This is a genomic window from Carnobacterium sp. (assembly GCF_040274425.1).
The window spans coordinates 1-52,529 of record NZ_JBEMBC010000013.1; the positions used below are offsets into that span (position 1 = coordinate 1).

General features: G+C 35.4%; 46 protein-coding genes. 5 read left to right on the forward strand and 41 right to left on the reverse strand.

What is annotated here, in order from left to right:
* Window positions 1-194: IS3 family transposase (locus ABS911_RS04210; RefSeq protein ID WP_350466461.1), on the forward strand; the 194-nt coding region annotated here is incomplete at its 5' end.
* Window positions 195-321: 127 nt separating this feature from the next.
* Here ABS911_RS04210 and ABS911_RS04215 read toward each other — a convergent pair.
* Window positions 322-3,381, reverse strand: a complete 3,060-nt coding sequence (locus ABS911_RS04215; protein ID WP_350466462.1) for an AAA family ATPase — start codon at window positions 3,379-3,381, stop codon at window positions 322-324.
* Window position 3,382: 1 nt separating this feature from the next.
* A complete protein-coding gene (locus ABS911_RS04220) occupies window positions 3,383-4,513 on the reverse strand; it encodes an exonuclease SbcCD subunit D (protein ID WP_350466463.1) in 1,131 nt (376 codons plus the stop codon).
* A gap of 201 nt (window positions 4,514-4,714) precedes the next feature.
* Here ABS911_RS04220 and ABS911_RS04225 point away from each other — a divergent pair, with 201 nt between their 5' ends.
* Window positions 4,715-5,152: an acyl-CoA thioesterase gene (locus ABS911_RS04225; protein ID WP_350466464.1), complete on the forward strand. Its 438-nt coding sequence runs from the start codon at window positions 4,715-4,717 to the stop codon at window positions 5,150-5,152.
* A 92-nt stretch (window positions 5,153-5,244) separates the two neighbouring features.
* Here the strand turns inward: ABS911_RS04225 and ABS911_RS04230 are convergent, their stop codons facing one another.
* From ABS911_RS04230 to ABS911_RS04340, 23 genes are all read right to left on the reverse strand, one after another.
* On the reverse strand, window positions 5,245-5,808 hold the full coding sequence (locus tag ABS911_RS04230) for a 5-formyltetrahydrofolate cyclo-ligase (RefSeq protein WP_350466465.1): 564 nt from the start codon (window positions 5,806-5,808) through the stop codon (window positions 5,245-5,247).
* 27 nt (window positions 5,809-5,835) lie between these two features.
* A complete protein-coding gene (locus ABS911_RS04235; protein ID WP_350466466.1) occupies window positions 5,836-6,471 on the reverse strand; it encodes a cyclodeaminase/cyclohydrolase family protein in 636 nt (211 codons plus the stop codon).
* A gap of 35 nt (window positions 6,472-6,506) precedes the next feature.
* Window positions 6,507-8,183: a formate--tetrahydrofolate ligase gene (locus ABS911_RS04240; RefSeq protein WP_350466467.1), complete on the reverse strand. Its 1,677-nt coding sequence runs from the start codon at window positions 8,181-8,183 to the stop codon at window positions 6,507-6,509.
* Between the two features lie 174 nt (window positions 8,184-8,357).
* Window positions 8,358-9,557 (reverse strand): dicarboxylate/amino acid:cation symporter, encoded by a 1,200-nt coding sequence (locus tag ABS911_RS04245; protein WP_350466468.1) that lies wholly within the window; start codon window positions 9,555-9,557, stop codon window positions 8,358-8,360.
* Window positions 9,558-9,798: 241 nt separating this feature from the next.
* Window positions 9,799-10,482 carry an ABC transporter ATP-binding protein gene (locus tag ABS911_RS04250; RefSeq protein WP_350466469.1) on the reverse strand — a complete coding sequence of 228 codons (684 nt, stop codon included), beginning with the start codon at window positions 10,480-10,482 and terminating at the stop codon, window positions 9,799-9,801.
* Window positions 10,482-11,558 carry an ABC transporter permease gene (locus ABS911_RS04255; protein WP_350466470.1) on the reverse strand — a complete coding sequence of 359 codons (1,077 nt, stop codon included), beginning with the start codon at window positions 11,556-11,558 and terminating at the stop codon, window positions 10,482-10,484. The genes ABS911_RS04250 and ABS911_RS04255 overlap by 1 nt, the downstream gene beginning before the upstream one ends.
* 116 nt (window positions 11,559-11,674) lie before the next feature.
* The gene (locus ABS911_RS04260; RefSeq protein ID WP_350466471.1) at window positions 11,675-12,256 is read right to left on the reverse strand and encodes a TetR/AcrR family transcriptional regulator; all 582 of its coding nucleotides are present in this window, start codon (window positions 12,254-12,256) and stop codon (window positions 11,675-11,677) included.
* Window positions 12,257-12,370: 114 nt separating this feature from the next.
* The gene (locus ABS911_RS04265; protein WP_350466472.1) at window positions 12,371-13,708 is read right to left on the reverse strand and encodes a C1 family peptidase; all 1,338 of its coding nucleotides are present in this window, start codon (window positions 13,706-13,708) and stop codon (window positions 12,371-12,373) included.
* A gap of 309 nt (window positions 13,709-14,017) precedes the next feature.
* Window positions 14,018-14,227, reverse strand: a complete 210-nt coding sequence (locus ABS911_RS04270; RefSeq protein ID WP_350466473.1) for a heavy-metal-associated domain-containing protein — start codon at window positions 14,225-14,227, stop codon at window positions 14,018-14,020.
* Window positions 14,228-14,277: 50 nt separating this feature from the next.
* Window positions 14,278-16,725: a heavy metal translocating P-type ATPase gene (locus ABS911_RS04275; protein ID WP_350466474.1), complete on the reverse strand. Its 2,448-nt coding sequence runs from the start codon at window positions 16,723-16,725 to the stop codon at window positions 14,278-14,280.
* Between the two features lie 17 nt (window positions 16,726-16,742).
* On the reverse strand, window positions 16,743-17,189 hold the full coding sequence (locus ABS911_RS04280) for a CopY/TcrY family copper transport repressor (RefSeq protein WP_350466475.1): 447 nt from the start codon (window positions 17,187-17,189) through the stop codon (window positions 16,743-16,745).
* 134 nt (window positions 17,190-17,323) lie between these two features.
* On the reverse strand, window positions 17,324-18,073 hold the full coding sequence (locus tag ABS911_RS04285; protein WP_350466476.1) for an OmpA/MotB family protein: 750 nt from the start codon (window positions 18,071-18,073) through the stop codon (window positions 17,324-17,326).
* Window positions 18,070-18,876, reverse strand: coding sequence for a motility protein A (locus ABS911_RS04290; protein WP_350466477.1), 807 nt, complete (start codon window positions 18,874-18,876; stop codon window positions 18,070-18,072). Before ABS911_RS04290 ends, ABS911_RS04285 begins: the two co-directional genes overlap by 4 nt.
* A gap of 134 nt (window positions 18,877-19,010) precedes the next feature.
* Window positions 19,011-19,502 (reverse strand): glycosyl-4,4'-diaponeurosporenoate acyltransferase CrtO family protein, encoded by a 492-nt coding sequence (locus ABS911_RS04295; RefSeq protein ID WP_350466478.1) that lies wholly within the window; start codon window positions 19,500-19,502, stop codon window positions 19,011-19,013.
* Between the two features lie 4 nt (window positions 19,503-19,506).
* Complete coding sequence (locus tag ABS911_RS04300; RefSeq protein ID WP_350466479.1) at window positions 19,507-20,616, reverse strand: glycosyltransferase family 2 protein; 1,110 nt, start codon at window positions 20,614-20,616, stop codon at window positions 19,507-19,509.
* 11 nt (window positions 20,617-20,627) lie between these two features.
* Window positions 20,628-22,040 carry an aldehyde dehydrogenase family protein gene (locus ABS911_RS04305; RefSeq protein ID WP_350466480.1) on the reverse strand — a complete coding sequence of 471 codons (1,413 nt, stop codon included), beginning with the start codon at window positions 22,038-22,040 and terminating at the stop codon, window positions 20,628-20,630.
* Window positions 22,030-23,535 (reverse strand): phytoene desaturase family protein, encoded by a 1,506-nt coding sequence (locus ABS911_RS04310; protein ID WP_350466481.1) that lies wholly within the window; start codon window positions 23,533-23,535, stop codon window positions 22,030-22,032. Before ABS911_RS04310 ends, ABS911_RS04305 begins: the two co-directional genes overlap by 11 nt.
* 93 nt (window positions 23,536-23,628) lie before the next feature.
* Window positions 23,629-24,489 carry a phytoene/squalene synthase family protein gene (locus tag ABS911_RS04315; RefSeq protein ID WP_350466482.1) on the reverse strand — a complete coding sequence of 287 codons (861 nt, stop codon included), beginning with the start codon at window positions 24,487-24,489 and terminating at the stop codon, window positions 23,629-23,631.
* A gap of 45 nt (window positions 24,490-24,534) precedes the next feature.
* Window positions 24,535-26,046: a phytoene desaturase family protein gene (locus tag ABS911_RS04320; protein ID WP_350466483.1), complete on the reverse strand. Its 1,512-nt coding sequence runs from the start codon at window positions 26,044-26,046 to the stop codon at window positions 24,535-24,537.
* A gap of 53 nt (window positions 26,047-26,099) precedes the next feature.
* Window positions 26,100-26,552 (reverse strand): MarR family winged helix-turn-helix transcriptional regulator, encoded by a 453-nt coding sequence (locus ABS911_RS04325; RefSeq protein WP_350466484.1) that lies wholly within the window; start codon window positions 26,550-26,552, stop codon window positions 26,100-26,102.
* 19 nt (window positions 26,553-26,571) lie between these two features.
* On the reverse strand, window positions 26,572-27,279 hold the full coding sequence (locus tag ABS911_RS04330) for an ABC transporter ATP-binding protein (RefSeq protein WP_350466485.1): 708 nt from the start codon (window positions 27,277-27,279) through the stop codon (window positions 26,572-26,574).
* A 15-nt stretch (window positions 27,280-27,294) separates the two neighbouring features.
* Complete coding sequence (locus ABS911_RS04335; protein ID WP_350466486.1) at window positions 27,295-28,386, reverse strand: ABC transporter permease; 1,092 nt, start codon at window positions 28,384-28,386, stop codon at window positions 27,295-27,297.
* Window positions 28,387-28,522: 136 nt separating this feature from the next.
* Window positions 28,523-29,155, reverse strand: a complete 633-nt coding sequence (locus ABS911_RS04340; protein ID WP_350466487.1) for an NUDIX hydrolase — start codon at window positions 29,153-29,155, stop codon at window positions 28,523-28,525.
* A gap of 151 nt (window positions 29,156-29,306) precedes the next feature.
* On the opposite strand from ABS911_RS04340, the gene ABS911_RS04345 reads away from it, so the two are divergent.
* Window positions 29,307-30,134, forward strand: a complete 828-nt coding sequence (locus ABS911_RS04345; protein ID WP_350466488.1) for an aminotransferase class IV — start codon at window positions 29,307-29,309, stop codon at window positions 30,132-30,134.
* A gap of 91 nt (window positions 30,135-30,225) precedes the next feature.
* Here the strand turns inward: ABS911_RS04345 and ABS911_RS04350 are convergent, their stop codons facing one another.
* The 7 genes from ABS911_RS04350 to ABS911_RS04380 all read right to left on the reverse strand — a co-directional run bounded on the left by ABS911_RS04350 (window position 30,226) and on the right by ABS911_RS04380 (window position 38,272).
* Window positions 30,226-30,684 carry a threonine/serine exporter family protein gene (locus tag ABS911_RS04350; RefSeq protein ID WP_350466489.1) on the reverse strand — a complete coding sequence of 153 codons (459 nt, stop codon included), beginning with the start codon at window positions 30,682-30,684 and terminating at the stop codon, window positions 30,226-30,228.
* Entirely contained in the window at window positions 30,681-31,445 is a 765-nt protein-coding gene (locus tag ABS911_RS04355) for a threonine/serine exporter family protein (RefSeq protein WP_350466490.1), read from the reverse strand. Before ABS911_RS04355 ends, ABS911_RS04350 begins: the two co-directional genes overlap by 4 nt.
* A 255-nt stretch (window positions 31,446-31,700) precedes the next feature.
* The gene (locus ABS911_RS04360) at window positions 31,701-33,251 is read right to left on the reverse strand and encodes a gluconokinase (protein ID WP_350466491.1); all 1,551 of its coding nucleotides are present in this window, start codon (window positions 33,249-33,251) and stop codon (window positions 31,701-31,703) included.
* Between the two features lie 497 nt (window positions 33,252-33,748).
* Window positions 33,749-35,077: a 6-phospho-alpha-glucosidase gene (locus tag ABS911_RS04365; protein WP_350466492.1), complete on the reverse strand. Its 1,329-nt coding sequence runs from the start codon at window positions 35,075-35,077 to the stop codon at window positions 33,749-33,751.
* Window positions 35,078-35,111: 34 nt separating this feature from the next.
* Window positions 35,112-36,716 carry a PTS transporter subunit EIIC gene (locus ABS911_RS04370; protein WP_350466493.1) on the reverse strand — a complete coding sequence of 535 codons (1,605 nt, stop codon included), beginning with the start codon at window positions 36,714-36,716 and terminating at the stop codon, window positions 35,112-35,114.
* Between the two features lie 123 nt (window positions 36,717-36,839).
* A complete protein-coding gene (locus ABS911_RS04375) occupies window positions 36,840-37,610 on the reverse strand; it encodes a MurR/RpiR family transcriptional regulator (protein WP_350466494.1) in 771 nt (256 codons plus the stop codon).
* Window positions 37,611-37,633: 23 nt separating this feature from the next.
* Entirely contained in the window at window positions 37,634-38,272 is a 639-nt protein-coding gene (locus ABS911_RS04380; protein WP_350466495.1) for an SGNH/GDSL hydrolase family protein, read from the reverse strand.
* 328 nt (window positions 38,273-38,600) lie between these two features.
* Here ABS911_RS04380 and ABS911_RS04385 point away from each other — a divergent pair, with 328 nt between their 5' ends.
* On the forward strand, window positions 38,601-39,209 hold the full coding sequence (locus ABS911_RS04385; RefSeq protein WP_350466496.1) for a 50S ribosomal protein L25: 609 nt from the start codon (window positions 38,601-38,603) through the stop codon (window positions 39,207-39,209).
* A gap of 171 nt (window positions 39,210-39,380) precedes the next feature.
* Entirely contained in the window at window positions 39,381-40,667 is a 1,287-nt protein-coding gene (locus ABS911_RS04390) for a hydroxymethylglutaryl-CoA reductase, degradative (protein WP_350466497.1), read from the forward strand.
* 231 nt (window positions 40,668-40,898) lie between these two features.
* On the opposite strand, the gene ABS911_RS04395 is transcribed toward ABS911_RS04390, so the two are convergent.
* The 9 genes from ABS911_RS04395 to ABS911_RS04435 form a co-directional block, all read right to left on the reverse strand.
* Entirely contained in the window at window positions 40,899-42,071 is a 1,173-nt protein-coding gene (locus ABS911_RS04395; protein WP_350466498.1) for a hydroxymethylglutaryl-CoA synthase, read from the reverse strand.
* A 394-nt stretch (window positions 42,072-42,465) separates the two neighbouring features.
* Entirely contained in the window at window positions 42,466-43,884 is a 1,419-nt protein-coding gene (locus ABS911_RS04400) for a glycoside hydrolase family 1 protein (RefSeq protein ID WP_350466499.1), read from the reverse strand.
* 128 nt (window positions 43,885-44,012) lie between these two features.
* Window positions 44,013-44,342 carry a PTS lactose/cellobiose transporter subunit IIA gene (locus ABS911_RS04405; protein WP_350466500.1) on the reverse strand — a complete coding sequence of 110 codons (330 nt, stop codon included), beginning with the start codon at window positions 44,340-44,342 and terminating at the stop codon, window positions 44,013-44,015.
* 31 nt (window positions 44,343-44,373) lie between these two features.
* Entirely contained in the window at window positions 44,374-44,691 is a 318-nt protein-coding gene (locus ABS911_RS04410; protein ID WP_350450950.1) for a PTS sugar transporter subunit IIB, read from the reverse strand.
* Between the two features lie 157 nt (window positions 44,692-44,848).
* Entirely contained in the window at window positions 44,849-47,548 is a 2,700-nt protein-coding gene (locus tag ABS911_RS04415) for a sigma-54-dependent transcriptional regulator (protein WP_350466501.1), read from the reverse strand.
* 34 nt (window positions 47,549-47,582) lie between these two features.
* The gene (locus ABS911_RS04420) at window positions 47,583-48,299 is read right to left on the reverse strand and encodes a GntR family transcriptional regulator (RefSeq protein ID WP_350466502.1); all 717 of its coding nucleotides are present in this window, start codon (window positions 48,297-48,299) and stop codon (window positions 47,583-47,585) included.
* Between the two features lie 171 nt (window positions 48,300-48,470).
* On the reverse strand, window positions 48,471-49,751 hold the full coding sequence (celB, locus tag ABS911_RS04425) for a PTS cellobiose transporter subunit IIC (RefSeq protein WP_350466503.1): 1,281 nt from the start codon (window positions 49,749-49,751) through the stop codon (window positions 48,471-48,473).
* A 229-nt stretch (window positions 49,752-49,980) separates the two neighbouring features.
* Window positions 49,981-51,375, reverse strand: a complete 1,395-nt coding sequence (gene gmuD, locus ABS911_RS04430; protein WP_350466505.1) for a 6-phospho-beta-glucosidase GmuD — start codon at window positions 51,373-51,375, stop codon at window positions 49,981-49,983.
* A 155-nt stretch (window positions 51,376-51,530) separates the two neighbouring features.
* Window positions 51,531-52,328 (reverse strand): histidinol-phosphatase HisJ family protein, encoded by a 798-nt coding sequence (locus ABS911_RS04435; RefSeq protein ID WP_350466504.1) that lies wholly within the window; start codon window positions 52,326-52,328, stop codon window positions 51,531-51,533.
* Between the last annotated feature and the right edge of the window lie 201 nt (window positions 52,329-52,529).

The following is a 52,529-nucleotide window of genomic DNA, read 5'->3' on the forward strand; positions in this document are numbered from 1 at the left end:
ATAATCAACCGATTGAACGATTTTTTGGTTTGATGAAAGCAGAATATTATTATCGTAAACGGTTTAATACGCTCTCAATACTGGAAGAGGGAATTGATCAATTCATTCAATACTATAATGAACGTAGAATCACTTTGAAATTCAATGGCTTGGCTCCATTGGCATTCCGTAGAAAGTATCTCTTGGCTAGTTAATCCTCCTACCTATGGAAGGACTACACGAAAAAAGACTTATGCACATAGCATAAGTCTAAAACAAATATGTTTTTATTTTTTACACTGTCTACTTGACAGGGACCAGTTCAAAAGTCCTGATCTTTTTTTATGCTTTTATAGTAGCATGACTTCCTCTAGAAGATTTTGTTACTTCAATATGGACTGGTATTCTCGTTTTCAACTCTTCAACATGAGAAATGATCCCTACTAATCGACCACGTTGATTTAATTCAAATAATGTTTCAATTGCACTGTCTAATGAATCCACATCTAGTGTGCCAAAACCTTCATCGATGAATAAAGTATCTACACTGACTCCTCCACTATGATTTTGAATCACATCACTTAAACCTAAGGCTAGTGCTAAAGATGCTTTAAAACTTTCTCCACCCGATAAGGTTTTAACACTTCTTTTCATGCCAGTGTAATTATCAAATACATCTAGATCCAATCCTTTAGGACCTGCACCTTTTGTTTTTTCTTTATTACGGATAAGCGAATAACGATTAGTAGTCATTTGAGTAAACCGTGTGTTCGCTGCTTCAATGATTTCTTCAAAATAAATCCCCAAAACATACCGTTCAAATGAAATATAATCTGTTTCTTTTGACCCATTAGCCATCTCGGCTAACTCTTTGTACATTAGATATTCTTCTTGTTGATCCTTTTTTGCATGATGGTTCAGTTGGATTTGAGAAAGAATAGATTGTACTGTTTTGTTCGTTCCAATCTGTTCATGCTGTTGTTCTTTCAATGTCATGCTTTCACGTTCAATTTCTTGATTATCCAATGTATATACTTCACAGGATTGAGTGGTTCCTTCTTTTTCAAGCAGCTTTTTTTGTTCCAAGATATTCGCTTGATTCGTCCATTTTTTCTTATCAAACGATTCTATTTCTTCTCCCAATTGCTGCTTAGTTTCTTGTTTCAGTAAATAGCTTTCGAAAGTATCCTCTAAATGGTTTACTGCTAATTGCTGCTTCAATTTTTCTCCCATCTCAGACTCTCGTTCAAGTAAAGTCTTTACTTGTTTTTCTAAAGATTTCGTACTTGTCTGATATTGGGTCAGCATTTTTTCTAGTTGAACTTTCTTTTCTTGAGCTTCAATGTAGTCATTTTCAATATGTGTGATTTCATTTGTTTTTTCTTCAATTTGTTTATGCAGCGCCGATAGATCAATTTCTGTTACAGTTTCATTTAACAAATCAATTTCTATTTTCAATTCATCGATTCGCTTTTTATTGTATTGAACTGAAGAGTGAAGCTCTTGAATGGTTGATTCTTTTTCTTTTATTTGAAGTACTTTTTCTTGTTTATTCTTCTCAATTTCCCCTTCTGTATTTACCCTATTTTGCAAATCAGCTAACTCTGCTGTTAGTTGCTGTTGGTGCTTATTTTCATTAAATACTTGGCGTTCAATTTTATTTCGTTCTTGCTGTACGTCATTTTTTCGAATAGCCAAGTTTTTTTCACTAGAGTGAATAGTTTCATTTAATCCTTGTAACTCAATAGAGATTCGATCAAACTTCATACCCGCTTCATTTTTTTGTATTTCTAACTCTTCCAGCATTTCTTTTGAAATCGTGTCTGGTGCCACCAGTGCCGGAGAAGGATGATGAAGCGATCCGCATACAGGACATGCCTTATGCTCTTCTAAATCATTCGCTAGAACACCAGCGATATTACGATTATAAACCAACCGTTGTTCTTGGTATTGCCTTTCTATTTGAGTAAATTGGTTTTCTATTTCTTGAAATTCACTAGCTTTAACAGCTTGTTTTTCTAAAAATACACTTAGCTCATTTAAAGACTCTTGCTGTTTTTTAGTTTCGTATTGTTTTTGCTGCAAACTACTTGCTTCGCGCTGCTTCTCCAACATATTTATTTTTGCCTGCTGGATTTCTTTCAGTTCAAGTTCTTGTTCTTTTAGTTGTTCTTCCACTGTATCAACTTTGATTTTTAGCAATTGAATCGACTGTAAGTGTTGCTCATTTTCTTTCTCTAAGTTAGCTTGAACATCGTACTTAGTTGATCGCTCACTCAGTAACTTTTCTTGTTCTTTCAAATTGTTCAAAGCTTCTCGCTTATTTGGCAATTCATTATAAGCCGTTTGTAAACCAACATAATTTTTTTCTGTTTCATCTAATTGATCTACTGTTTCAGCTAAATTCTGTTGTTCTTCGCATTGTTCTTTTTCAATGGCCTCTTTTTCGTTAACGATTCTTTCTAGTTGCCGTTTTACTTCCAAACAATCTTCTGCTTTTTTAGCAAGCTGCAAATTCACACGTTTGATTTCAATCATTTCTTTACTGTCGTCCAACAAGTTCTTTTCTTTTTCTAGAGAATCTACAACAGTTAACAAATCTATTTTCCGTTTATTACTATGGTATTTTCCATCTAAAGTTGCGAGTTCTTTTTCAATGTCCACAATCTTTTTTTGATAACTTTCAACTATATGACCCAATTCTTTTATAATAGTTGGTATATCGAAATATGCAACAGCTTCATTTAAGATATCATTAGAGTGCTCAGGGATCATTCCAACAAATTGTTGTAAGGTACTCTCACTTTGGTTGATTTCTTGTTTTAGATCGCTGGCCTTTTCTTTTAAAATCGATTGAAATTCTTTGATCATATCTGTTTGGAAAATATTCCGAAAAATCTTTTCTTTATCAGCACTGTTAGATTCCAGCATTTTTTTAAATTCGCCTTGAGGAAGCATAACGATTTGCTTAAATTGTTCATACGATAATGAAAGCAATTCCTGAATTTCTTTGTTTGCTTCATTAATTTTGGTGGTAACCGTGCCGTTATGATGAAATTCCACTTCTGAAGACCAATTTTTCAACTTCCCATTTTTACCAGGCCCTTTTTGCGCAGGACTTCTTTTAATAAAATACTTTTTACCCGTTATTTCAAATTCTAACTCTACGAAACAGAGCACTTCATCTGTAGCAAATTGTGATTTAAAAGAATCTTTTCCACGACTTGTTCCACTTGCATCATCATATAAAGCGTAAGCAATAGCATCGAATATCGTAGTTTTTCCTGCTCCAGTAGGACCACTTACTAAGAATAGCGTTTGTTGGTGAAATTGAGTAAAATCAATCATAACTTTTTCTTTATAAGGTCCAAAAGCATTCATAACTAATTTTAATGGTCTCATATTACTCCCCTCTCTCCATTTCATGCAAAATGTTGTTAATAATACTTTTGTGTTCAACAGTTAAATCTTTTTCTTTGTAATGTGCATAGAAATCATCAAAAATATCTTGGACTGATAATTTTTTCAAATGTTCTTGATGTATAGTTGATGCGTTTTCTTCGCGTTCTTTTTGAGCTGCATATTCCAAGCCCATCGCATTTGGGTAACGACGACGCAGTTGATTCATTGCATCCATAACAAAATTTTCATCCAGCAATTCAAAAAACACATAATCATCTGAATGCTGTTCCATTAATGTAGCAAAGAAACCTTTGAGGATACGCATATCTCGTTTAGATTCGATATAGATTGGTTCAATCTCAACATGATTTTTTTCTAACGTTACTAGGGATACTTGTTTTTTATGCACCGCTTCTGATTTAGAATATTTTAATATCGATCCGCTGTAACGGATACGATCATACTTTACTTTTTGAGCCTTATGCAAATGACCCAACGCTACATAATCAAAGTCTTCAAACAGCTCCACGCTCACGTATTCAGCCGTTCCAATACTTAACGGTCTTTCTGAATCAGTCGTTTCAGAAGTATCATTGGTTAAATTAATGACATATCCATGTGCTATCAAAACATTGATTTCTGAAGGATCCATTTCTTTTTTGATGGCTTCTATTTGAACCCTTGTGGCATCTTCTAAACTTTTAATTGTCTCATCTTGCAGCAGTTCTCTGATATAAGCATAGTCTGCAAAAGGCAGTAAATAAAAGTTAACTCCTTTAAGAGTTACTTTTCTTGTCACTTCTTTGACAGTTCCTTCAATATAGAGCTGATTGGTTGCTAAAAGATCTGCTCCATATTCTACCCGTTCATTACTATCATGGTTGCCTGCTATGACTAAAATAGGAAGATCAACTTCTTGAATCAGTCTCGTTAATACTTTATTAGCTAAAGCTACTGCTTCTTTTGAAGGCATCGCACGGTCGTATAGATCTCCCGCCATAATTAAGGCGTCTACCTGTATTGTTTTTAGTTTTTCAATTAATTGATCAAGAAAATATTCTTGATCTTCTAACATCGACATTTCATTGACAATTTTTCCAATATGCCAGTCTGCTGTATGTAATAATCGCATGAGTACTCTCCTTTGTTAACATTCCTGTAAAAATTTAGCTCATCACTTTTTTGAAAGTTCTTCTATTAAGAAGTATACTACGAATATTCACTGAGAACACCAGCTAATAAAACTTAACTGACTCTTCTATTTTTGATGAACATAAGAAGAGTTAAATATGCTATCATACTAGTAAACAGTAGTAAGGACTGAAACGCAGATATGAAAAAAAATTTCGACTTGTACGAACATCTAGCTCAGTATTATGAAACGGATCAGATGGGAATTATTCATCATTCAAATTATATCCGTTGGTTTGAAGAAGCTAGAACCAATTTATTAGATCAAATGGGCTTTGGTTACGATCAAATGGAAAAACTCGGAATCATTGTTCCTGTTCTAGAAATTGCATGCCACTACAAATCAATGGTGTATTACAACGATCGTGTTTACATCATACCTAAGATTGAAGCCTTTAACGGTATTCGTTTGACGATCTCTTATCAAATTCTAGATAAAACTACCGGACAGTTGCGGACGACAGGAGAAAGCAAACATTGTTTCTTAGACAAGGAAAATCGACCTGTTTCTTTGAAAAAAAAGCATCCGGAACTATATGATTTATTCGATTCCTATTTAGGTGTCGATTTATCAAAATAGTATATGCTGTCAGAAATTCTTAGTATTGATAGCTAATAACAAAAAAAAGCCAAAGAGATTTTATATTTAATCTCTTTGGCTTTTTTTGTTATTTACTCGGGTTTCTCCGTTATGATTTTTTGTACTGGTATATCAAATGGTTCTATTGGAAGAGCTGAAGTTACTTGCTTTGAGTAAATAAGTCCTGCTGTACGATTCGGAAAGTCTTTCAAAAAACGGTCATAATAACCGCCACCAAAACCTACTCGGTAGCCCTTTTTATCAAAAATCAATCCTGGAACCAATACTAGATCAATCTCCGTTTTATCTACCCTTTTTGTTTTTGCAGGTTTCGGTTCAATTAGATTATAAAAACCCTTTTCTAATTGTTCCGTACTTGTGAAGTCATAAAAAATCATTGCTTTATGCTCTGGAACGCACTTTGGAGCACAAACCATTTTTCCTTCTTCCCAAGCTTTCTTGATGATCCCTAATGTATTCCATTCAAATCCTTGGGAAAGCGTAACACCTATTCTCTTAGCTGATCTCCATTCACTCGACCTAAATAAATTATCTTCTAGTTTTAGTTCAATTGCTGCTTTTTCTTCAGCAGAAATGTTATTGAGTAAAGAAATCATTTTTTTCCTCAATGCTTGCTTTTCTATTTTTTCTGTCATTGATTGCCTCTTCCTACCCTTAAACTTTTATTGATTTGGTAATTTATATGAACGACTGATTTTTTGGTAAACGTTAGTTGCAATCGTTGTTCCTTTTTCTAATAGCTGGTCAGCTTCTTGATTTAATGATTCTTTTTTATGATTATTTTTCATTGAAGCCGTATTGATATAAACACTTAAACTAGCCCCTTCTAAAGCAGCTTTGCAAAAAACAATTCCAGTTCCAGCATCTGCAATCAGCATCGTATTCCCAATTTTTGACATTTGCTCAAGCAACTCGATCGCTCTTAGCGTATGTCCCATTATTTCAATCGGGACGACTGAAGCTCCTACTAATGCTTCTTCTATTACGTTTTCTTTATAGTCTATTTCGGCTGGTGTTTCTTTAGGCAACTTATAAGCTTGTGCTAGAGGATAAAAAGCCTCTGCATCTTTTTGAATCAATTCTTCTAGCTCCAGTTTGATTTGTTCTAACTCTTCAACAATTTTTTCTACTTCACTCTGAACGGCTTGGTACTTTTTCTTTCCAATAGTAAAATTCCCAACCATACTACCTAAAGAAGAACCTAATGCAGCCACTAATGCCGCTGCACCACCTGCTCCAGGGGTGGATTTTTTTGCAGAAAGATCGGTTAAAAAATGCTCAATCGTTTGTTCTTTCATTGCCATGATCCCCTTTCTTTAATGGTCAAAGAAAATTAAAATAATCCAATGATTCTTCCATCTGCTAACACATCAATCGATTCTGCTGCCGGTGTTTTTGGCAATCCTGGCATTGTCATAATATCACCCGTTAATACAACTATAAATCCTGCTCCAGCAGAAACTTTTACTTTTTTAATGGTCACTGTAAAATCTTCCGGTCGGCCTAGTTTATTTTTATCATCTGAGAAAGAATATTGTGTCTTTGCCATACAGATAGGTAAGTTCCCGAATCCAAGATCTTCTAGACGAGTAATTTCTTTTTTCACTCCAGGAGCTAATACAATTCCTTCACCCCCATATACTTTTTGAACAACTTTAGTCATTTTCTCTACCAACGAATCCTCTAACTCATAAGCATAGGTTAACGTACTTTTTTGTTCCGCCAAATCAACAACTGCTCTAGCTAAATCTTGTCCCCCATTACCGCCGTTTTCCCAAACATCTGATAAAACCACATGTACTCCAAGTTCTTCACATTTTTCTTTCACTAATGCTAATTCTTCAACGGTATCCGTTGGGAATTTATTGATGGCTACAACAGTTGGCATACCAAAAACGGTTTGCATATTTTCAATGTGCTTCATTAAATTAGGTAAACCTTTTTCAAGAGCTACCACATTCTCTTCTTTTAATTCTTTTTTAGCCATTCCTCCATGCATTTTCAATGCTCTTACCGTTGCTACAACTACAACAGCTGCAGGCTCCAAACCTGATAAACGGCATTTAATATCCATGAATTTCTCAGCTCCTAAGTCAGCACCAAAGCCTGCTTCAGTGACAACATAATCTGCATATTTTAAAGCTAATTTCGTTGCTTTGATGCTGTTACATCCATGAGCTATATTGGCAAATGGTCCTCCATGAATAAATGCTGGCGTATGTTCCAATGTTTGAACCAAGTTCGGTTTCAAGGCTTCTTTTAATAAAGCTGCCATTGCCCCATGTGCTTTCAAATCTCCTGCAGTAACCGGTTGTCCGGCTACACTGTAGCCTACAATGATTCTTTTTAACTTTTCTTTCATTTCTTCCATATTCATTGATAAACATAAGATAGCCATGATTTCTGAAGCTACTGTGATATCAAATCCATCTTCGCGTGGAACACCATTCGTTTTGCCATTTAATCCATCAACGATAAACCGCAATTGGCGATCATTCATATCTACCACACGTTTCCATGTAATATTTCGTGTATCGATCGCTAGTGTGTTCCCGTGGTGAATATGATTATCCAGCATAGCAGCTAATAAATTATTGGCTGCACTAATGGCATGGAAATCCCCTGTGAAATGCAAATTTAAATCTTCCATTGGTACAACTTGAGCGTATCCGCCTCCTGCTGCTCCACCTTTCATACCAAAAACAGGTCCTAAAGATGGCTCTCTAAGCGCTATTGCAGCTTTTTTGCCTATTTTTTGAAGCCCGTCTCCTAATCCAACTACTGTCGTTGTCTTTCCTTCTCCAGCTGGAGTTGGCGTAATAGCCGTTACAAGAATCAACTTCCCCTCTTTTTTAGTCTCTAAATCTGTTAATTCTAGTTCATTGATTTTAGCTTTATACTTTCCATACTGTTCAATCGCATTGTCATTGATTCCTAATTTCTCAGCAATTTCTACTATTGGTTTCATTGTCGTTTCTTGTGCAATTGCAACGTCTGTTTTAAATTCCATATGTATCCCTCCAGCTAGTACTAAACTCATTTTCTTATCCTTATATTACCATTTTTCTTAATCATTTCCTTCTAGAATTGTTTAATCAATTAATAGATTTTTTCTTTTGATTTTTAATAAAAGAAAAAACGCTTAGCTTATGGTAAACTAGACGTTTTTCTCCTATTCCTATCATTAATTATTCTTTTTTAAGATGTGTTTAAAGTAAATTTTATCCATGATAACTGCAATAGCGTTATCTCCTGAAATATTTGCTGCAGTCCCAAAACTATCCTGTGTTAAATACAGGGTTATCAAAAGATTCCCCAGCACACCCGTTGGATCTATGCCAACCATTGTCATAAAGGGTAGAGCGCTCATAATGCCTCCACCGGGTGCCCCAGGTGCTGCTACCATAGCTATACCTAACATTGCAATAAATCCTGCCATCATACCGAACTGTACAGGCATATTGTACATCAATAAAACAGCTGTAACACATGAAGTGACCGTTACAATGCTACCCAATAAATGAATCGTAGCACATAATGGGATGACAAATTCACGAATTTGTGCCGATACACCATTCTTTTTAGCCACTTCTAAGTTCACTGGAATAGTTGCTGCCGAGGATTGTGTTCCAATTGCTGTTATATAGCCTGGAATTTGATTTTTAATTAATGTTAAGGGATTTTTCTTTGTATAAAGTCCAGCAATCACAAAAAAGAGTGACACAAGAATGAGTTGCAAACCAATCACAATCACAAATACTTTCCAAAAGACCGAAAGAATCGAAAATACGCTTCCTGTATAACTCAAATTCACAAAATTACCAAATATAAAAATTGGCAGTCCCGGAATAATCAGCGAATTGAGTAGTTTACTGATGATCAAACTAAATTCACTAAAAAAGTTGTACATAGTATCTCCTTTGCCTTGTCCTCTTAACCAAGAAATGCAAATCCCGATCATGAAAGAAAAAACAATGGCAGAAGTAACATCCATAATAGGCTCTATAGGGATGGAAAATAATGGTGCAAGGCTAGCTTTTTCACCGATACCTTCAGCACTTAATCCACTATCAATAAATAATGGAAAGACATTCACAGCTATAAAATACGCGATAAAACCAGCAATTAATGTTGAAGAGTAGGCCATCAATGTGGTGATTCCTAATAACTTTCCTGCTCCTTGTGTAAGATCCGCAATACCCACTACCACAAAACCAATGATCATCAATGGGATAATAAAACTTAATAAACTACTGAATAGAGCAGAAATCGTAACCGGTATTTGAATAATGAAATCTGGCAAAAAAGCCATTTGTCCAAAAATAATACCTAAAATAATTGCTATTAGCAACTTTGTTACTAATCCTAATTTGATCCTTTTCATCTTTTATTCACTCCTTTTATAAACAAAAAAAGAATTTACTTTTATCGCTAAATTCTTCCTTCACTATCCTAACATATTTTTTTGTTTCTAACCATTTTTTAATTAAAAAATAGATTTCTTTTAAAATAGAAACAGTCTTCTTTTTACATATTAAAGTATAAAAAAATTAGTTGGTAGCCATTCAGTATACTACCGAATGGCTACCAACTAATGGCTCTTTTATTAATGATTAGTTTGCAAATTATACAGTTTTTTCTTCTTTAAGTACGCCATCTTCAATACGATAAACGCGATCACAATATTTCAACATGCGTTCATCATGGGTAACCATAATAGCTGCTTTATTGCGAGATTTCACTTCTTTTGCAATCAACTGTACAACTTCATGAGCACGTGCAGTATCTAGATTAGCTGTGGGTTCATCTGCTAAAATAACATCTGGATCATTCATAAAAGAACGTGCAATAGCCACTCGTTGTCTTTCACCACCAGATAGCTTGTCTGGAAATTTCTCGAATTTTTTGTCTAATCCTAAATCTGTTAAGAGTTCTCTTGCTATTTTTTTCATTTCTTCAGTAATGGAACCCTTCATTTTTACAACAACTAATAACTGATCTAATACAGTCAAGTACGGAATCAAGTTTGATGTTTGCAATATAAAACCAATTTGTTCCAAACGAACTTGTGCTAACTCTTTTTCATTCAAAGAGGATATTGCTCTATCCTTAATAAATACTTCTCCTTCAGAAGGCTTCAATAAAGCTCCTGCAATTGCTAAAAAAGTACTCTTTCCTGAACCAGATGGTCCAATAATAGCTACAAATTCTCCTTTATCCACAGTCATTGAAACTTGGTTCAAAGCAATTGTTTCACTTTCACTATCTTGATAACGTTTTGTGACATTTTTTAATTGAATACCAGACATTATTCCAACCTCCCTAATGCTGTTAACGGATCAATTTTTGAAATTTTGATCACAGAAAATAACGAACTTAAGACACTTATCGCTAGTAAAACGATACTATAAATGATGACCATAGGGAGTTTTAAGTTAAAAGGCATGCCCTCTGGTAATACTGCAGCAGTAAGGTATGTCAGCCCAATTCCTACTAAGATACTGACAGCTGATAAAACGAAAACTTGTGAGATAACTGTTTTAATAACAAATCCGTTGCTTCCTCCAATGGCTTTTAGCACACCGAATTGCTGCGTTTTTTGATTGGTTAAAACATAAAAGAACACACCAATAATAAAAGCTGAAATAATAATTAAAAACCAAAGCATCATCATGATCGTGCCATTTTCAGCTGTATACCCAGGAACTGCATTTACAGCTTCATCTTTTGTCCCTATCTCAATGCCATCAATTGTTTCATTTATTGCTTCCACATCTACATCCGTTCCTTGAAGTAGAATTCCATTAACTGGATTTTCTATACCGTTATCTGAACCAGGTGCAGCGTACTTAATAGCACGAAATTTATCTAATTGTGCAAAAATAACCGGCTGATGATTTAAAGTTTCATTTTGGACAAAACCGATAATCTCCACTTCTTCATTAGATCCATTGATTGCTAACTTATCACCTAATGAAAAACCGTCTTCTTTCAGCGACTCATCCACAGTTACACCATTTGAATTACTGTTTATTAGTGCTTTTCCAGAACTGACAGCCGGCTCCATAAATGATCCGGGCTGAATACCCGCTATAAGGACATCCGTCTTTATTGCATTCTCTTCATCACTGGCAGCAGAACGTATTGAAGCCGATACCGTTCCCATTGAAGCGACAGCTTCGACCCCTTTTTCGTCTAGCAATTGTTTCTCCAAGTCTTCAGAAAGAATTGACTTAGAAAAACTAAAATCCGTTTCTTTTTCAAAAACAATGTAATCTGCCTCCGAATATTTTAACGTCGAAGTTGCTAAATCAGATAACCCTGTTCCAAGACCAGATAATACAAACACAAGCCACGAAATAAATACTATAATTAAACCAATCATAATAAATCTTCCTTTGGAGTGTTTTAGTTCCTTCAGTGCTAAAAACATTTATCCTACCCCATTTCTTTAAATACTTATCTTTACAAAGAGTAGTATACAACAAAGTGACACTAGTGTCACTTTGAAATGTCAAAAACACCATTTTTAATGATCATCTTGATAAAATGAGCCCTTTCTTGGGAACTTAAATTAGAACGATCGGGTATGTTAATGCTATGAAAAATAATACCAACAATTAAACTATCGGGTATTTCTTTTTTTATGTGACCGTTTGTTTTACCTGTCTGAATAAATTGTTGAATATAATTAAAAAAATGTCCATGGACCTCTCCAGAAATAGTCTTCTTTTGTTTTTGTTTTTCAATACTGATGACCATTTTGTCATGAGGAAGAGCATTTGATATCAAATGTGTTTCTCGGTACTTAAAAATCAACTCGAATAATTGATCAAAATGATCTGAATAGTCCAAAGACCAGTTTATTTGATTGAACTCTTCCATCATTTGTGTCATCTGTCCTACTAAGTAATCACTGATAAGTTCGTCTTTATTCGTATAATATTTATAAATGGCCGCTCTTGAAACATTTAATGATTTGGCTAGCAAACTAAACGAAAATTTTTCATAACCTTCTTTTATCAAAAGATTATGTGTCTGCAAATAAATATCATCTGTTGAAAATTTCTTTTCTCTTGCCACCAAGATCACTCCTTTTTTTCTTTTCTACTGTAGATTATAGCATGTTTTATTTCTCTAAAAAGCAAAAAACAAGAGTCTGAAGTCTCATTTCTTCAAACCCTTGTTTTTTTATTATTATTTTACCAAAGCTAGAGCACCCATTGGGTCCCACGGTTCTAATTCTATAATAGGTTCGTCTAAGGCTTTTAACCATTTTTCAGGAATGTATTTTTTGTCCACAGCGATTTGATAGTTAAATTCCTCAAACCATTTATCGCTCATAGAATAAATTCCCTTTTTACCTGATTTTTCTCCCCAGCTGTTTTCAACTTTCCACGTTAGAGGCTGACCTTGTTCGTCTAAATCTACTCCCACAAATACCATTGCATGAGTCAATAAGCTATCGCCATAATCTAAGCGTTGCGCTTTTGTTAATCCGCTACCCTCACCTAATGTCAACTCATAATTGTAACTGTGTTCATCCATAATCCCAACATCTCTTATCGACATTTTGCCCACATCACAGCCAAACCACACAGGTTGTCCGTCTTTAATTGAAGCAACTGCTGCTTCTTTTAGTACTTGGATCGGAACATTGATGTATTGAATCGATTTTGCTTCTTTAACAGTTCCTAAATACTTCACAGTATAGGCTCTTCCAAATGGTTTATCTTCAGTTGGTGCATTTAGCAAGCTGACTAAACTTGTTAGATCCCAACCTACGTATTCTTTAAAAAAATCTTGTGGAGTGACTTCACTAATACGACAGTATTCGCCCTCTTTGTTTCGATAGGTATACGTAAACGACTCAGGAACTTCACCCAATGCTTTTACTAGCACAGTATAGATGAAATACAGCATCATTTCTTTCTTAGCTGTCAATTCGTTTAGTGAGGATCCACCTTTATATTCTTCACGTAATTGACAAGCAAATTCTCTGAGTTTAGATGTTAGAATTGAGTTTAATTTTCTTGTATTAGAAGAATGAAAAGTTTCGGGCATAACAGATTTGGGAACTGCACCATATTTTTCTAGGAGTCCTGAAAACATATCCCATTGTCCGCCGTCTTGAACCGGATCCATTAATAAATGAGAAATAATTCTAGCATTTTGCGGTTCATCTAGTGTTTCTAAAATACTATCTAAGAAATAGTTGGCCTTTTCAAGTTTATCCCAAAATAACGTGTAATTTTGTGAAAACTCAAAACTCTCCATATTTAACTTTTCCATTGTATCTACACGAGCCGTATTTAAAGCGGCAAACATCCAACACCGGCCGCTGGACTGTTGATTTGTTATTGCTCCGCGTTTGGTTTCGTTTGAGAACTCGAAAGGATGCCTTCTTAAAACATTATTATCTAAAGAAGCATCATCAATACCAACTTTTGCTATGGCGCCTTTGATCACCTGATTTGTATTATTTGCATCAAATCGGGTTTTAAACTCTGTTAATAATTCGTTATCGATTCCCATCTTCATTCCCCCTAATTTATTACTTAAAAGGATACTCTTCTTTGGTTTATCTAGCAAGTTGATTCATTTATTCTTACTTTTCTGATTACTAGAGGACGCCACTCTTCCATGAAACACCTTTTCACGGAAGAGTGGCACGAAAAATTTGTTTCAGTCTTCCATGAGAGGGCTCTTGACGGACAAGTGAAACAAAAAAAGAGACTCACTTGTTCGTCAAAGCTGATTTCACGAACAAGTGAACAAAAAAAGACTCACTCTTCCATAGAAAAGTGAGTCTTTAATCTACCTATACTAAAAATTTTAGAACCACTATTTGCTACTTACAATAGTGTAATTTGTGTCGCTTAATGCTTGGTTTAAAATTGTTTCATCAATTTCATTAGGGCTTTCGACAATCGCTTGTTTAGTTTCTAAATCAACAACGACACGCTCAATGCCTTCAACTGATTGGAATTTTTCAACTACAGTGCTGGCGCAACCTTCACATTTCATGCCTTCAATGGTTAATTCCTTTTTCATTTCTCATCACTCCGTTTCATTAATAATCATTTCACTTTGTTCCATTTTGACTAGGGTTTGAATCTCTTTAATCGCAGTGCATTGATCAATACGGATACTGAACTGAAACTCATTGCTGCTCCAGCCAACATCGGATTCAATAATGGGCCTCCAAAAATGTGGAGCAGTCCCATAGCGATAGGAATTCCTAAAACATTGTAGCCAAATGCCCAAAATAGGTTTTCTTTGATATTTTTGATGGTTGCTTTACTCAATTCCACAGCTGTCGGTACATCCATCAAATCACTTCTCATCAACACAATGTCTGCAGATTCCATAGCAACATCTGTACCTGAACCGATAGCAATCCCAATATCAGCTTGCGCTAAAGCAGGAGCATCATTGATACCATCACCCACCATAGCGACTATTTTTCCTTCGGCTTGTAATTTTTTCACTTCGTTTGCTTTTTGTTCTGGTAAAACTTCGCTTAACACACGATCAATTCCTACTTGTTTTGCGATGGCTTCAGCGGTCTGTTTATTGTCACCAGTAATCATGGCTACCTCTAATCCCATCTTATGCAATTTTTCAATGGCATTCAAGCTATTTGCTTTTACTGTATCTGCAACGGCAATAATCCCTGCTATTTGGCCATCTTTAGCAATATACATTGGGGTTTTACCCTCGCTTGCTAACTTATCGGAAATTGACTCTACTGCATCAAGTGAGATACCACGGTCGACCATTAATTTTTTATTTCCTAATAAAAGAGATTGATTATCGATGGTTACTTCAATCCCATGTCCTGGCAAAGCATTAAATGTTTGAGTTTTTAGAAGAGTTAATGCTTTATTTTCTGCTCCATGAACAATTGCTTCTCCTAAAGGATGTTCAGATCCTTTTTCAGCCGAGGCGGCAAGAATCAACAATTCATCTTCAGATAATTCACTGACGGTTACAATATCTGTTACTTTAGGTTTTCCTTCAGTCAGTGTGCCCGTTTTATCAAAAACAATCGTGTCGATTTTGTGCGTTTTTTCCAGTGCTCCGCCACTTTTGATTAAAACGCCATGTTCAGCACCTTTTCCTGTACCGACCATAATAGCTGTTGGTGTCGCTAATCCTAGCGCACATGGACAAGCAATAACCAATACAGAAATCGTGATCGTTAAAGCAAATACCCCTGACTCTCCAGCCAAATACCAAACTACTCCTGATAGAACTGCCAATACGATAACGATCGGTACAAAGTATCCAGAAATAATATCGGCTAGTTTTGCAATAGGCGCTTTTGAACCTTGTGCATCTTCAACCAATTTAATGATTTGAGATAAGGCTGTATCTTTACCAACTTTTGTAGCTCTGTATTGAATCGTTCCGTTTTTATTGATACTTGCTCCAATGATCGCATCACCACTTGTTTTTTCAACTGGTATACTTTCTCCAGTCAGCATCGCTTCATCAACTGACGTCATACCTTCGATCACTACTCCATCGACTGGCATTTTTTCACCTGGTTTCACAATGATCAGGTCGTTTACTTGTACTTCGTCTACTGCTATTTCTAGCTCTTGTCCATTTCGTAATACTCTAGCTTGTTTTGGAGCAAGACCCATTAGTTTTTTGATGGCTTCAGAAGTTTTCCCTTTTGAAAGAGCTTCAAAGTATTTTCCAAGTGTAATCAACGTCAAAATAACTGACGCAGATTCATAATAGAGATCCATAGCTAAACCATTGTTTCCCAACCATATGCCTATAGTTGCAGCTAAGCTGTATACAAAGGCCGCACTCGTTCCTAAAGCAACAAGCGAATCCATATTGGGATGACCTTTGAATAAAGCTTTGAATCCGACTTTAAAAAATTCCCTCCCGAGAACGATAACTGGTAAAGTCAAAATCAATTGAGTAAAAGAAAAAGTTCCAGCATTCATCATAGGATCAATCACTTCAGGTAATGGCATTCCTAACATATGGCCCATTGAAATATATAATAAAGGGATCGTAAAAACGGCTGAAATCCAAAATCGCTGCCACATATCTTTTATGTGTTGTGCTTTTTTTTCACGATCTAAGTCCAGTGCATCGGCTGATTCGATTTCTTCATGAGCTTCATAACCAGATTCTTTTACGGCATTTGTAATATCCGCTACTCCTAATTGATCTGGATCATATTGGATACTCATTTTTTCGGTAGCTAAGTTCACACTCACATTTGCTACTCCTGTTAATTTTCCAGTTACTTTTTCAATTGTTTGAGCACATGATGCACAAGTCATTCCTTCAATTGCAAAAGTCTTCTGTTTTGTATCAGTTACAGCTTTATATCCTGATTGATTAACGGCTTCTTGAATATCTTTATCTGTAAGAATTGCTTCATCATATTGAATAGTCATTTTTTCAGTAGCCAAATTCACACTTGATTCTTTGACTCCAGGTAATTTTTTCGTGGCTTTTTCAACAGTCTGTGCGCAAGTTGCACAACTCATGCCCTCAATTTTAAATGATTTATCAGTCAATTCGATTCACTCCTTTTTTATGAATGGCTATGTTGGCAGTCGCATTGCCCAGGTATACAATCACACGGAACGCTGTCAACAGCTTCTCCTTTTTTTTGTTGTAACAGGTCTTCTAGCATTTGAACATCTGCATGACTCAATGTTGCTTCACTAATAAGATCAGCAATAGTTGTTCCTACTTTTCGATTACATAAGTGATCAAAAAAATCAGTTGTTTTACTTTTCAAACTTTCTTCTTCAGTAATTATTGGGCTGTATAAATACTTATTGCCAACCGCTTCGGTCTTCAACATTCCTTTTTCAACTAGTCGACCAATCAATGTTTTTATCGTTGCTTGTTTCCAATTCATTTTTTCTTTTACTATTTCTGTTATTTGTTTACTGGTTACCGTATGGTTCGTCCATGCTACCCGCATGATCTCCCATTCAGCATCTGAAATATTTGGTTGGATTTTGTTAATCATTAATACCCTTCTTTCTTTCGACTACATTTGTAATCGTTCTACAATTTATAGTTTACACTCGTAATCGTTTTTTGTCAACTACTAGAATTGAAATTATATGTATAAAAAAAAGAAACTCATCTGAGCTTCTTTTTTTATTGCGCTACCTGTTCTGTGTTATTAAATTCACTATTTAAGATCAATATGTCCACTCTTCTATTTTCAAGTCGGCCTTCATTTGTTTTATTATCGGATTTTGGTCGGTATTCTCCATATCCTACTACCGAAACTCGATTTGGGTTGATTCCTGAATCATTTATGATAATCTGAGCTACATTGCTCGCTCTTAAAACTGAAAGGTCCCAATTGGATTTATACTTTGGATTTGAGACGGGAACAGAATCTGTATAACCCTCTACACGGATGAAACTATCTTTTAATGCTGGTTGGTTTAATAACTTCCCAATATCAATGAACTTATTTTGCTGATCTGCTTTTATTTCTGCATTGCCACTGTCAAAAAAAAGTGCATCGTTAAAACTTAAAACTAGTCCCCGTTCTTCGATAGAAGTCGTGACACTATCATTGAGCTCACTAGTATCAATATACGCATCAATCGTTTCTTTTACTTCTTCTTGTTGCTCTTCTTCTGTCAGCTCTGTAGAACCCTTAGAATTTTCTCCGTCACCGGATTCGCTTTCTCCTTCAAGTATCCCAGTTCCGCCTCCACCCATTTCCATACTAAAAACTGAAGCAAGCTCATTGTATTTTGATTTATCCATTTCACTCATGGAGTACATAATGATAAAAAATATCATTAACAGGGTGATAAAATCTGCATAAGATAACAGCCATCGCTCATGGTTTTCTGGTTCTTCTTCATGTTTCTTATTTCGTCTACTCATACTTCAGGAACTGCCTTTCCTTCATGTATACTGTTACTATCTAATATGATTTCTGAACCATTAAGAAAACCGGTTAATTTTTCATTTATTAAATTAGGTCGAACACCTTGTTGTATCATTAAAATAGCTTCTAAAATCAATTCCTTTTCCATATCTTCTTTTTGGGCAATTTTTTTCAAACGCGTTGCAATAGGAAGGAAAACTAAGTTCGCACTTGCTAACCCATAAAGAGTAGCTAAAAATGCAGATGATATGCTAGCTCCTAATTGAGACATATCCGCATCAGCCAATCCCCCTAATACGTGAACTAGACCCAGTACCGTTCCTACAATACCCATTGTTGGTGCAGTACCTCCTGCTGAATTAAAAATTGCAGCTCCTGTTTTATGTCTTTCTGAAATAGCATCCATTTCTAGCTCTAATGTGTCTCGTATCATTTCGTAGGATTCTCCATCCACAACTAATTGGATTCCTTTTTTTATAAACGGGTCAACATCTGAACTATCAGCTGCTTCTGATTCAATGCTTAGTACGCCTTCTCTTTTTACTTTAGCTGCTAACGTGCTGAAATAAGCAATAATCGTTGTTAGATCTTTTGATTTAGCTGTGAAAGAAACTTTTATTATTTTTCCGATATTTTTCACATACTCTAGAGGGAACGCAAGTAGTACACTTCCAAGAGTCCCACCAAAAACGATTACTGCTGGGGTCCAAGAGATTAGTGCACTTACGTGTCCTCCTTCACCCATAAAACCAATGATCATGGAACCAAAACCAATAACTAATGCAATAAATACGCCCACTGTAATTCCTCCAAATGTTTAATACAAATTGATTAACATAACACTACGTATACTATCGGTTTTTTTATCACATTTTTAAGTCTTCTCCAATAAAAAAATGCGCTCATTCTACTAAAATCAGAATGGGCACATTTTTATTGTTTTGCGTTCTTGCGATTAAGTACTCTTTCAAGACGTGGACGATTATACCGCTGCACAAGGATAATCGGTACATTAAACAGTAGCGCATAAATTACCATAATCCATCCAGCCCAGACGGGATTCCATAAAAAAAATAGGAAAGAAGGTAGTATGGAGAGCCAATGTGTAAGTTCAGCTCTCTTTGTTTCAAGTATGAATAGTTCAAGATACTTTGTTTCTTTTTGCTGTAGATTTTTTTTATAAAAACCACTTTTTACTATTCGCGTACCATCAGGAATAACTTTCGCCCATTTCTTTATATCAAAATGTGTTTGCCAAAATTGCCCTTCATTTTCCCACTTTCTCACTGGATAGATAAAGGATTGTTTTTGAAAATAACATTCTGGTAAAGACAAGGTAAAAAAAGAAATTCCAATTTGGAAAAATGCCCATGCGATGCTGTCAATGATGATGGTCCACATAATTGAAAATTCTATGAGCTGCATTGGTCTACACCTCCAATTTCCGTCCACTCCAAGTGACTCTATGGAGTACCTTTGTCAAAAAGAGGGACCATATAAATAAACCGATAAAAAACAAAAAGAATAGCGGATAACCAAATAAGATCAATAAACTGAATTGGCCAAAACGGCAAGCAAGCCAATAGAATTGTACGGCATAGGTTACACAAAACAAACTGGTTAGAATTACCAAACTAGCATCATTTGACAGCAAAGCTACTATTAAAGAACCAATTGTAAAAAATGCTCCACTAATCCAAAGTGAAATCAGACCTGTAACTATGGGATGGGTAGACTGAGCAGCCGTGCCAAAACTTTTTGTCCATCCTTCGACCAATTGCTTGATTCCTTCAGGGTACATTTGAAACTGGATTAATCCCCGACCTCCATAACAGCGAACTAGAAAATTGTTTTCCATGAATTTTTCACCTAGAGCAAGATCATCCATTATAGCTCCTTTTATAGCTTTATGTCCGCCGACAATAAAATACTCTTCTTTATCACATAAAATACAAGGTCCAAATGATCCTGCCGTCTTAACTTGAGTACCTAGCGGGGTAAATACATTCATACCGGCCATTAAAATAATATTAAACACCGCAGATAAATTTTCATACAATTTTGTTATCTTATGAAATGGTTGAAATGAGAGAATTCCAATTGCATCGACAGATTGATAAGTCGCTAACAATTGCTCCAAGCTAGTTCGATTTTCAAAGAACGTATCTGCATCTAAGAACAACAACCAATCTCCTTTTGCTTCTTTTGCTCCCTTCCAACAAGCAGCGGATTTTCCCGTCCAATCATCACTTTTTTGCTTTCTAATAATTTTCGCACCCTGTTGTTGAGCAACAACAATTGTCCTGTCAGAGGACTCATCGTCTACAACAATGACTTCTACCGGTTTGTATGACTGATTGTTTAAAGATGCCAACAGCACAGACAAACGATTTTCTTCATTTCTCGCAGGAATAATAATCGAAACCGTTTTTTTCACACTAACCTTACCAGCGCTTTTAATAGCCAAAGGAACTTTCCAAAGCATCAAGAAACCACTGATTACTGAAATAAGGCTTAATAATATAATTATGAACAGCATCATTGCTCCTCCTAAAATAACCAACGTCTCCATTTACGAAGCAGGTTTAAATCATTAGATTGATAGGGCGGGTATTGTTTTTGGATATTAAATGGCAAAAGATTAGTGTAGACTGTTCGCTCATAGCTAAATACATCTAAACTGGCTGATCCATGGTAGCGTCCAAATCCACTAGCCCCTACTCCGCCAAATGAGCTATCAGAACTAATTGCGTGTAAAATCACTTGATTCAAACTAAAGGCTCCTGACCGTAGTTTATCTTTAATATACTCACCGTTTTTTTTATTTTTGCTAAAAACATATGTGACAAGCGGATCGTCTAATCGCTTAAGTTCGTTTACTAATTTTGACAAGTTTGTATAAGGGATTACTGGTAAAATTGGACCGAATATTTCTTCATAAAGAATCGGACTACGTGCTGTTATATCTATCAGTATCGTTGGCTCTATCCTTTTTTGCTCAGCATCAACATTTCCACCGTAATAAATACTTCCTTGTTTCAAAAAATCGACTATCTTTTCATATTGTTTTTCATAGGGCATTCGCCCTATCGTTGCTTTTTCAAGTGGATGCAGACCATAAAACAGTTTGATTTGTTCAACTGCCATTTGAAGAAACTGGAGATAAATCGTTTGATGAACATAAATGGTATCAGGAGCAATGCAACTTTGACCAGCATTTAAAAATTTCCCCCATATAATCCGTTGCACAACTGCTTTTGTTAAATTAGTTTCATCAACGATACAAGGATTTTTACCACCTAGCTCTAACACAACAGGGATCTGTTTGTTAGCAGCTGCACGATGTACAATGGTTCCTACTTTTTTGCTCCCTGTAAAAAAAATAAAATCCCAAGGTAATTCTAATAGCTCAGTAGCTACTGAGGAGTCTCCATTCACAACCACCAAAACATCTGGTGAAAAGTAAGTCTCTATTAACTTAGCTAGAAGCTTGGCTGTCTCTGGAGCAAATTCAGAGGGTTTAATAAAGCAGCTATTTCCTACTGCAAGAGCTCCTATTACAGGCATAAGCGCTAATTGTAAAGGGTAATTCCATGGACTAATAACCAATATAGATCCATACGGATGGTGTTCAACTGTTGTTTTGCTCATAGAGCCTAATTTAATTTGATGTTTCTTTTTAGGCTGTTGCCAATTATTCAAGTGACGTTTCATAAAATCTATTTCTTGAAGCAATACCGCCAGTTCAGAAGCATAGGCTTCTTCTGCTGACTTGCCTAGATCTTTGTGCAAAGCAGCGAGTAACTCGGATTCATTCTCCGTTAACAGCATACGCAACAGCTCTAAAAGTTGTTTTCGCTCGGTTGTCTTTGAATGATCACTATCCGCTACTCGTCTTTTTTGATGCTGTTGGATAATGGACCAGTTTATTTTATTGTCGCTAACGCCTGCTTTAGTTATCATCTTGTTGGTCTCTTTGAACAATTTTATCTCTCACTTGTTGCCCACTCATCGTAACCATTGGCATACCGCCACCTGGGTTTACAGTTCCGCCAACAAAATAGAGGTTGTCATACCGTTCACTATGCTTAGCATGCTTAAAGCCATGATTTTTCTTGCGGTTAGAAACAGTTCCGTAAATTGAACCTTTATGTGATCCATAAGTTTTTTCAATATCATCTGGTGTCCACAGGTCTTCTGTCACAATATGCTTACGTAAATCGGTTAATCCCATCTTTTCTAACTTGATCAATACCCGTTCACGAAGTAAAAGATACTCTTCATGAGTGAATGGCTCATCTTGAATATATGGAATATGAGGCAAAATTTTAATATTTTCATGACCAGGTTTTGATTGAGCTTTATCTGTTTTATTCACATTTACTAAATAAATAGTTGGATCCTCAGGTAACTTGCGCTGATTAAAGACTGTATCAAAGTGGTTGGCTGGATCAGCTGAGAAAAAGAAATTATGATGAGCAAGCTGTGGATATTCTTTATCCACTCCAAGATGCATCACTAATCCCGAACTTGAAGGTTCAAAACGTTTTTCTAATTTTTCAATAAAAGCAGGTTCCTCATTCAATAATTTTTGATAAGCCGGAATAACTTCCATATTGGAAATATAATAGTCAGCTTTTCTTAGAGTTCCATCTTCAAGTTCTACAGAACTGATTTTATTTTGTTCGTCCTTGATAAAGGATGTAACACCCAGACCAGTATGCAGTTCTACACCTATCTCAGTTGCTAGTTTAACTAATCCTTCAGCAATTTTATGCATACCTCCTGGAACATACCATACACCCTGAGCATGTTGCATATAAATCATCATGTTCAATACCGCCGGAGCATCATATGGAGAAGATCCAACGTATTTAATAAAATAAGCCAACATATCGCGCACTTTTTGGTTGCTAATTCTTTTTTCAATCGCATCGTACATGGATGAAAAGTAATCAAAGTCTTTCATCGAACCAAATAAGCCATGTTCACGAAAAATTTCTCCTGTTTTATCTAGACCTTTTTCAAAATAACCTTTTTCAGTTGCTTCATACAATTTTTTAGCATACTTTAAAAATTCTGCATACTCCTTCATGTCCTTTTCACTTAACTCACTATTTTTCTTGCTCATTTTTTCTAAATCGCTGTACAGATCAATAACTGAATTGTCTGGGAAAAATGATCTCCACTGATTGTCTAGTTGAATAATTGATATGTAGTCAGCCATCTTACGATTACTACCTGTAAACAATTTTTCGAATACTTGAGGCATTGTTAAAATTGAAGGACCTAAATCAAATCCAAAGCCATCTTGTTCCAATCGATTTAATTTGCCCCCAAGATGATGATTTTGTTCATAAAGTGCTACGTCATATCCACTTTGCGCTAATGAAATAGCTGCTGAAAGGCCACCTAACCCTCCACCGATAACGATAACTGTTTTCTTTTGAGTTGACATATTTAAACACACTCCTCACGTAGTTCATTATAACGAATAGACAAGAAAAGTCCTAAACTAAAGCTATACGGCTTATTCGTCAAGGACAAATTCTTATTTTATTGATTTGTAAATACGCTGCATTTCTAGTGGCGATACATAATTACGCTTGTTGAAACAATCATAGTTGTTCTTACGTACAGCATCCAATAACCCACGGTAAATAGCTGACGAAAGTTTGACTGGTAATCGACTATCTTCATCAAAATAGCGAAAATCTTCTTGCACCTCATCATACAAATATTCGGCACGTTGAGCTAATTTTTCCCAAATGCGGATAAAATTAGCGTTGATTATTCTTTGTTCTAGATCTTTTTTTGTATAGTTTTCAGTAGTCAACTCAGCAATTGGCAGATAGATTCGATCAATTTTTTGAAAATCCTCGCCAACATCTCTTAAGATATTGGTCAACTGCATAGCAATTCCTAGTTTAATTGCTAGCTGAGTAAGATCTTTATCCGACTGTGAAGCTAAAACGGGCAACAACATTAACCCAACAGATCCAGCAACATAGTAGCTGTAGGTCTCTAATTCAGAAAGATCCCTAGGTTCAGCAAATTCAATATCCATTTTTTGTCCTGTTAGTTGATCGTAAAATGGCTCAATAGACATATTGTAACGTTTAAAGACATCTGTTAACGCCCTCCAAATAGGATGGTCAATTGGATTTCCTTGTTCAAATAAGGACAATTCTTCTTCTAAATTTGTTACTGCCAAAAGTTGTTCTTCTGTTGTTTCAACCAAGTCCACACTATCATCAGCCCTTCGACAAAAAGCATAAATGGCAAATATAGCTTGTGCTTTGGCTTTTGGCAAACGCGAAAATGCATAATAAAAACTTTTAGAATGGTGTTTGATAATCTGTTCGCAGTACTGATAATCTTGTTTTATAGTTTCTTGTCTGTTCATTTCCATATCCAGGCCTCCCATAGTATTGACTAAGTTTCATACAGTAATGGATTATGCCTTAACTCCGCGATCATCTAAGATTAATTCTTCGGTAGCAATTTTTGCAGACATCAATACGATTGGCACACCTGCTCCAGGGTGTGTACTGCTTCCAGCAAAGTAGAGATTTTCACAATTTTTAGCTTTAGCTTGTGGACGAAAATGATTGCTTTGTAATAGATTAGGTCTCAGTCCAAAACAGGCACCATTATATGCATTGAATTTTTCTTTGAAATCAATAGGTGTCATATAGCTTTCTGATACGATCTCATTCTCAACATTTTCAAAACCTTTAAGTTGTTTCAACGAATTTAAAACTTCTGATCGATAATGCTGGATCGTTTCTTCAGTCCACTCATAATCTGCAATAGATAAATCAGAAACAGGGACTAATAGATAAAGTCCATCTTTGCCTTCTGGAGCCATAGATGGGTCCATCTTTGAACCCATGTATAAATAGTAAGAAGGATTATCTAGTAATTTACCAGCAAAAATATCTTCAAGATTTTTATCTAGATCCTCAGCAAACACAAAATTGTGCAACTGATCAACACCTTCATATTTACGATCCATACCTAGATACATGATAAAGCAAGAACAAGAGTACTTCATACTATCAACTTTTTTATCTGTGTATTTCCCTTTAGCAGCAGTGTCTTGCACCAAATTTTTAATAGCGTATGGGAAATCAGCATTACAGACAACATAATCCGCCAGAATCTCTTTATCGCGTAATAAAATTCCATAGGCCTGTTTGTCTTCAATCAAGATTTTTTCTACTGGTGAATTGTAATGAACTTTTCCACCCAACTCTAAAAATAAGCGTTCCATAGATTTGGCCATTGTATACATACCACCTTCAATAAACCAAACGCCATAGAGCAATTCAATCATAGGGATGATGGTATAAAGAGAAGGTCCGTTAACCGGCGAAACTCCTATGTATAAGGTTTGGAAGCTAAGCATCTGCTGCAATCGTTTATCTTTTACAAATTTACCGATGGAATGATTGGCGCTATCAAATGTTTTTAATTTCAAAGCCTGTTTGATCATAAACGGGTTATAAAAATCCAATGCGTTACGGAAAGGACGTTGCAAAAAATGATCTTTTGCTACAATAAAACGACCATAAATATCTTGAAGATAACTCAAAAAACCCTTCGCATCTTCATCACTAATTCCTTCTAGGGATTGCATTAATTTGACTAAATCAGAAGAGACATCAAACTTGTCTTTATCTTCTGTTCCAAAAAAGGCCGTATACATAGGATCCAGTCTTTTCATTGGGATATAGTCATCCGGATCTCTTCCTGTTAATTCAAAAACTTCTCTATAAATTTGTGGCATCATAACAATACTAGGACCTAAATCAAAAGTATAACCATCTTTTTTGATTTGATGCATCTTCCCGCCAGGTATGGCTTCCTTTTCATAAATTTCTACTTCATATCCTTCGTGCTGCAAACGTATTGCACTTGCTAGACCGGCTACGCCAGCTCCGATGAGTGCTATCTTTTTCGACAAAAAATCTCTCCTTTCTAATTTTATGCAGTTGAAATTTTTATATTTGTCTCAGGTCATTCATTTTCTTCTAAACGTTCAAACTCACTGTTTAAAGACTTCAACCCTTTAAAAAAAGCTTCATTATTTATATCCGTCATATTACAATGCATAATCTCACCTAAAATAGCCTTTGAAATGGCTTTTTTAGATTGCTGACTTTTTTCAGTTAATGTGACAATTACTGCTCGTTTGTCTATATCAGATGCGACTTTTTCAACCCACCCTTGTGTTGATAATCGATTAAGGATTGGGTTAAGCGTTCCTATGCTCATACCTACGCGGTCACTAATATTTTTTATGAATATATGATCTTCATCCCATAATGCTAGTAAAACAAGATATTGAGGAAAAGTTAGTCCAAAAGCTTTTAACGCTCTTCCATACATTCTTGAAAATCCATTTGACGCTTTGTATACTTCGTAACATAGTTGGTCTTCTAAAGACCGAACAAATATGGTTTCATCCAATTAAATCTCTCCTTCCAATCTAAGTGCTTTTTTTGTCTTTCAGATCCTCTTCGTTTGATTCTCTTAAAGTCAAAATACCATCTTTCATAACATACACTTTATCACATTGGCTGATCAATCGTTCATCATGGGTAACCATAATAGTCGCTTTCTTTTTGTTTTTTGTTTCGCGTGCAAGTATTTCCACTACTTCAAAAGCTTTCTCAGAATCCAAGCTTGCTGTGGGTTCATCTGCCAGAATAACAGATGGCTCATGATACAAAGCACGAGCGATTGCAACTCGTTGGCGTTCTCCACCTGATAGATCACTTGGATATTTATCTTTCAAATCTAAAATACCTAGCTCATCTAATAAATCGTCTTGTTTCTGTTTATCTACTTTTGTTTTTTCAACTTTGTTGACCAGATTCAGTTGGTCTTTTACCGTTAAGAATGGAACTAAATTTGATGCTTGCAAAATAAATCCAATTTCTTTAAAACGTAGAGCTGCTCGTTTCTTTTCAGCAACCTCACTAAAAGGTTTTTCATTGATCATAACAGTACCTTTTGAAGGCTTCTGTAGCCCTCCAATAATCGTTAATAGTGTACTTTTTCCAGAACCACTTGGACCAATAATCGCAACGAATTCTCCTTCTCCTACAGCAAAAGTGGTATCTTTTAATGCTTCTACTCGTTTATGTCCTTCGCCAAAAGAACGGCTCACGTTATCTAACTTTATTAATTTCATTTTTGGTTTCCCCCTTTATCCGATTGCTTCTAATGGATCAATCTTAACTACTGTACGTACTGAGAATAACGCTCCTAATACCGCTACAAGGATAAGTAAAGCTGTTATTCCAGCTATAAATAGAACATTCGAACTATAAGGAACTGTAGCCGGCAAAACAAGTGACGTAATAACAGTCAAAATCAATCCAATTCCGACACCAATCGTAGACAATAAGAAGGTTTGGGCGACAACTGACTTCGCTATATAACCTGAAGAGATTCCTTGAGCCTTCATAACACCAAACATGCTCGTTTTTTGCAAGGTCAATACATATATAAAGATCCCAATAACAACTGCTGCTATCACAATTAAAAATCCAATCATTAATCCAAATGTTAAAACTTGCGCGCTATACCCAGGTATCTTAAAGATATAGTCTCCAATAGAATAGGCCACCAAGTCATCAGAATCTGCGACAACATCTTGTATCGATTCTGATGAATCTCGAACTACCACTGCACTGATTCGCCCATTTTCCGAATCATCAGCTTCTTCAAAGCGAACTTCTTGGTAAGAAGGTATCGTCGTGTACAAAACAGGAGCCACATTAAATTTAGCGTTTTCAGTAAATCCAACAACTTCTACTTCTTTATCGTTTCCAGCAAGTTGAATCGTATCGCCTAGCTCAATATTGTCTTCTTCTTTCAAACTAATATCAGCCACAACTTCATCATCATTTTCAAATAATCGACCATCAATCACGTCGGGCATAATAAATTCATCTGGTTCAATACCAAAAAAAGTTACATTTATTTTGGATGATTCCCCCGTTTCACCTTCTTTTCGTATCACACTAGGAGCTAGTCCTAGTAGAGCAGTATCATCCGCTGTAACTTCTTCAGCTTGTTCGAATGTCATCATGGACATATTGATGTTCGTATTTGATTCATCTGTTAAGACAATGGCATCTGCTTCCCATTTATCTACACTTGTACGATTATCTTGAGCTAATCCATATGCCAATCCAGTTAAAAAATAAACCAAATAAGACACCAAAATCATAACTCCAATAATCAATGCAAACCTAGTTTTTGAATGCTTTATTTCTTTCCATGCTAAAAACATGTTATATCCCCCTTTTTAAATAGCTCGTTTTCTTTAAAATAATGAAAACATTCGTTTATTTTGCTATTCAATTTACCGTTTTTTTATATCTTACACGATATAGTATAACTAGAATAAAATATATTGTAAACTTATCTCACTTATTTTCCGAAAAAATTTTAATTTTATGCTCTTTTATCAACTGGATAAAGCGATTCGTAAAATTAGCTGTGAAGCCCCATATTGTGCGATTATTGAATGTATAGAAAGGTACTGCGTGCTTTTCTTGCTTCCAGTTGTATTTTTTTCCACCAGGAATTCGATCAAATGGAAAATCCTCTTCGTGTTCTAATTTCACATGTGCCTCGTAATAAATTGGATCATGTGTTAAAAAATAACTCACTGGTACCGTATACACTTCTTCCACTTCTTCATTAAACTGAATTTCTTCTAACGATATATTTTTTAGTTCCCCTACGAAAGATCGTATGATGACGCGCTCGTTAACAATGTAATCCATTTCTCCTAAAATACGAATAGAATCTCTAGAAAGAGATAATTCTTCCATCGTTTCTCGAACGGCAGCTTCTTCGTATGTCTCTCCTCTTTCTACTTTTCCGCCTGGAAAAGAGGTTTCGCCTGGTTGAGAAATATTCTTGCTGCGAACTTCAAATAAAAGATGCAACTCATCTTTTATTTTTATTAATGGAATCAATACAGCAAAATGCTTTTGGTAGGTAAGGGGTTTTGCATCATAGTTTTCTAGTAAGCCTTTGATTTCATTTAACATTGTTATTCCTCCTTCATTTGCTACGCTTTAATCATTATTATAAGGAATCAAATGGTCATACACTAATCTTATTCTTGCTAATCGTACAGTAAGTTCATTACAATAGAAGAAAACAAACGACTTATTCGTTCACACAAAAGGGAGTTTAATTATGGAACAAGTAGAAGAGACCTTTTATTTTATAGACGATCAAAAGAAACCGACCAAGCAAAACGCTATATTTGACGAGCTAGAAGGAAAAAATATTTATGAAGTCATCCGTGTTCAACAAGGTATTCCTCTTTTTCTAGAAGATCATTTGGAGCGTTTTAGAGCTTCTGCAGCTGCTACTGGTCTACACTTAAAAGACTCCGATAAAGTTTTAACAAAACGTATTTACCACTTGATCTCATTGAATCATGTTATTAATAAAAATATCAAACTCATTTTAAATGACACAAAAGGATTATTGATTTTTTTCACGACGTCTATTTATCCTCCACAAGACTACTATCTCAATGGTATGCATACCACGTTATTAAAGTTAGAACGAACAGATCCTAATGTTAAAATATTGCGTAAAGACTATCAGCAAGCTGTTTTAGCTGAACGTAAAAAGCAGCAAGCTCATGAGGTATTGCTCGTTGATCAAACAGATCATGTGACTGAAGGCAGTCGGTCAAATTTATTTATTGTAAAAAACAATAAACTCTATACTTCTCCAGCTAAAAACGTTTTGCTTGGTATTGTTCGAAAAAAAACATTGGAATTGTGTATCAAATTAAATTTTGACGTTAGAGAAGAAACGATTGCTGTTTCAAAACTACCTGAAATTGATGGAGCCTTCATCACGGGCACAGGAAACAACATCTTGCCCATCAAATCAATCGGGGAAATACCTTTACGTTCTACAACCAACTCGATCATCAAAACACTGATGACAGAATATGCTACTCTTGTCGAAACGTATATCATAGAACATCAACCTGCTCATTTATAAGCCTAAAAATAATAAACAAAAAACCCGAGATCTAAAATTAAAATGCGATCTCGGATTTTTTGTTTCTAATAGGTTTATTAGGAAAAATTTTCTATTCTTTTTTCATTGATGCAGTCCGTTTTCCTTTTAAATATTGCGCTCTCTTTATTACTTTAAATACTGTGTCTATTGTAAAAATAGCCAAAGCAATCATCCCTGCTATTTGGATAGTATTTTGAAGATGTCCCTGTGCCAAATCAGTATTTCCTTGAATAAATTCATAGACCGTTAAGTACATTCCCGAACCTGGCACTAAGGGGAAAAAGCCTGGTAAGAAAAAGATGGTTACTGGAACTTTAAAAATACGCGAAAAAATATGTGATTGAGTAGAAATCACTAATCCTGAGATGTATGTTGACATAACAGATCCTAATGTTTCAAGACAAACCAGATAAACTCCCCAACCAATAGCTCCTACTATAGCTGTTGCAAAAATATGTTTTTTGGGCGATTCTAAGCTAATTGCTGCTGCAGCGACTGCTAAAAAAGCACCAATGACTTGGCTGATCAAAATAGCACACCTCCAATAAGTACTAACCCTATCGCAACTCCTAAAGCAATTGATAGAGCAGTAACAAAGGCTTCTAAAGCTTTAGCACCACCAGACATGTAGTCTCCTTGTAAAGTATCTCGTATTGCATTTGTAATAGCCGTTCCTGGAACTAAAGGCATTATCGTACCCGTTATCACGACACTTATCATAAGCGTTGGAAAAATAAACATCTGCATTAATCCTGCCCCCACAGATATAACAGCAGAAGATAGAACGTTTCGAACAAAAGAGCCCATATCTAACTTCTTTTCGCCTTTTAAGATCAGTGCCAATAAAGCACCATTTACTCCAGCAGCCAGTATTTCAAAAAGGCCTCCACCTAAAAGTAAAGCAAATGAAGCAGCTAAAGCTGATGTAGCAATATCTTTATGGATAGGCTTATATTGTACTTTCCCAATATTTTGCAAAGCTGTATAAGCTTCTGAAATTGTGATCTCATCACTAGTCAATTGCCTGGAGATCGTATTTACACTGGCAATATTATTTAAATTCGTATCGCGCACGTTGATTCGATTCACAATCGTAATTGGATCTTCCAAGCTAGGGTCATCTAGCGTAGCGACCAATCCAGTAGCAATAGCAAATGCTTCAGTTGTTTCAAATTTTGACGTTTTTAAAATATGATTCATCGTATCCTCTACACGATACGTTTCAGCGTTACTTTCTAGCATGATTTTTCCTGCTAGTATGGCGACATCCATTAGTGTTTTGTAATCCATTCTATCGTCTCTTCCTTTCCCACAATGGCTAACCGCATTCTTTAAATTACAACTTTCCTTGTACATGTAAATTTTAACTTAGTATAGCACAGTTTATTAACCCATTTGAACCTTTCAATTCATTCTTACTTCTTTTTAATAAGAACCATTTTAGTTTTATAAAAAAACAGAACAGAAAATTCTGCCCTGTAAAAAATTTTACTAGTTAAGTCACTATATGCCCCTTATTAGTAGTTGTTTAGTTTTTTTGATCATTTAGTATGTTTCATTCAACATTCCACGAACTTTTGTCATCTCTTTTGCTAATTTTTGATACACAGGAATAATTTTTTGGTAGTCTGTTGCTGTTTGTTCGTTATACTGTATGCTGATTTTTGATTCAACCGTATCTTCTATACGCTCTTTCTCTTCATGGCTAGCTACTGTTTCAATCGTTTCTTCAGTTCCTTTACCAATCAAGACCGCACCTAAACAAGAGCTTTCAAAACTAGTTGGCTGATGCATCGTTCTTCCAAATATATCTGCTATCATTTGTTTCCATAATGGAGAATTTAAAAACCCACCCGTTACATTTATGGTTTTAGATGGACCGCCAACCTCTTGAATGATCTGCCAAACATCGTAAAGGTTAAATAGTACGCCTTCCATAGCTGCCCGTACCATATGTCCAGTAGTGTGCCTAGAAGCCAATCCAATGAAGCTACCCGTAGCTTCCGACTCCCATAATGGGGCACGTTCACCGTTTAAATATGGTAAAAAGAATAAGCCCTCTGCACCAGGTTTTATTGTTTCAGCAAATCGATTAAGCTGTTCTAACCTTGTTTCGACACTATTGTCCATCATTTTGCTTCCTTCTGGGTAGAGAATTGATGTCAGCCATGACATGACATTTCCACCATTGTTTACAGCCCCTCCGATAACCCAGCGGCCTTTCGACAAATAGTAACAAAAGGTTCTGCCTTCTACATCCAATACAATGTGATTGGTAACCATTCGAATAGCTCCACTAGTACCAATTGTAATCGCCGTTTCACCAGGATCCATTGCCCCAACACCAAGGTTCGATAAACAACCGTCACTGGCACCAATGACCAAATCCGTTGTAGAATCAATGGCCATTTCTTCAGCATAGCGTTCTTGAATTTTATTCCATCTAAATGTAACATCTACAGGTTCAGATAAAAGTGACTTTTCAATGCCAACAAGTTTCAGAATATCTTTATCCCATGATAATTCATGAATATTGAATAATCCAGTTGCTGAAGCAATCGAGTAATCAATTTTGTATTCTCCAGTCAGTTGAAACAAGATATATTCTTTGATCCCAATAATCTTCTTAGCTTTTTTTAAAATAGCAGGATGGTATTCTTTCAGCCACAAAACTTTGCTGAATGGACTCATAGAATGAACTGGAGTCCCGGTTTTCTTATATAAGGCTTTCCAATCCATCGTTTCTTTTAATTGAGCAACTAGATCTGCTGGACGATTATCCGCCCAAATGATACAGTTGGTCAACAATTCGTCTTGTTCATCTACAACAATAACACTGTGCATGGCACTTGAAAAAGAGATGAAATCAACTAGATGGCTGATTCCTTTATCTTTTTCCATCAATGTGCGTATAACTGAAAGTACAGCTTGAAAAATCACTTTTGGATCTTGTTCGGCCATACCTATTTCAGTTTGACTAATGGCGTATCCTACATAAGTACTATCTATTACTTGAAGATCTTCTTGGTATAAGACGGCTTTTGTGCTTGTTGTACCAATATCTACTCCAATTGTATACCGTTGTTGCTTTACCATTCACTAATCCCCCTTGCATTGAACCGAATATCTCCGAATTCATTGCGCAATCATGCGACTATTTTCCTTCAAAATAAAAATTACCTCATCTATAATCATGTCGTTTGGCGGCAATTTTGTCAACTTTTTTATAAAGAAAACAAGTGTATTGAAACACTGGATTTCCAGTCAATTTTTCATCAAATAAAAATGGGGTCTATAATTTTTAGTATTGGTAGATTTCTAAAATTGATTATACAAAATTTTTGGAGAAATAGGGGTTGCTTGTAGCCGTGTAAAGGATTCAATGCGAATTACAGAGCGTTAACGCTTTGTTTGAGGCTTGAAAGCCTGAAGGTTATAAGCTTCAGGCGGTCTCATGGCTCTATACAAGCAAACCCGTTCATTTCAGAAGAAATTTTAGTTTGATGCACCAACACTATTTATCATACAACCTAAAAAAGGCAAGAAAGGTGAATGCAGGTCACTTTTCTTACCTTTTATTTATTAAACTCTTTTTAGTTTAATTCTGGCCAGAAACCTTTGTTTGCTACAATTAAATCATCCAATAGATTTTTAGCCACTTCTGCATTTGGAACGATTTTTGATAGACTTAATGCTTGCCATAATTTTTGGTAACTACCCTCAATATAAGCTTCAACGACCATTTTTTCAGCTGTAACTTGTTGCAGCATCAACGCTCTTTCAAAGTTTGGAATTTTTCCTTGAGCTAATGGTTCTGGACCATCGCTGCCCACAATACAAGGAACTTCTACCATAGCGTCATCATCAAAGTTGGCGATAGCGCCATTATTTTCGACGATCAACAACATACGTTCATGTGTGTTGAAGGCAATCGCACGAGCTAAGTCAACGATAAAGGAAGCATGGCTGTCAATGTGGAAACCGCTGTTTTCAGCAGACCCTTTTTCAATAATTCCTCTAGCAGCTGTAAATACTTCTTTTTCACGCCCAGCCATGACTTCGTTTGCGCGAGTAAATTCTGGATTTGAATGAGCTACTTCATAATCTGGATAGAAGTAGTATTTCAAATACGTATTTGGCAAGAAACGCGGTTCGATCGCCAATAGATCTTTTGCTTTTTTATGAGTGGCTTGCCAACTTTCGTCCATGTGTTGCGTATCCACTTCTACTTGAGTCAAGTAACCATTCTCAGCAACGTATTCTTTAATTTCATCTAAATATTCATGACCAGTGGCTATGTCTTTCACACTAGTCCACCAACCAAAATGATTTAATCCAAAGTAACGAACTTCTAATTCGTCAGGTGTTTTGCCGATGATTTGAGACATTCTTCTCAACGTTCCAACAGGCATGTCACAAATATTCAATACTTTTGAATTCGGACGCATCACACGACAAGCTTCTGCTACGATTGCAGCTGGATTAGAATAGTTTAACATCCAAGCATCAGGAGAATATTTTTCCATATAATCGATGATTTCCATCATTCCCGTAATACTGCGCATCCCATAAGCGATCCCGCCTGGTCCACAAGTTTCTTGACCAACGATTCCATATTTTAAAGGAATTTTTTCATCTTGTTCTCTCATAGCGTATTTCCCAACACGAATATGTGCCATAACAAAATCCACATCTGTAAAGGCCGTTTCTGGATCTGTTGTGTGTGAAAACTTCACTTGAGGAGCTTGTTCTTTTAAGAGAATTTCTAATGCATCTCCTAAAATACTTTGTCTCTCACCATCATTATCGTATAGTTTCAATTCTCTAATGGGGAAACGATCCATATTATCCAATAACATCATAACAATTCCTGGCGTAAATGTACTTCCGCCTCCTGCAATTACGATTGAAAATTTTTTCATTTTTAATGACTTCCTTTCAATTTGCCTAATTTGCTTACTCTTCTGATTCTCTACCTAAATACTGATCGACTGCTTTTCTGACGCTATTGACTTGTAAGCCATAAACAACATGGACATTGTGGTCTTTAACGATGACCCCGCTTGCTCCTGTATCATTTTTTAACGCTAACTCATCAACTTTATCTGGCTGATGCAACGTTAATCTCAATCGTGTGTAACAATTGGTTACGGTATTGATATTTTCTGGACCACCCAAAGCTGCAACGATCGTGCTTGCTAAACCATTTTCTTCTTGAGGTGCTCCTTCATTAGTAGGTACTTTTTTAGTTTTACTTTCGTTGTACTCATTCTTAGAATAAAGTTTTGTTTCTTGACCGGTATCTTCACGACCGATTGTTTTAAATTTAAATGTTGTAATCAAGAAACGGAAAGTAAAGTAGTAGATGGCGAAGAATACGAGTCCTACTAAGATGTACATTGGCCATCCAGTTTTCTCAATTCCCAAAGGCACATTGTACAATAAGAAATCAATAAAGCCATTTGGCCCGATAGCTCGTACGCTCAATAAGTTTAATACGACCATGCTTAATCCACTTAATACTGCATGGACAATGAACAACAATGGTGCTACAAACATAAATGAAAATTCAATGGGCTCTGTTACCCCTGCTACAAATGATGTCACTACTGCAGGAATTAAAATAGCTTTTGCTTTATTTTTATTTTCAGGACTTGCTGTTTGGTACATTGCTAAACAAGCACCGATTAAACCGAACATTTTAGAAATTCCACGTGCATCCCAGATCACACTTGGAGATAAGATGCTGACGCTAGGATCTGCAATTTCAGCAAAGTAAATGTTTCTAGCTCCTTCGAAAATTTGTCCACCGACTTCTTGAATGCCTCCAAGTGAAGTGTATAAGAAAGGCGTATAAACCAAGTGATGAAGTCCAGTTGGAATCAATAATCGTTCTAACATTCCATATAAGAAAATCCCAAAATTTCCACTTTGATTGATCAATGTTCCTAAACTGTTGATACCACTTTGGAAAAATGGCCAAATATAAGTAAATGCAATAGCCAATAATACTACCACTGGAATCAATAGAATAAATACGAAACGAGTACCGCCATAAATCTGGAATGCATTATTAAATTCTTTCTCACAAAATTTATTGTGTACAATTGCTGTTACTACCCCTAATATAATGCCAAGAAAAACGCCCATATCTAGAACTTGAACACCCAATACCATCGTCTGTCCTGTTCCTTGTAAAGATTCTCCTTCGAATAACAATCCGCTGATTTCCATAAATTTGTTCATTGCATTAATAAAGACTAAGTAACCTAAAACTGCTGTAAATCCAGCTTCAGATTTTTTCTTGTTCGCTAGTCCCACCGCTAGCCCTATACAAAAAATCAAACCTAAATTATTTAAAATAGATACTAAAGAACCGGATAGAATCGTTCCAAATCCCATTGTGATCGGATTATTCAAAAAGGGAACGGTTTCAATTAGCTTTGCATTTGTAAATAAATTACCGATTGCAATCAAGATCCCTGCAATAGGTAAAATTAAAACCGGTATAAACATAGCTTTGGAAAAACGCTGCATACCATCCATCAATTTCTCTTTCATACTTCTTGCCTCCAACTTTTTATTGTTTCGTTTCTTTTGATAAATTTAGTTTATCTTGAAAACGGTTTATTGTATAGCTTTTTGGGTACATAAAAAACGTGTTCCGCATTTTAGAAACACGTTTCACTTATTCGCTGTTTTCTTTTGTAATTCCTCAAGATAGGTTTTGAAAATAAACTCCACTAACATCAACAACCTAGGAAAAAAACTATTTGGCAGCATATTGCGATCATCCAGTTTATTATTGTCATTAATCTTAAAGTTCAAATCAGACAATTCTGCTGCTCGATTGGTTGTCTCCTTTGTAAAAGTGATCGTAAAAATCCCTTGATCCTTTGCTACCAATAGTTTATCAATCACTTGTTGTGTTTCCCCAGATTTTGAGATCACAATAAAGGCACCAATATCTTCTAGATTATTTTCAAATACACCTATTGAGTCCGTTCCAGTTGCGATAACTGTTTTTTTACCTAAAACCAACAATTTTTTGTACAAATACTCCGCTGCTATTGCCGAAAAACCTGTTGCATAAATAAAAATGTATTTTTGTTTTAAATGCAAAACCTGTTGAACAAACTGTTTGATATCTTCTCTACTGTTTTCTTTAAAAAAATCTTCCTGGCTAATACTCAAAAAATCTTCATCATTGTCTGCAAGGTGATCATCTGTCTTCTTAACCATTGGTAGCAATTGGTAATACAAGTCAATAAAACCTGTGTAGCCCATTTTTTTTGATAATCGAATAATGGTTGAAGGAGAAGTAAAGTTGTCTTTAGCAATCTCACGTACACCTCTTTCTAACACATCATCGATATTCTCAATAATATAATGCAAAATTTTTATATCCAATTCGGATAGATTTTTCCCTTGAATCAATTTACTGATATCATTCATTTGTCTTCCCTCCTATCCGGTCATCAATCATTTTCTACTGCTTCAAGCCATATTTCCGCAATCATCTCGTGACCTTCTTTCGTCGGATGCACCCCATCTTCTCCTGTTAGAAAAGTAAAACCTTGTTTGATCCCTATAGCATTCAATAAACCATCTAGTGGAATTAAATCCGCTTGAAATTCGTAAGCAAGTTTGCGTACTACTTGAATGCGCGGATCTAAATCACTACGCCACATTTCGCGATCAGTTGGATAAGGAAGGACAAAAGGCTCCATTAAAATAATTTGACGGACAGAATTTTCTACCAGTGTTGTTAACAAAGTGCGGTATTGCTGCTCAAAGTGTTGCAGATTTTCTTGATTGCCAAACTGATTTTGTCCCACCGTATGCCATGTATCGTTTATTCCAATCAAAATAGATACAACTGTTGGATTTAAAGAAAGACAATCCTCATCCCAACGAGTAGCCATGTCATTCAACTTATCTCCTCCAACTCCTCGATTAGAAAAAGTCAGCTCTAATTCGTCATAACGTTCCTTTAAAGTAGTTGCTACCATTAGAGGATAGCCATGACCTAAATCTACAGCATTTGTTCTATCACGGCCAACATCTGTAACGCTGTCCCCGATGAATAAAATATGGTCTTTAGGATTTAATTTCATAAATAAAGTTCCTACCTCTCATTAAGAGTACGTTAACTATTTACGCATCTGTAACCGCACTTATTTTTTTACACGACATTCTTAAATTAATGTCTATTTAATAACTTTAGTTTACCTTTATTCTTTTAATCCAGCAATTCAATCTTCAATTTTCAACTTAAAAGATGTAAAAACATAGCACGGTATTTTATTTATAAAGTCATTAAAATAGCTTTTTACATTTTTCTTTGTTACACTATATAGTGAGAGTTTTGAAAACGCTTTTCTAGTTTAACTAGTTAGGTTAACTCAAACCACTCATCACCATAGTTTGAAAGGGGAAAATAATATGAAAGTCAATGCTACTTTAAGAACAGAGGTCGGATCTTCAGCGGCTAATCGTGCAAGAAGAGAAAAAAAAGTAACAGCCGTCGTTAATGGAAAAGGTATCACAAGCACTGCAGTATTATTAGACAGCAAAGAATTAGATAACGTTTTAAAAACATTAGGTAAAAATGCTATCTTTGATGTTGCCGTTCAAGATGGTGAAACTCATCAAGTTATTATCAAAGAGATCCAAAATGCAACTCTTGTAAATCAAATTTTAGACGTTGAATTACAAGTTATTCAAAAAGGAGAAAAATTAACGGTTACTGTTCCAATTAATGTTTTAAATGCTGAAAATGTTAAACGCGGTATTGTTTCTCAAACATTAAATGAATTAGAAATCGAAACTCTTCCAACAAATATCCCAACTGAATTTACTGTTGACGTTAGTGCATTAGAAATTGGTGACGCACTATATGTTTCAGATATTAAAGTTGACAAAGCAATCACTGTATTAAGCGATGTTGAACAATCTGTTGTGAGCGTATTGCCTCCATCAGTTGAAGAACCTGAAACGGCTGTTGAAGCTGTTGAACCTGAATTAATTGGTGAAAAAGAAGAAGCAAAATAATCATTCTTGGCCAATTATTAAAAGAACGAAACTAACGGAAACCTTCCGTCCATTGCTCTAATAGCTCTGGATGGAAGGTTTTTTATTTGTATTGATCATAAAACAATTGCAATTATAAGAATAGAATATGGTAAACTCTGAATAAGAGAGAATCACAAGGAGAATACTAAGATGGATAAAACCTATTTAGATAAATTTTATAAAATGAATCATGCTGAAAGAAAGAATGCTCTTGTTGCTTCAGGTAGCCTAACTTCAGATGACTTGTTGCTAACCAAAGGTCTACTCTTATCAGATGAGTTAGCCGATAATATGATTGAAAACCATTTAGCTAATTATGAGCTACCGTTAGGAGTCGCTTTGAACTTTTTAATCGATGAAAAGGACTATATCATACCAATGGCTATTGAGGAACCCTCTGTCATTGCTGCCGCTAGCGCCGGAGCAAAAATCATTGCTCAAGCAGGCGGTTTTAAAACCACTATTTCAGAACGCATTATGATTGGGCAAGTAGCCTTAAAAGATGTTCCTGATATTCCTTTTGCCAAAAACAATTTAACTCAACACAAAAATGATATACTAAAAAAAGCTAATGACGCTCACCCCTCTATCGTTAAGCGTGGAGGCGGTGCAACAGATTTGTTCATTCGTGTAATTGAAGCGGATGCTGACGCTGGCACACCGGAGTTTTTAATGGTTCATTTGCACGTATCTACACTTGAAGCTATGGGCGCCAATATCATTAACACTATGATGGAAGGCATTACAGCGTATCTTGAAGAGTTAACAAAAGGAACGGCTTTAATGAGTATCCTTTCTAACTATGCGACAGAATGTCTGGCTAGTGCAACTTGCCAAATACCTGTAGACCTCTTGAAAAAAAATGGTTATTCCGGTGAAGAAGTTCGTGACCGTTTGATTGAAGCTGGTCAATTAGCTTATGTGGATCCTTACCGGGCAGTCACTCATAATAAAGGCATTATGAATGGCATTGATGCTGTGGTTTTAGCGTCCGGCAATGATTGGCGTGCTATTTCTGCTGGTGCACATGCTTATGCTTCACGCAATGGACAGTATCGTGCTCTTTCTTCTTGGAAACAAGCTGAGAACGGCGATTTGCTTGGTCAATTGACATTACCTTTGCCTGTAGGGTCAGTTGGCGGTTCGATTTCAATTCATCCTGCTGCTCAGTTCAGCAAACGCTTATTGGGCGATCCATCGGCTAAAGAGTTAGAAGCCGTAATCGTTTCCGTTGGATTGGCTCAAAACTTTTCAGCACTTAAAGCATTAGTGACTGAAGGGATCCAAAAAGGGCATATGGGCCTGCAAGCTCGCTCTTTGGCTATCAGTGCTGGAGCAACCGGCGCAGACATTGAACAAGTCGCTGAGCAGTTAAAGTCAGCTAGAAATATGAATTTGGCTACAGCCAAAGCTCTACTCAAAAAGATTGAATCATAATAAACAGAAATACTTAAATGGTGCCTGAAACTCGTGCTATTCTTCAATCCGACTTTTCCATGGAAGAGTTGGATTTTTTTATTGGTTCACTCTTTCGTGAAGACCATTTCCACGGAAGAGTGGCTCATCACATCAATTAATACAGTCAAAAAAAACTCATTTTCATCTCTGATGAACGTTCTCATCAAGAATGTAAATAAGTTTTTTTATTTGGATCTTTTCTCAATACTTTTAGTTTGCTTTATTTACGTATTGACGCATATTATCTTTCATACCCGCCAAATAAATAGTTGCTGGCTCTTTTGTAGCGTCAAATGTTGCAGTAGATCCATCAACTGGGATCGTTTGTTGGAAAACTTCCTCATACTCTTCAATCGAAATCTCTGTTCTTGAAGCAAACAATTCAGTATGATTCTTTGTTTGTAGATATTCACGGTAATTCGGTTGCAAAATACCTGTAAAGAACTCTCCTACTGCACCTGAACCGTAACTATATAATCCAATTCTTGAACCATCTTTCAACTGTTCGCTTTGTTCAAGTAAAGAAATCAAACTTAAATATAGTGATCCTGTATAGATGTTTCCAACATTGCGATTATAAGTTGTGCTTGATTGATAATTAGCCAACAACTTTTCTTGAGTAGCTTCATCAGCTTCTTCTACTACTGTTCGCAACGCTTTAAGACCCATTTTAGTATAAGGCAAATGGAAACAGATGGCTTCAAAATCGTTTAAATTTAAACCTGATTTAGCTTTGTATTGTTCCCAAACCATTGTAAAAAAGTGAATGTACTGTTCATTGGAGAATTTTCCATCAACAAAAGCTGTATCTGAATAAACCGGACGCCAAAAATCCATAATATCCGCTGTTAAGTAGGCACTTTGATTTTCTAATGCCATGATTTTTGGATTGGCACTAATAACCATAGCTACCGCTCCAGCTCCTTGAGTAGATTCTCCAGAAGTATTTAATCCATAACGCGCAATATCAGATCCCAACACCAATACTCTACTTTCTGGATTTAAAGCGATATGACCTTTTGCCATTTGAATTCCTGCAGTAGCTCCATAACAAGCTTGTTTCACTTCAATAGAACGAGCATTTGGATTTAATCCTAGCAAATGATGCACATACACGGCTCCTGATTTTGAATTATCGATACCTGATTCTGTACCAAAAATAACAAAATCAATTTTTTCTCTATCCGTCTCATCTAATATCATCAATGCTGCATTTGCTGCTAACGTTACTGGATCTTGTGTGATAGGAGCAATGGCCATTTTTTCTTGACCAATCCCAATTGTAAATTTTTCTGGCTCTACATTTCTAGCTATTGCCAATTTGTTCATATCTACGTACATATGTGGTGCATAAAAACCAATTTTGTCTATTCCAATTTTCAAAAGAAAGGACTCCTTTTTTATTTAATGACTTCTCTTATACAGCTTCATATTCAGTGCATACCTGCCTATTAACCTGTTCTACATCAGCATTCTAATAAATAATAAGTTATTCACAGTTAAAAAACAACTGTTTGCTTGCAATCTAAAGAGAAGCTTAAGAATCTAATCGCTAGATAGACAGAGATTTAATGTACACCCAATAGTCTTCCCTTAATTTATGGTCTTTCGATATACTTTTTCAATTAATTGAGTACATAACTGATTCAATTTATCCGCTGTTGAAATGTCTTTAATAAAATCCCTTGAAATTCTTATTAATAACGTAAAAAAATGGTAATCTATTAATACTAGATTACCATTTTTATTCTTATTAACTGTTTGAGTTAGTTGTTAATTATCTGATTTGCGATTTATCTGGAACTTCAAAAACACTATTTTTAATAATGTCTTGGTACCAAAAAGCCGATTTCTTTAATGAGCGGTCTCGGTTGTTGTCTAAATCGATTCGAACCAATCCATAACGATTCTTGAATGCGTTCATAGGAGATACACAATCGGTAAAAGCCCATAACATATACCCTTTACAGTTTGATCCAGCTTCAGTTACCTCAATCAAACTATTCAAATGTTCTGTAATAAACTCGATGCGGTAATCGTCTTGTACGACTCCATAGCTGTCCATAAACCGCTCTTCATCTTCAATACCCATCCCATTTTCTGTTACCATCCACGGGATATTTCCGTACTCATTTTTTATACGCATGCCGAAATCAAACATCATTTGAGGATAAATTTCCCATCCTCTAGACTTATTCATTTTTCGTCCAGGTAATTCAAAATGATCATAGTAGAACGCCGGATGGAAAGGTGTTTGCTCATTCCATTGGTAACTTGGTGCCTTCACACGATTTGGATAATACAAATTAATTCCTAAATAGTCTACCGTATTTTGCGCAATAATAGCCAACTCTTCATTTGTATGATCAAATAAGATACCGTGTTTTTCTAGTAGTGGGAACAATTCTTCAGGATACGTACCCTTAACCAAAGGATCTAAATAAATACGATTGAAAAATAGATCGTACATCTCCGCTGCTTTTTTATCTGCTTCTGAAGAAGATCTTGGATACGTTACTTCTGGATTCAACACAATACCGATTTGGCCATCATAATTATTTCTATGATACATTTCAACAACTTTTGCGGTTGCCAAAACTTTATGGTAATTCCATTGCATCCATTTTTTTGTGTTTTGTTCATGTGGATAACGAATAGCATCTAAGTAAGTGCGTGTTTGGATAACAACAGGCTCATTAAATGTAAACCAGTATTTTACACGGTCTGCGTAACGGTCAAAAACAATTTCTGCATATTGCGTAAATAGTTCAACAACTTTTTTTGAACTCCAGCCATCGTAGTTATCCTGTAAATAAGTTGGTAATTCATAATGCTCAAGACACAACATAGGTACTACACCAGCTTCAATCAAGCTATCTATATAGCGGTCAACAAATGAAGCATAGTCCTCGTCAACTTCCAACGTTTCATAATTCGTAAAAAATCTCGACCAATTTATTGAAGTTCGAAAATGGGTTAACCCAATTTCTTTCATCAGATCAATATCATCTTGATAGCGTTCATAAAAATTAGTTGCGACTCCTGGACCGAAGCCTTCATGCCAGACATGTCTTTCGTTTTTATACCATGTATCAAGATATGAATCTTGTCCTTCTTTTTTACCTTTCCATCCTTCTGTTTGCCATGCGGATGACCCAGCGCCAATAATAAAATCCTTTGGAATTTGTTTTTTCAATTTTATACTCTCCTTCATTTATAGATTCAGTTAAATCTTATACCTGCCAGCTTTACGCTCTTGACAGACAATAAAAAGCCATAAAATGAAATTTTTATGACTTTTCATGACTTGCTATGAACTTACATTTAGTCTATTGATACCCCTGCAAGTTTTTTATATACGTCAACAACTTCAGACGCCATATCTCTAAATGTTATAGCATTCATTAAATGATCTTGGCTATGCACAGCTAATAAAGAAACCGTTAGCTCTTCACCAGAAGCTTCTTGTGTCAATAAACTCGTTTGAGCATGGTGAGCTTCGACTAAAGATTTATCTGCTGCATCCAATTTTTCAGCTGCTAATGCAAAATCATCTGTTTTTGCAGCATGAATAGCCTCCATTGCATCACTTTTAGCGTTTCCTCCATGGATAATTAACCCCATGATTGTTTCTATATTTATTGCTTGTCCCACTTTAAAAACTTCCTTTCATAACCATTACTGATTAATTCATTAATTTAATAGCTTGATCTAATACATTTTCGCCGTTCATTTTTCCGTAATCTTGCATGTTGATAATGTCTAATGGAATATTTTTTCCAGCTAATTTCTTTTCAAATTGGCCTTTCATGAATCGAACTTGTGGTCCTAATAACATAACGTCAATATTTTTACTTGAAATGTTTTTATCTGCTTCTGCTGCTGATACTGCAAAAATTTCTGTATCCATATCGCGAGCTTTTGAAGCCGCTTGCATTTTAGTTACTAATAAACTTGTACTCATACCTGCTGAACATACTAACATAATTGTTTTTTCTGCCATTATTTATCACTCCATTAAGTTATTTGCTTTACACTTATTATAATGCAAGTATCGTGCCAACAATTTCAAATGTAAACACATTCAGAAAGCCTTTTCTTTAATCATTCCAACCTACACACTATAGACAAAAAAATACACACTTATTCAGTGTGTATTTTTAAATATGCAATTTTACTTGATTTTCAATAATCATTTGTGCAATATACGCAATCTCATCCTCTGGAATCGCCATTTGATATTGTTTTTCTAATGGAATAAGAGTTGCTTTGATCACATCCATAGTCATGCGATTTTTTTTGGCATATGCTTCTAACCCATGAAATTCACGAATAATCGTACCCGTTTGTAATCCTTCAATCAAAAATGCCAAATGCAGCAGCATACCCGTTTCCACTCCTGCTGGAATCATAACATTCAGCTGATTTTTCATTTGCTGAATTAATTTTTGCAAAAAGCGCATCAGTTGTTGGATAGAACCCACTTTTTTCAAAGTACCCGTCAACGATTGTATAATCTCGTTTATGGGAAGCTCTTCTTCTAATTGATTGCTTAGCAGCATTAATTTTTCATCGTTAAATATATCAAATGTGGTATAAAAGGGAATATTTTGATAGTCGAATTCAACAGTCCCTACTATAGCTTTAATATCATACGTTTCCATTAACTGATCAATTCGTTGCTTAAATGCTTCGCGGTGTAAAAATTGCAAAGGAATGATTTTCACCTTCGTAGAATCTACTACTGGAAGAATACGTTGCTCTAATTTTTTAGCTACTCCTTCTCCCGTAAAACAGGTAACCAATATGGCTTTCTTTTTCTTTGGATCCACTAACGTTAGTTGTTTTGTGCTGCTTTTCAATACCGTTTGGCAACTTTGATACATTTCCTCTAATGTACGGCCAATACTAGCCATTCTTACAGCTTCCAAAACGACTAAAGTACTCACCATCGGAAGTGTTTTAACTCGTATACCTAAATCTTCTGCTAACATATTTCCAAAAGTATTTAGTGAACCCATATCGGTTAAAATCAGCAGTCCTTGTTGGTATATTTCCTTATTCTCCTCAATCGTTTGACGCACCAGTTGGTACATTTCTTGAACTTTCATCGTCAAGGGCATATTAACAGCTACGCCAACTGTCGTTTCTAATAATTCTTTTACGGTTTCCAACATGCTGCTTGCGGTAGTTTTTCCATGCATCAAAACCATAACAGCTGTCATTTCTTCTTGTTTTTGAGCCATTTCGGCTTCTTCTTGTTTCGTTAAAAACAACGTAATAAACCCAATTTCTTCAAAAGGAATCTCCACAGAATAGGCTTCTTCAATCATAGCTGAAAGATCGATTGCTACTTGAAATTCTTTTGAATAGTTCTTTCGGATCTCATTCAAATTTGGAAAATCAATTCGTTGATTTTCCTCTATTCGTTCCAGAGCACTTTGCAGATGTAGAGCAAAAGCAAATTCGATTTTAGTAGAATACGAACGATGCAGCCGTTCTTTAGCAAGCGAATACATTTGTTCAACTAAATCTTTTAGTACTGGGTCAATAATGTGTTTGCGTACATCGGATGTGGTCGAAAGTGTTTTGACGTACTCATTAAAATAAGTCTTCTGTTCTTTATGCCCTAATCCGTCTAAGTGATAATTTTCTAAAAGATTCTCATTAGTCTTTTTCAAAAGATTCTTTTCGATCAATGGCACGATCGCTTTTTCCTTCTGCTGATAAGCTAAAGGGTCAGTTGAATCCGTTATTGGCATGTACGTAAATTCTGCTTGGTCTAGTTGAATCAATCGTTCCATCTGCTTGGGCATTTCTTTTATGGATAATAGTCCTTTTTGTACTTGTAGAGGCAAGTCTTTTTGATCAATTTTTAAAGAATGCCTGTTTTCCATTCGAACATTCAAAAATGCTTTAGCACAAACTAGTTTTAGATCTCTTTGAAATTGCCCAATATTTCCTTCTGGTTGATATAACATAAAAGCTAACAAAGCTTCTCTTTCAATGGTGATCTTCTGGTTAAGGCGTTGCGCTTCCTGTTTCAAAAAACTGTCAATTAACTCATACCGTTCTTCCACTGTGCGTTCAATTAACTCAGGTAAGGTTATAGCCATTGGGATTCTGCGAGTAAACGTTGACAATAGTACATTAGATTTTTCCGTTGTTGCTCCAATGATCAATACATTTGCATGATGCGTTTCATTGCTCTCTCCTAAAGGGCGATAAATTCCTTTGTCAATAAATGTGAACAACATTTCTTGGCCTTCAGGTGGCAATCGGTGAATTTCATCTAAAAATAAAATACCGTTATCGGCTTGATGAATAAGACCTGTACGATCTTGAGTAGCACCAGTATAAGACCCTTTTTTCACACCAAAAATATGCCCAAAAAGCAATTGTGGATTTTGAGCATAATCTGCACAGTTATACGTTACAAAAGGAGCATCTTTAGACAACGCTCTCGATTCAATCGCAAATTGATACATACATTCTGCAAATAAAGATTTCCCTGTTCCTGTTTGTCCAAAAATAATAGTATGCAACCCATTGGGAGGGTACAAAATAGCCGATTTTGCTTGTTGGACCATTTCCTTTAGAGAAGCTTCGTAGCCTATTAAGCGAGAAAAAGCGTTTATTTTAGAGTATTCTTCTTGCTCATTTTCATTAACCACTATTGATTGGTACAACACTGGACGTCCAGTTATCTTTTCTATTTGGTTTTCTTTATACAATTCATTTAAGTAACGACTAACATTTGCACGGTCCAAAGATAAAGCTAAGGCAATATCTTTGGCTGTTATACCTTTGTTCATTTCATTTAAATAATCTAATACTAATTTTTTACGATTATTCGTCATTTTTCCTCCCCCTTACTTTGAGAGTTCTATTCTTTTAAAATTTTTGATTCATATCGATAAACGTAAAACTACGTGTATCATAACGATGGCGACTTCGTGAATGCTCAAAAGGGCGACCATCTTTTAAGTATACGATTTGTTCAACTTCTAATACAGGATCATGAACACCGCAATTTAAATACTCTTGATCGTATTTAGAGGACTTATCCGCACGAATTTTACGAAACGCTCCACTAAAAGTTATATTTAATTCATCGTGAAGGTATTTATAAATGGAACCTTTAATGATGTCTTCCGTTAATCCGACTGCCAAATCCGTTGGCATGTATGTGTGTTCTAGAACATATGGTTTATCATCAAGAATTCTTAGCCTAATTAGATTATATACTGGCATACTTTTTTCAATCATTAAATGCTCCATCATTTCTTCATCGGGAAATTCAACTGTAAATTTAATAATTTTACTTTCTAACTTATGGCCTTGCATCTGTTTGGTTAAACCATCGTATTCATTAACAGCAGCATTTTTTTCATTTAAGGGAGAATTTTTCATCACAAACGTTCCTGAACCACGTTGGCGATAAATTAAGCCTTCCATAGCTAAGATATCTAGTGCTTTTTTTATTGTCATTCTGCTAACTTTAAATTCTTCTGATAGGGTTACTTGATCTGGGATAAGAGATTCCACTTTATATTCGCCATTTGTAATGCGATTCCTTATTTCATCTGCTATCGCTTCATACTTTACCATAGTGGTACCTCCTTGTTCTTGTGCTCACAATCATCATAGCTTAATTAAAATCATAAGACTAGCCTTATGATAAAAAAAGAACGATTCCCTTCAAAATTTGTACTAAAAAAAGAACTTACCTAAAGAGGCAAGTTCTTTTTTATTCATTGTTTTATGCCTTTTTATCTATTATTAATCAGCCATAGAAACAGTGTTTAGATTTACTTTATCAACTAGTTTAAGGAATGGGAACCAAATCAATCCGATAAGAGCCATATCGATAACTTGAAGTACTCCACCCATTACTGAACTTGTAGCCATGATTCCATTAATAATAACTGGGATTGTCCATGGTACTGTAACCCCTGTTGGAATTGGGAATATTCCTGTAGACATCATAGCATAGTTGAATGCTGTTGTTACTAAAGGAGCAAGAAGCCAAGGAATGAAGATAGAAGCATTTAATACTAAAGGCATTCCGAAAATCAATGGTTCATTAACGTTAAAGATTGCAGGTCCTAAAGCTAAGCGACCGATTTCTTTATTTTGTTTACTCTTCATAATGAAGGCTAACAATAACACAACGATTAATGTACTACCTGATCCACCCATACCAACAGTGTAAATTTCCATAAATGGTTTAGTTACAATATGTGGTAAAGCTTCACCAGCTTTATAAGCATCAAGATTTTCTAAAGCTAATGTGTTCCAGATTGGGTCCATTACTGAGTTAACAATAATTTGACCATGTAATCCAAAGAACCATAGGAATTGAACAAAGAATACTGCGATCAATGTAGCTGGCAATCCGCTACCAAGAGCTGTTAAAGGCTGTTGAATAGCTGTGTAAACAACATCATGTAAGTTAGTATTGAAGAATCCAACTACTGCTGCATTAAGCAATAAGAAAGTTGTTAAAGTAATAATAGCAGGTAATAAGGCTGCAAATGAATTTGCAACTGCCGGTGGAACACCGTCAGGCATTTTAATAACAATACCTTTTTTTACAACACGTGTATATATTTCAGCTGCGATAAATGCTGCAATCATACCGATGAACATTCCTTTTGCACCAAGACGATCTAAAGCTAACACACCAGGTACTGCTTCTCCTGATTCAGTCAACATTGAGAACGGTGTCAAAATCAAGTAAGAAGCTAATGAAACTGCTCCACCGAAGATACCTTCGACATCGTATGATTTACTTAAATAAAATCCGATACCAAACGTAACAAAAATGGTCATAATCGACATTGTAGCATTTTGCCCATTACCGAATAAGTTACCTAAAGTACCTTTTGTAGCATCGCTGAAAAATGGCAAGTTATTTAATACAACTACAATTGAACCAAACATGGTAATTGGAAAAGCAAGCATGAATGCGTCACGTAAAACTTTAAGGTAACGGTTTTCGCCTAATTTCCCGGCAATAGGAAGTAATTTTTCACCAAGCATATCAATAAATCCATTCACTGGTATTCCTCTTTTCTATTCTTATTTTTCTAAGTAAAATAAATACGTAATACTTTGTAAAACAAACTAAAAATAGGCCTCTTTTTAGTTTTCATCAATTAGTTGAAATCGATTACATATGAATAATATCATTTTTAATTTTATATGTCTAGTCTTTTATTTAAAAAAACTGAACTTATTTAAAAAAAGCGCAATTCCCTTTTGGAAATTGCGCTTTTTCATCAGTTAATTAATCAAAACCATTAGCGTCGGATACTTCTTTAAACCAACGTCCACTCTTCTTAACCGTTCTTTTTCCTTCATTTTCAATATCAACGGCTATAAATCCATAACGGTTTTTATAAGCATTTGTCCATGACCAGTTATCCATACATGTCCACATATGGTACCCTTGTACATTGCTGCCTTCTTGAATGGCTTGATGCATATAAGTTAAATGATCTTTTACAAATTCGATACGGTAATCATCTTCTATACTTCCATCAGGATTAACATAGGCTTCTTCACCTTCTACACCCATTCCATTTTCAGAAATGTAGCAACGAATATTGCCATAGTTTTCTCTAAGGTTTGTTAAAATATCATAAACACCTTTTTCGTAAATTTCCCATCCACGGTAAGGATTCATTTTACGGTCAGGTTTGATGTAATTGTCAAAATAATCATCTGGCATAGGACCATCAGCTAATTTTTCTGATGATTCTTTCGCTTTGATACGACGAGGTTGGTAGTAATTAACTCCCAATAAATCGACAGTATTATTTTTTATAATTTCTAAATCGTCATCTTCAATAGTAGGTAAATGATCGATTTCTTTCAATAACTCGACTAAATCTGTTGGGAATTCCCCTTTAACAGAAGGATCTAAGAATGAACGATTAAAGAATGCATCAGCAAGTTGTGCTGCTTTTACATCTTCAGGATTGGTTTCGTCTCTTGGATAACTTGGTGTCAAGTTCAGAATGATCCCAATTTCGCCGTCTAAGTTCATTTCATGATAAACTTTAATCGCTTTAGCACTTGAAAGCACTTCATGGTATGCAACTTGAACAGCTTTTTTCATATTCACTTCATTGGGATAATGGAATTGATATAAGTATCCACCTTCAACTGGTACGATAGGTTCATTATGTGTAAACCATTTTTTAACTCGATCACCAAATAATTCGAAACATTTTTCAGCAAATTTTACATAAGCGTCCACTGTTTCTCTATTTAACCAACCGCCTTTTTCTTGTAATTTCATAGGCATATCAAAGTGATATAAGTTAATAAAAGGTTCAATATCATTTGCAAGCAATTCATTGATCACATCATTATAAAATTCAACAGCTTTTTGATTGACTTCCCCTGTGCCATTCGGAATTAAACGGCTCCATTGAATAGAAGTTCTAAATGTTGTATGTCCTGTTTCTTTCATTAATTGAATATCTTCTTTATATTTTTCATAAAAGTAAGAAGTTTTCTCTGGTCCTACTTGGTTAAAAAATTTTTCTGGTTCTTCACGGTACCAATGATCCCAAATATTATCCCCTTTGTTATCGCCTTCAAAAACGCCTTCTGTTTGTGGTCCACTAGCTGCAGATCCCCACCAGAATCCTTCTGGAAATTCGTACTTCATTATATTAAACACTCCTTTTTTTATCTTCACACCTAGACAAATTGTCTAGTCTTTTACATAAAACAAGTATACATTTATAAAAGGAATATTACAAGATGTTAGCGCTATATTTTTAAAAAAAAGAAAACACCCCTCAAGGTTATTTTCTCTTTTTATACCTATTCGAAATAAATTTTACTCGGAATTCTTTTTTCAAATACAGTTATCCCTTCAAATCCAACTTCTTTTGCCCTATCAATGGCTATTTCTTGATTTGATCCTACTGTTTCTGATCGATGCGAATCAGAGCCAATAGTAAGAATCGTGCCTCCTAATGAGTGATATAAATGCAAAATTTCTATTGAAGGCAATGTTTCGTTTAATAAATGATTCGATAATCCTGATGTATTGATTTCAATTCCGATACCACGCTCAATCGCTTTACGTAATATTTTTTCAATAATTGATTTATAGTCAGCAAAGTCATAACTGCCAACTGACTCCACTGCGTAGCGTTTAATCAAATCTAAATGAGCAATCACATCAATATCGGCATACGCAACCATTTCATAAACTTCTTCAAAATAGTTACGGTAGATTTCTTGTGACGTTTTATTTGCCATAAATGTACGCAACTTTTCTTCATTTATATTATGAACTGAGCCCATAATAAAATCTATTTCTAGATTAGCTAAAGCCTCTTTGTATTTTTCTTTCATCAAATGCGGTTCGCACAATTCAATCCCAGCTTTTATCACTAATTGGTTTCCGAATAATTCACGACATTCTTTAATTTGGGAAAAATAGCGTCTAAAATTCATGTGACCATACGTTGGAGCTTTAGGATTTACAGAAAAATGCTCAGTAAAACAAATTTCATTTATTCCTTTTTTTATTGCTTGTTCACACACTTCTTTCATCTTTGCTTGAGAATCAAATGAATTGTCTGTGTGATGATGGTATTCTGCAAGATACATTAATTTCCGCTCCTTAGCCTTAATTTGTTTCCAAAAAATAAGATAACCCTCTATTAATTGGGTTACCTTATTCTAGTTTAACTCAATTTACATAGCTTATCACTAAACTGATTACTTTATAGTTCTTTATAGTTCTTTATAGTTCTTTATAGTTCTTTATAGTTCTTTATAGTTCTTTATAGTTCTTTATAGTTCTTTATA

Coding starts and splice junctions, on each gene's coding strand:
- ABS911_RS04375 (WP_350466494.1), bottom strand. CDS start 37,610: ATGAATGATATCAGTAAATTGATTCAAGGGAAAAATCTATCCGAATTG.
- ABS911_RS04280 (WP_350466475.1), bottom strand. CDS start 17,189: ATGATTAACAAAATCCAACCAAATATTTCAGATGCTGAATGGGAGATC.
- ABS911_RS04420 (WP_350466502.1), bottom strand. CDS start 48,299: ATGGTAAAGTATGAAGCGATAGCAGATGAAATAAGGAATCGCATTACA.
- ABS911_RS04365 (WP_350466492.1), bottom strand. CDS start 35,077: ATGAAAAAATTTTCAATCGTAATTGCAGGAGGCGGAAGTACATTTACG.
- ABS911_RS04340 (WP_350466487.1), bottom strand. CDS start 29,155: ATGTTAAATGAAATCAAAGGCTTACTAGAAAACTATGATGCAAAACCC.
- ABS911_RS04300 (WP_350466479.1), bottom strand. CDS start 20,616: ATGCTGTTCATAATTATATTATTAAGCCTTATTTCAGTAATCAGTGGT.
- ABS911_RS04270 (WP_350466473.1), bottom strand. CDS start 14,227: ATGAAAAAGGAATTAACCATTGAAGGCATGAAATGTGAAGGTTGCGCC.
- ABS911_RS04230 (WP_350466465.1), bottom strand. CDS start 5,808: ATGACAGAAAAAATAGAAAAGCAAGCATTGAGGAAAAAAATGATTTCT.
- ABS911_RS04305 (WP_350466480.1), bottom strand. CDS start 22,040: ATGATAACTAAAGCAGGCGTTAGCGACAATAAAATAAACTGGTCCATT.
- ABS911_RS04390 (WP_350466497.1), top strand. CDS start 39,381: ATGGATAAAACCTATTTAGATAAATTTTATAAAATGAATCATGCTGAA.
- ABS911_RS04215 (WP_350466462.1), bottom strand. CDS start 3,381: ATGAGACCATTAAAATTAGTTATGAATGCTTTTGGACCTTATAAAGAA.
- ABS911_RS04220 (WP_350466463.1), bottom strand. CDS start 4,513: ATGCGATTATTACATACAGCAGACTGGCATATTGGAAAAATTGTCAAT.
- ABS911_RS04310 (WP_350466481.1), bottom strand. CDS start 23,535: ATGTCAACTCAAAAGAAAACAGTTATCGTTATCGGTGGAGGGTTAGGT.
- ABS911_RS04370 (WP_350466493.1), bottom strand. CDS start 36,716: ATGAAAGAGAAATTGATGGATGGTATGCAGCGTTTTTCCAAAGCTATG.
- ABS911_RS04335 (WP_350466486.1), bottom strand. CDS start 28,386: ATGTTTTTAGCATGGAAAGAAATAAAGCATTCAAAAACTAGGTTTGCA.
- ABS911_RS04240 (WP_350466467.1), bottom strand. CDS start 8,183: ATGGAATTTAAAACAGACGTTGCAATTGCACAAGAAACGACAATGAAA.
- ABS911_RS04415 (WP_350466501.1), bottom strand. CDS start 47,548: ATGACGAATAATCGTAAAAAATTAGTATTAGATTATTTAAATGAAATG.
- ABS911_RS04250 (WP_350466469.1), bottom strand. CDS start 10,482: ATGTCTGGTATTCAATTAAAAAATGTCACAAAACGTTATCAAGATAGT.
- ABS911_RS04435 (WP_350466504.1), bottom strand. CDS start 52,328: ATGTATCTTGCAGAATACCATCATCACACAGACAATTCATTTGATTCT.
- ABS911_RS04355 (WP_350466490.1), bottom strand. CDS start 31,445: ATGGATTACAAAACACTAATGGATGTCGCCATACTAGCAGGAAAAATC.
- ABS911_RS04380 (WP_350466495.1), bottom strand. CDS start 38,272: ATGAAATTAAATCCTAAAGACCATATTTTATTCATCGGGGACAGCGTT.
- ABS911_RS04285 (WP_350466476.1), bottom strand. CDS start 18,073: ATGAGTAGACGAAATAAGAAACATGAAGAAGAACCAGAAAACCATGAG.
- ABS911_RS04225 (WP_350466464.1), top strand. CDS start 4,715: ATGAAAAAAAATTTCGACTTGTACGAACATCTAGCTCAGTATTATGAA.
- ABS911_RS04235 (WP_350466466.1), bottom strand. CDS start 6,471: ATGAAAGAACAAACGATTGAGCATTTTTTAACCGATCTTTCTGCAAAA.
- ABS911_RS04245 (WP_350466468.1), bottom strand. CDS start 9,557: ATGAAAAGGATCAAATTAGGATTAGTAACAAAGTTGCTAATAGCAATT.
- ABS911_RS04295 (WP_350466478.1), bottom strand. CDS start 19,502: ATGCAGCTCATAGAATTTTCAATTATGTGGACCATCATCATTGACAGC.
- ABS911_RS04410 (WP_350450950.1), bottom strand. CDS start 44,691: ATGGCAGAAAAAACAATTATGTTAGTATGTTCAGCAGGTATGAGTACA.
- ABS911_RS04330 (WP_350466485.1), bottom strand. CDS start 27,279: ATGAAATTAATAAAGTTAGATAACGTGAGCCGTTCTTTTGGCGAAGGA.
- ABS911_RS04315 (WP_350466482.1), bottom strand. CDS start 24,489: ATGGAAATGAACAGACAAGAAACTATAAAACAAGATTATCAGTACTGC.
- ABS911_RS04255 (WP_350466470.1), bottom strand. CDS start 11,558: ATGATTGGTTTAATTATAGTATTTATTTCGTGGCTTGTGTTTGTATTA.
- ABS911_RS04360 (WP_350466491.1), bottom strand. CDS start 33,251: ATGGTAAAGCAACAACGGTATACAATTGGAGTAGATATTGGTACAACA.
- ABS911_RS04385 (WP_350466496.1), top strand. CDS start 38,601: ATGAAAGTCAATGCTACTTTAAGAACAGAGGTCGGATCTTCAGCGGCT.
- ABS911_RS04265 (WP_350466472.1), bottom strand. CDS start 13,708: ATGGGAATCGATAACGAATTATTAACAGAGTTTAAAACCCGATTTGAT.
- ABS911_RS04345 (WP_350466488.1), top strand. CDS start 29,307: ATGGAACAAGTAGAAGAGACCTTTTATTTTATAGACGATCAAAAGAAA.